The sequence below is a fragment of the Streptomyces cadmiisoli genome (genome assembly GCF_003261055.1).
Taxonomy (GTDB): domain Bacteria; phylum Actinomycetota; class Actinomycetes; order Streptomycetales; family Streptomycetaceae; genus Streptomyces; species Streptomyces cadmiisoli.
On record NZ_CP030073.1, the window covers coordinates 1209605 to 1266147 of the forward strand.

The 56543-nt window shown below is 72.0% G+C and carries 53 protein-coding genes (2 of these 53 running past the window's edge); 33 read left to right on the forward strand and 20 right to left on the reverse strand.

The features are described 5' to 3' along the window. Positions 1-308: the beginning of an alpha/beta hydrolase gene (locus tag DN051_RS04890; protein ID WP_112438075.1), read on the reverse strand. 664 nt of this gene lie to the left of the window's left edge; only the first 308 of its 972 coding nucleotides appear in the window; its start codon is at positions 306-308; the stop codon falls past the left edge of the window. A 255-nt stretch (positions 309-563) separates the two neighbouring features. On the opposite strand from DN051_RS04890, the gene DN051_RS04895 reads away from it, so the two are divergent. Beyond that, positions 564-1565 (forward strand): helix-turn-helix transcriptional regulator, encoded by a 1002-nt coding sequence (locus DN051_RS04895; RefSeq protein WP_053756205.1) that lies wholly within the window; start codon positions 564-566, stop codon positions 1563-1565. A 689-nt stretch (positions 1566-2254) separates the two neighbouring features. Beyond that, a complete protein-coding gene (locus DN051_RS04900; protein ID WP_199314888.1) occupies positions 2255-3457 on the forward strand; it encodes an ROK family transcriptional regulator in 1203 nt (400 codons plus the stop codon). A gap of 33 nt (positions 3458-3490) precedes the next feature. Here the strand turns inward: DN051_RS04900 and hchA are convergent, their stop codons facing one another. Then, complete coding sequence (gene hchA, locus DN051_RS04905) at positions 3491-4366, reverse strand: glyoxalase III HchA (protein ID WP_112438077.1); 876 nt, start codon at positions 4364-4366, stop codon at positions 3491-3493. A gap of 309 nt (positions 4367-4675) precedes the next feature. Further along, complete coding sequence (locus DN051_RS04910; RefSeq protein ID WP_112438078.1) at positions 4676-5554, reverse strand: MFS transporter; 879 nt, start codon at positions 5552-5554, stop codon at positions 4676-4678. Positions 5555-5658: 104 nt separating this feature from the next. On the opposite strand from DN051_RS04910, the gene DN051_RS04915 reads away from it, so the two are divergent. Next, positions 5659-6078, forward strand: coding sequence for a TetR-like C-terminal domain-containing protein (locus DN051_RS04915; RefSeq protein WP_112438079.1), 420 nt, complete (start codon positions 5659-5661; stop codon positions 6076-6078). A gap of 445 nt (positions 6079-6523) precedes the next feature. Beyond that, positions 6524-7288, forward strand: a complete 765-nt coding sequence (locus DN051_RS04920; protein WP_162624856.1) for an SDR family NAD(P)-dependent oxidoreductase — start codon at positions 6524-6526, stop codon at positions 7286-7288. A 166-nt stretch (positions 7289-7454) separates the two neighbouring features. Here the strand turns inward: DN051_RS04920 and DN051_RS04925 are convergent, their stop codons facing one another. Continuing rightward, positions 7455-8063: a TetR/AcrR family transcriptional regulator gene (locus DN051_RS04925; protein WP_053756199.1), complete on the reverse strand. Its 609-nt coding sequence runs from the start codon at positions 8061-8063 to the stop codon at positions 7455-7457. Positions 8064-8578: 515 nt separating this feature from the next. Here DN051_RS04925 and DN051_RS45730 point away from each other — a divergent pair. After that, positions 8579-9004, forward strand: a complete 426-nt coding sequence (locus tag DN051_RS45730) for a hypothetical protein (RefSeq protein WP_199314889.1) — start codon at positions 8579-8581, stop codon at positions 9002-9004. Positions 9005-9160: 156 nt separating this feature from the next. Here DN051_RS45730 and DN051_RS04935 read toward each other — a convergent pair whose 3' ends face one another. Continuing rightward, positions 9161-9436, reverse strand: coding sequence for a hypothetical protein (locus DN051_RS04935; protein WP_053756197.1), 276 nt, complete (start codon positions 9434-9436; stop codon positions 9161-9163). A gap of 62 nt (positions 9437-9498) precedes the next feature. Between DN051_RS04935 and DN051_RS04940 the strand changes: the two genes are divergently transcribed. Continuing rightward, complete coding sequence (locus tag DN051_RS04940; protein ID WP_425471727.1) at positions 9499-10740, forward strand: alpha/beta fold hydrolase; 1242 nt, start codon at positions 9499-9501, stop codon at positions 10738-10740. Positions 10741-10776: 36 nt separating this feature from the next. On the opposite strand, the gene DN051_RS04945 is transcribed toward DN051_RS04940, so the two are convergent. Continuing rightward, positions 10777-11220 (reverse strand): VOC family protein, encoded by a 444-nt coding sequence (locus tag DN051_RS04945; RefSeq protein ID WP_053756196.1) that lies wholly within the window; start codon positions 11218-11220, stop codon positions 10777-10779. A 394-nt stretch (positions 11221-11614) separates the two neighbouring features. On the opposite strand from DN051_RS04945, the gene DN051_RS04950 reads away from it, so the two are divergent. Continuing rightward, positions 11615-12043: a peptidoglycan-binding domain-containing protein gene (locus DN051_RS04950; RefSeq protein WP_053756195.1), complete on the forward strand. Its 429-nt coding sequence runs from the start codon at positions 11615-11617 to the stop codon at positions 12041-12043. Positions 12044-12053: 10 nt separating this feature from the next. Here the strand turns inward: DN051_RS04950 and DN051_RS04955 are convergent, their stop codons facing one another. After that, positions 12054-12287, reverse strand: a complete 234-nt coding sequence (locus DN051_RS04955; protein WP_112442065.1) for a hypothetical protein — start codon at positions 12285-12287, stop codon at positions 12054-12056. A gap of 115 nt (positions 12288-12402) precedes the next feature. Here DN051_RS04955 and DN051_RS04960 point away from each other — a divergent pair, with 115 nt between their 5' ends. The 5 genes from DN051_RS04960 to DN051_RS04980 all read left to right on the forward strand — a co-directional run bounded on the left by DN051_RS04960 (position 12403) and on the right by DN051_RS04980 (position 17023). Continuing rightward, on the forward strand, positions 12403-13260 hold the full coding sequence (locus DN051_RS04960; RefSeq protein ID WP_053756194.1) for an NAD(P)H-binding protein: 858 nt from the start codon (positions 12403-12405) through the stop codon (positions 13258-13260). A 97-nt stretch (positions 13261-13357) separates the two neighbouring features. Next, the gene (locus DN051_RS04965; protein WP_199314891.1) at positions 13358-13771 is read left to right on the forward strand and encodes a VOC family protein; all 414 of its coding nucleotides are present in this window, start codon (positions 13358-13360) and stop codon (positions 13769-13771) included. A 179-nt stretch (positions 13772-13950) separates the two neighbouring features. Next, the gene (locus DN051_RS04970; RefSeq protein ID WP_053756193.1) at positions 13951-14637 is read left to right on the forward strand and encodes an SDR family oxidoreductase; all 687 of its coding nucleotides are present in this window, start codon (positions 13951-13953) and stop codon (positions 14635-14637) included. Positions 14638-15116: 479 nt separating this feature from the next. Beyond that, a complete protein-coding gene (locus tag DN051_RS04975; RefSeq protein WP_199314892.1) occupies positions 15117-16226 on the forward strand; it encodes a chitinase in 1110 nt (369 codons plus the stop codon). 41 nt (positions 16227-16267) lie between these two features. Then, the gene (locus DN051_RS04980; protein WP_053756192.1) at positions 16268-17023 is read left to right on the forward strand and encodes an NPP1 family protein; all 756 of its coding nucleotides are present in this window, start codon (positions 16268-16270) and stop codon (positions 17021-17023) included. A gap of 63 nt (positions 17024-17086) precedes the next feature. Here the strand turns inward: DN051_RS04980 and DN051_RS04985 are convergent, their stop codons facing one another. Next, positions 17087-18148 (reverse strand): peptidoglycan recognition protein family protein, encoded by a 1062-nt coding sequence (locus tag DN051_RS04985; protein ID WP_112442070.1) that lies wholly within the window; start codon positions 18146-18148, stop codon positions 17087-17089. A 740-nt stretch (positions 18149-18888) separates the two neighbouring features. Here DN051_RS04985 and DN051_RS04990 point away from each other — a divergent pair. Both DN051_RS04990 and DN051_RS04995 read left to right on the forward strand, forming a co-directional pair. Next, entirely contained in the window at positions 18889-19686 is a 798-nt protein-coding gene (locus tag DN051_RS04990; RefSeq protein WP_112438080.1) for a nitrilase-related carbon-nitrogen hydrolase, read from the forward strand. Positions 19687-20136: 450 nt separating this feature from the next. Then, on the forward strand, positions 20137-21141 hold the full coding sequence (locus DN051_RS04995) for an NAD-dependent epimerase/dehydratase family protein (RefSeq protein ID WP_112438081.1): 1005 nt from the start codon (positions 20137-20139) through the stop codon (positions 21139-21141). On the opposite strand, the gene DN051_RS05000 is transcribed toward DN051_RS04995, so the two are convergent. Beyond that, positions 21138-22247 (reverse strand): sensor histidine kinase, encoded by a 1110-nt coding sequence (locus DN051_RS05000; RefSeq protein ID WP_112438082.1) that lies wholly within the window; start codon positions 22245-22247, stop codon positions 21138-21140. The two genes, DN051_RS04995 and DN051_RS05000, sit on opposite strands and share 4 nt — an antisense overlap. Before the next feature lie 2 nt (positions 22248-22249). After that, complete coding sequence (locus DN051_RS05005) at positions 22250-22981, reverse strand: response regulator transcription factor (protein WP_112438083.1); 732 nt, start codon at positions 22979-22981, stop codon at positions 22250-22252. 112 nt (positions 22982-23093) lie between these two features. Here DN051_RS05005 and DN051_RS05010 point away from each other — a divergent pair, with 112 nt between their 5' ends. Genes DN051_RS05010 through DN051_RS05020 form a run of 3 tightly spaced genes read left to right on the forward strand, consistent with a single transcriptional unit; the run spans position 23094 to position 25173 of the window. Further along, positions 23094-23813 carry a glycosyltransferase family 2 protein gene (locus DN051_RS05010; RefSeq protein ID WP_053756187.1) on the forward strand — a complete coding sequence of 240 codons (720 nt, stop codon included), beginning with the start codon at positions 23094-23096 and terminating at the stop codon, positions 23811-23813. Beyond that, the gene (locus tag DN051_RS05015) at positions 23810-24427 is read left to right on the forward strand and encodes a TIGR04282 family arsenosugar biosynthesis glycosyltransferase (protein ID WP_053756186.1); all 618 of its coding nucleotides are present in this window, start codon (positions 23810-23812) and stop codon (positions 24425-24427) included. The genes DN051_RS05010 and DN051_RS05015 overlap by 4 nt, the downstream gene beginning before the upstream one ends. Beyond that, positions 24424-25173 (forward strand): class I SAM-dependent methyltransferase, encoded by a 750-nt coding sequence (locus DN051_RS05020; RefSeq protein WP_112442072.1) that lies wholly within the window; start codon positions 24424-24426, stop codon positions 25171-25173. Before DN051_RS05015 ends, DN051_RS05020 begins: the two co-directional genes overlap by 4 nt. Before the next feature lie 313 nt (positions 25174-25486). Here DN051_RS05020 and DN051_RS05030 read toward each other — a convergent pair whose 3' ends face one another. Beyond that, positions 25487-26728, reverse strand: a complete 1242-nt coding sequence (locus DN051_RS05030; RefSeq protein ID WP_053756185.1) for a molybdopterin-dependent oxidoreductase — start codon at positions 26726-26728, stop codon at positions 25487-25489. 125 nt (positions 26729-26853) lie between these two features. On the opposite strand from DN051_RS05030, the gene DN051_RS05035 reads away from it, so the two are divergent. Both DN051_RS05035 and DN051_RS05040 read left to right on the forward strand, forming a co-directional pair. After that, positions 26854-28254: a hypothetical protein gene (locus DN051_RS05035; protein ID WP_112442074.1), complete on the forward strand. Its 1401-nt coding sequence runs from the start codon at positions 26854-26856 to the stop codon at positions 28252-28254. Positions 28255-28367: 113 nt separating this feature from the next. After that, positions 28368-28658: a zinc-ribbon domain-containing protein gene (locus DN051_RS05040; protein ID WP_112442076.1), complete on the forward strand. Its 291-nt coding sequence runs from the start codon at positions 28368-28370 to the stop codon at positions 28656-28658. A 192-nt stretch (positions 28659-28850) separates the two neighbouring features. Here DN051_RS05040 and DN051_RS05045 read toward each other — a convergent pair whose 3' ends face one another. After that, a complete protein-coding gene (locus tag DN051_RS05045; protein ID WP_053756183.1) occupies positions 28851-29600 on the reverse strand; it encodes an SDR family oxidoreductase in 750 nt (249 codons plus the stop codon). A 515-nt stretch (positions 29601-30115) separates the two neighbouring features. Between DN051_RS05045 and DN051_RS05050 the strand changes: the two genes are divergently transcribed. Next, positions 30116-30559 (forward strand): cupin domain-containing protein, encoded by a 444-nt coding sequence (locus DN051_RS05050; protein WP_112438084.1) that lies wholly within the window; start codon positions 30116-30118, stop codon positions 30557-30559. Positions 30560-30653: 94 nt separating this feature from the next. Here the strand turns inward: DN051_RS05050 and DN051_RS05055 are convergent, their stop codons facing one another. Continuing rightward, entirely contained in the window at positions 30654-31415 is a 762-nt protein-coding gene (locus DN051_RS05055; RefSeq protein WP_112438085.1) for a DeoR/GlpR family DNA-binding transcription regulator, read from the reverse strand. A gap of 90 nt (positions 31416-31505) precedes the next feature. Here DN051_RS05055 and DN051_RS05060 point away from each other — a divergent pair, with 90 nt between their 5' ends. Then, a complete protein-coding gene (locus tag DN051_RS05060) occupies positions 31506-32672 on the forward strand; it encodes an MFS transporter (RefSeq protein WP_112438086.1) in 1167 nt (388 codons plus the stop codon). Positions 32673-33078: 406 nt separating this feature from the next. Here the strand turns inward: DN051_RS05060 and DN051_RS05070 are convergent, their stop codons facing one another. Further along, positions 33079-33999, reverse strand: coding sequence for an immunity 49 family protein (locus DN051_RS05070; RefSeq protein WP_112438087.1), 921 nt, complete (start codon positions 33997-33999; stop codon positions 33079-33081). Positions 34000-34280: 281 nt separating this feature from the next. Here DN051_RS05070 and DN051_RS05075 point away from each other — a divergent pair, with 281 nt between their 5' ends. Together DN051_RS05075 and DN051_RS05080 are read left to right on the forward strand one after the other, a co-directional pair. Beyond that, positions 34281-35852, forward strand: a complete 1572-nt coding sequence (locus DN051_RS05075; RefSeq protein ID WP_162624857.1) for a vWA domain-containing protein — start codon at positions 34281-34283, stop codon at positions 35850-35852. A gap of 95 nt (positions 35853-35947) precedes the next feature. Beyond that, positions 35948-37873 carry an AMP-dependent synthetase/ligase gene (locus DN051_RS05080; protein ID WP_112438088.1) on the forward strand — a complete coding sequence of 642 codons (1926 nt, stop codon included), beginning with the start codon at positions 35948-35950 and terminating at the stop codon, positions 37871-37873. A 109-nt stretch (positions 37874-37982) separates the two neighbouring features. Here the strand turns inward: DN051_RS05080 and DN051_RS05085 are convergent, their stop codons facing one another. Then, positions 37983-38264 (reverse strand): transglycosylase family protein, encoded by a 282-nt coding sequence (locus tag DN051_RS05085; protein ID WP_381279640.1) that lies wholly within the window; start codon positions 38262-38264, stop codon positions 37983-37985. A gap of 357 nt (positions 38265-38621) precedes the next feature. On the opposite strand from DN051_RS05085, the gene DN051_RS05090 reads away from it, so the two are divergent. The 6 genes from DN051_RS05090 to DN051_RS05115 all read left to right on the forward strand — a co-directional run bounded on the left by DN051_RS05090 (position 38622) and on the right by DN051_RS05115 (position 46920). After that, positions 38622-40358 carry a VanW family protein gene (locus tag DN051_RS05090; RefSeq protein WP_112438089.1) on the forward strand — a complete coding sequence of 579 codons (1737 nt, stop codon included), beginning with the start codon at positions 38622-38624 and terminating at the stop codon, positions 40356-40358. A gap of 137 nt (positions 40359-40495) precedes the next feature. After that, on the forward strand, positions 40496-41620 hold the full coding sequence (locus DN051_RS05095) for a PP2C family protein-serine/threonine phosphatase (protein WP_112438090.1): 1125 nt from the start codon (positions 40496-40498) through the stop codon (positions 41618-41620). 116 nt (positions 41621-41736) lie between these two features. Next, positions 41737-42159: a DUF350 domain-containing protein gene (locus DN051_RS05100; protein WP_053756173.1), complete on the forward strand. Its 423-nt coding sequence runs from the start codon at positions 41737-41739 to the stop codon at positions 42157-42159. A gap of 286 nt (positions 42160-42445) precedes the next feature. Beyond that, entirely contained in the window at positions 42446-43714 is a 1269-nt protein-coding gene (locus DN051_RS05105; protein ID WP_053756172.1) for a GAF domain-containing protein, read from the forward strand. A gap of 163 nt (positions 43715-43877) precedes the next feature. Continuing rightward, positions 43878-45401 (forward strand): acetaldehyde dehydrogenase ExaC, encoded by a 1524-nt coding sequence (gene exaC, locus DN051_RS05110; RefSeq protein WP_112438091.1) that lies wholly within the window; start codon positions 43878-43880, stop codon positions 45399-45401. 298 nt (positions 45402-45699) lie between these two features. Further along, entirely contained in the window at positions 45700-46920 is a 1221-nt protein-coding gene (locus DN051_RS05115) for a metallophosphoesterase (RefSeq protein ID WP_112438092.1), read from the forward strand. A gap of 42 nt (positions 46921-46962) precedes the next feature. Here DN051_RS05115 and DN051_RS05120 read toward each other — a convergent pair whose 3' ends face one another. After that, complete coding sequence (locus DN051_RS05120; RefSeq protein ID WP_112438093.1) at positions 46963-47451, reverse strand: GNAT family N-acetyltransferase; 489 nt, start codon at positions 47449-47451, stop codon at positions 46963-46965. A 562-nt stretch (positions 47452-48013) separates the two neighbouring features. Here DN051_RS05120 and DN051_RS44910 point away from each other — a divergent pair. Together DN051_RS44910 and DN051_RS05135 are read left to right on the forward strand one after the other, a co-directional pair. Then, positions 48014-48370 carry an alpha/beta hydrolase family protein gene (locus DN051_RS44910; RefSeq protein WP_162624858.1) on the forward strand — a complete coding sequence of 119 codons (357 nt, stop codon included), beginning with the start codon at positions 48014-48016 and terminating at the stop codon, positions 48368-48370. A 224-nt stretch (positions 48371-48594) separates the two neighbouring features. Next, entirely contained in the window at positions 48595-49158 is a 564-nt protein-coding gene (locus DN051_RS05135; protein ID WP_053756167.1) for a hemerythrin domain-containing protein, read from the forward strand. Positions 49159-49226: 68 nt separating this feature from the next. Here the strand turns inward: DN051_RS05135 and DN051_RS05140 are convergent, their stop codons facing one another. Both DN051_RS05140 and DN051_RS05145 read right to left on the reverse strand, forming a co-directional pair. Then, a complete protein-coding gene (locus tag DN051_RS05140) occupies positions 49227-49808 on the reverse strand; it encodes a hypothetical protein (protein WP_112438095.1) in 582 nt (193 codons plus the stop codon). Positions 49809-49907: 99 nt separating this feature from the next. Then, entirely contained in the window at positions 49908-51962 is a 2055-nt protein-coding gene (locus DN051_RS05145) for a SpoIIE family protein phosphatase (RefSeq protein ID WP_246041192.1), read from the reverse strand. 349 nt (positions 51963-52311) lie between these two features. Here DN051_RS05145 and DN051_RS05150 point away from each other — a divergent pair, with 349 nt between their 5' ends. Continuing rightward, positions 52312-52863 (forward strand): hypothetical protein, encoded by a 552-nt coding sequence (locus tag DN051_RS05150; RefSeq protein ID WP_053756165.1) that lies wholly within the window; start codon positions 52312-52314, stop codon positions 52861-52863. Between the two features lie 73 nt (positions 52864-52936). Here the strand turns inward: DN051_RS05150 and DN051_RS05155 are convergent, their stop codons facing one another. Both DN051_RS05155 and DN051_RS05160 read right to left on the reverse strand, forming a co-directional pair. Beyond that, on the reverse strand, positions 52937-53245 hold the full coding sequence (locus DN051_RS05155) for a helix-turn-helix domain-containing protein (protein WP_246040925.1): 309 nt from the start codon (positions 53243-53245) through the stop codon (positions 52937-52939). A gap of 168 nt (positions 53246-53413) precedes the next feature. Further along, positions 53414-55597 (reverse strand): discoidin domain-containing protein, encoded by a 2184-nt coding sequence (locus DN051_RS05160; RefSeq protein ID WP_053756163.1) that lies wholly within the window; start codon positions 55595-55597, stop codon positions 53414-53416. A 238-nt stretch (positions 55598-55835) separates the two neighbouring features. Here DN051_RS05160 and DN051_RS05165 point away from each other — a divergent pair, with 238 nt between their 5' ends. Further along, positions 55836-56543, forward strand: the 5' portion of a protein-coding gene (locus tag DN051_RS05165) for a LacI family DNA-binding transcriptional regulator (RefSeq protein WP_112438097.1). It continues 312 nt past the right edge of the window; only the first 708 of its 1020 coding nucleotides appear in the window; the start codon lies at positions 55836-55838; its stop codon lies off the right edge, out of view.

A 56543-nucleotide genomic window follows, 5' to 3' on the forward strand; every position in this document is an offset into this window, starting at 1 on the left:
AGTTCGCGGATGAGCCGGTCGTGCGTGCCCGAGTCGCCGAGGACCCAGCCGCCTCCGTGGAGATAGAGGATCACCGGCAGCGGACCCGCCGCTCCGACCGGCTTGATCAGCCTGACCCGCACGTCACCCACCTCGGCGGGCACCGACAGCCACCTGTCCTCGCCGATCGCGGCCTTCTCGACCGGAGCGGCCTGAAGCTCGTCGAGAGCCTTGCGTGCGCGCACCGGTCCGAGCTCGTACGGGAAGGGCGGCTTCGACGTCGCGTCGGCGATCTCCTGGGCCTCAGGCTCGAGGAAGTGCTGTGGCATTGTCTCGCTCCTTTCGGCGTTTGCTCCGCACTTCGAGCATTTCAGCCCGGGACGAATTCCACTATTTCGAGCATTTCTCACTTGCCGGAATATCCCTCAACAAAAGCCCAGGGATGGGTTGATCTTCGACGGTGACTTCCGCGGGAGGCGCTGTGAGAATGCACTGACCGCAGCGGAGATCTGATGGAGGCGAGGACGATGCTGTGAACGCCCCCGCCGTGCCGCCACGGCCGACCAAGACCCGGGGAGGAATACATGCTGGAAGCGCTGGGACTGTCGGCCGGGGAGACGGATGTGTACCGCGCCCTCGTCGTCGCCGTCACGGCGTCGGCGGGCGAGGTGTCCGCCACGACCGGTCTCGACAGCCGGACCGCCGAGCGGATGCTCGTCGCTCTGGAGGACAAGGGACTGGCCCGTGGAGTGGAGGGGACCTCGGGACGGTTCGCCGCCAACCCGCCCGACATCTCCCTGCTGCCGCAGCTCGAACGCCAGGCCGACGAACTCGGCAAGGCGCGCGCCGCCGTGTCCGAACTGATGGAGACCTACCGGCGCAACGCCTGGATCCGCGACGCGGGCGAAGTGGTCGAGTTCATCACGGGAGCCGCGGCCCTGCGCCAGCGACTGCGGCAGGTCCAGGACAGCGCGCGCGAGGAACTGCTGTGGTTCTGCCGTGCGCAGTACGTCGCGATGCCGTCCGGCACCAACCAGGCCGAGTTCGACGCCCTGACGCGCGGGGTCGAGTACCGCGTGCTGTACGAGCAGGCGTTCTTCGACGACGCCGGCGGTATGGAGAACATCGTGAAGGCGGTGCGGGCCGGGGAGATCGCGCGAGCCGTGGCAACGTTGCCATTGCGGATGGCGATCGCCGACCGGGTGGTGGCGATCTGTCCGTTGGCTCCCGCCGGACCGGCCGGTGACCCGCGTGAGGTGACGGCGGCCGTCGTCCGGGGCAGCAGTCTGCTGGAGGCGCTGGTCGCGCTGTTCGAGCGCTACTGGGAACTCGGGGCGCCGCTGCGGGTGACTCCTGAGGGCCGGATCGGCGCGCACATGCTGGAATCCGATGCCGACTCGCTGACGGTCGAGGACCAGCGTCTGCTGTCCCTGATGGTCGCGGGCCTCACCGACGAGTCGATCGCCGGTCAGCTCGGCATCAGCAGACGCACCGTGCAGCGCCGCATCCAGCACCTGATGACCATCGCCGGTGTCGCGACCCGGATGCAGCTCGGCTGGCAGGCCGCGCGACGCAACTGGATCTGAGCGCATGGCATGACGGGCGACGGCGGTGCGGGCGCCTTTCAGACCTGTGAGCCCCGTCGACCGCGCAGTCGCGGGCGGGCGTCCGACGGAAGCGGTGCACCGGCCCGCGGGCTCCGTGATGACCATCACCCGGTCACCGGTGACCGGACGCGCGGTGGCGGATTCCGCGGCGGACACGGGCCCGGACTGCGCCGCGGCGGCAGCACTCAGCGCGGGGCGCCGGCGGCACGGCGCCGGCTCCCGGCGTGAGCCCCGGCACCGTCGCCGTCGCCGCCATGAGGCGGCATGTCTTCATCCGTTCCAGGCCTTCCGCTCAATACGAGAAGAGGTCTCTCATCGGACAGAATCCGGGGAACGAGCAAGGCGTGTCACGGGCTTGACGTGGCAGGGATGGGCCCTGTCCCAATGGCGACAGCGGCCCGGACAGGTCGCGGGGGGCGAAGTTCCCTGGCCGGCCCGTCCGAGCCGCCCGCAGGACCGGAACGATCGTCGCGGCAGGCTCTGTTCGGTCGGTCCACAAGGTGGTCCTGCCGCTCGCCTCGCCCTCCCGGGGTGTCCAAGACCGTGCCTGTGCATGGCGGGTTCAGTGGTGCCGACGACCCCTGTGGTACTGCTGTTCTTCGCCGCCGAGCGCCGCCGGCCGGGGGCCGGCCGGCGACGCCGACAAGAGCTGAACAGTGGGGGAGCACATGCTGACGCCGAATCAGGCCAGTGCGGGCGAGCTGCTGGAGCTGATCCGCAGTGGCCGCGCCAACACCCGCGCGGACCTGCAACGCGCCACGGGTCTGTCCCGCTCCACCGTGGGGCAGCGCCTGGACCTCCTCAACCGCGTGGGCTGGCTCCGTCACACCGACGGCACCTCCACCGGCGGCCGGCCCTCCCACCGCATCGACTTCGACCCCTCGCACGCCTCGGTCATCGCCATCGACCTCGAAACCCGGCACGCCCGCGCCGCCGTGCTGGACCTCGCGGGCACCATCCTCGCCGAGCACACCGCCCCGCTGAACATCGGCGACGGCCCGGAGCAGGTCCTGGACCAGCTCGCCGGCTGGTTCCCGGACCTGATCACGGCGGCCGGTATCGAGCCGGGACACGTCTGCGGGGTCGGACTGTCCGTCCCCGGACCCGTCGACTGGGAGACCGGCCGGGTCGTCCAGCCCCCGATCATGCCCGGCTGGGACCAGTACCCGATCCGCGCACGTATGCAGGAGGCCTACGCCCGCCATGTGGGGCGGAGCCTGGAGGACGGCCCCGTCCCCGTCTTCGTCGACAACGACGCCAACCTGATGGCACTCGCCGAGCACCAGGCCAACCACCGCGACTGCGCCGCCTTCGTGCTGGTCAAGGTCTCCACCGGGATCGGCGCGGGTGTCGTCATCGGCCGTGACGTGTTCCGCGGCGTCGACGGAGGCGCGGGCGACATCGGCCACATCCGGCTGCACGACCGGCCGGACGCGCTGTGCATGTGCGGCTCCCACGGCTGTCTCGCGGCGGTGGCGAGCGGGCGCGCCCTGGCCGGCCAGCTGTCCGAGCTGGGCCTCCCGTCCGCCTCCGGATCCGATGTCAGACGCCTCCTCTCCGAGGGGCATCCCGACGCGATCCGGCTGGCCCGGGAGGCCGGGCGACGGGCCGGCGAGGTCCTCGTCACCGTGGTCACCCTCCTCAACCCGGGGGTGCTGATGCTCGCCGGTGACCTGTCCGGCGTCCCGTTCATGACCGGTGTGCGCGAACTGCTGTACCAGCGCGCCATGCCGCGCACCACCGCCGGCCTCCAGATCGTCACCTCTCGCCTCGGCGACCACGCGGGCCTGATCGGCGCCGCGGCCATGGTCGTCGAGTTCCTCTACTCCCCCGCCCGGGCCGACGCCCGCCTGGCCGCCCGCGTCGGCTGAGGACGAATCGCCCTCACACGGTCAGCACATCACCTAAGCCCGCACCGCTTCGAGCAGGGTGTCGGCCGCGAGCAGTCCGAGTGCGTGGGAGGCGAGGGGGCTGTCACCGGTGAGGAGTTGCCGATCCCGGATGGTCCGGCCCGTCATGTCGTCGTTGACGACGTTCAGGCCCTGCTTGCCCAGCAGGTCGGCGACGAGCCACGGCAGGCGGCCGGGAAGGTAGCCGATCTCGAGGTTCGGCCCTTCGTCGAGTGCGTCGGGGAAGACGCAGACCGAGTAGCCCTTGAACGGGGATTCGTCCTTCCCCAGGGTGGCGGCGAGCAACGCGGCCGGGCCGTGGCACAGGGTGATGACGAACTTGCCGTTCGCCAGCGCCCAGTCGAGAGTCCGGCCCACGGACACGCTGGTGGGCAGACCGACCACGGCTCCGTGTCCGCCGGGGATGAAGACGGCGATGTAGTCCGAGTCGTCGCCCAGTTCACCGGCGACCACGTCGGACAGCCGCAACGGCTCCTTGAGCTTCGGCTTGAGCGCCTCGTACGCGCCCATGACCGCTTCGTCCTCGTGCGGCATGGCCCACAGTTCGAGTTTCGCCGGGTAGCCCTCCAGCGTGGCGACGTCCACGCCGAAGCCCGCCTCCATGAGGTGGTGGATCGGGAGGAGCATCTCCACGGGGTGGTTTCCGGTGGAGAACATCCTGCCGTTCTCCAGCAGGACGTAGCGCTCCCCGGCCGCGATCATGAGCACCTTCCACCTGCCGCCGGTGTAGGCGCCCTTGTGTTTCACCCCGTCGAAGTTCGTCTTCGCCGACACGTATTTGGTCAGGGAGTACGGCGACGGGAAGAACGCGTTGTCCTCGGCCGGATCCGGCGTGGGATCCCTGCTCACATTGTCTTCGACATTCGACATGCCAATGACCTGCTTTCATGGCCCGGTGAAAGTCTCGACGGCGAGAGAACGCGCGACGGGAGGGCGGCGAGACGGGCTGTCACTGATTGTCGTGCTGCGATGATCCATAAACAGGCTATCGCGCGCGGATCCACCTGGCACGTCGGTCCGAGCGGCCGGCGGTGGCGGCCACGGCCGCCGAACAGCCCGGCCTCACCAGGGATTTCCCGGTCGCGACGCGGCCGATCGGCAGTCCCGCAGGAACGGCTCCCCGGCATCGGGCTCGGCGACGGGTCAGGTCCGGAAGGCCACGCGCACCGCGGTCGCGTCCTACGCTTCCCGGCCGGTCTCCCCGCCGCGGCCTCGCACGGCCAGTCCCACAAGTACCGATCCCGCCAGGACGATCAGTGCCGCCGCGTGGCCGACGGCTGTCGCGCGCAATCCGAACGCCGTGGACGCCACGCCCGCCGCGATGGCCGGGATGCCGAACGCCAGATAGCTGACCACGTACACGGTCGAGAACAGCGAGGCCCTCTCCTCGGGGGCCGCCAGGGGAGCGAGCGCGCCGAAGGCACCCAGGAAGAACGCGCCGCAGCCGTAGCCCGCGACGGCCGTGCCGACGAGGTACGCGGCCGGGACGCCGGCCGCGACTCCGACGAGTGTGACGACCATGCCGGCGGCGAGCGCCACGGACCCGATGACCAGTACTCCGCGTGGCTCCCGGCGCCGCAGCGTGAACGACCCGAGGGCTCCGCTCGCGGTGAGGATGCCGACGACCACGCCCGCGACCAGGACGTTCTGCGCATGCAGCACCGTGGCCGTGAGCGCGGGGCCGAGCGACAGGTGGAATCCGCCCAGCGCCCAGAGGGCCACCAGGCTGGGAGTGCTGAGCAGGAAGTGCGGGCGGATCCGGCCGGGCACCGCGACACGGGGACGATGCGATCTCCAGGCTCCGGGGCGGCGCGCGGCCGTCTCGGGCATCAGGGCGACACCGGAGGTGGTGATGAGGAAGACCGCGATCAGCAAGGCGTGGACCAGGGTGGTCGGCATGGGGGCGTACTGCACCAGGAGCCCGGATCCCAGGGCGCCGACGGCGAGGCCGAGGGTGGTGGAGACACCGTTCACGGTCGCCGCCAGGCGCGGGTTGCGCCCGGCCTGAAAATCGACCAGACCGGCGGTGACGGCACCGGTGGCGGCGCTCGTGGCCACGCCCTAAACGGCGCGGGCGAGCATCAGCCGGCCGACCCCGTCGGCGGCGATGAAGAGCGCCATCGAGCCGGCCTCCACGACAAGCATCTACCGGCCCTGGGGCGATGTTCACCAGCTCCTCGCGTCCGTCGCGAGGGCCGTCTCGCGCCGGAGGCCCTCCCCGCGGACACCGGGAGAGCCTGCGGGAGGATCTGGCGACCTGGGCGGTGGACCCGCTGGACCACATCAGCGCACCCGAGGGGGCGGCCTCGCCGCGCACCGTCATCAACGCGACCGCGGAGGGCGAGGTGCGCGATCGCTGTCTGCGCAAACGGTCCGATCAGCTCGACCTGATCATCGAGCGCGCGCGGGCGCGCGGCGAGTCCGGGCCGACCACGGACCAGGTCATGAACCATGTTCTCGCCCCGCTGCACTTCCGCGTCCTCTTCGGCGTCGCGGCGACGGACGGCGCCCGTGCCCGCGCCCTGGTGGACGACCTGCTGTCCTGGGTACCGGCGACAACCGCCCCGGCCGACCCGGCGTAAGGCGCCCAGCACAGGCCGGGACCTCGGCCCGTACCGACCGCGGTGGGTGACGGCGCAACCGGGCTCCGGTGCGACTGAGCCGACACCAGCGCACACCCGGCACCCCCGGCGCTTCGGAAGCGCTTCAGAGCGCTTCGGATGCGTCCTCCACCGCGCCACGGATGAGTACCACGACTCCGCCACGCATGAGCACGGCTCCACCACGGACATGGGCACGGCTCCGCCGCACATGACGCCACGGCCTCTTTTTGGACTTGCGAGTCCATTTTTGGCGTCGCACAGTGGCACTGCGCACCACCCCGGCCGTCCAGGGCCGGTCGACCCAAGGCGGCATGCCACCTCGGCCGTTCGTTCTCACGGTGCGGAACCGAACAGTGCAGTGCCGGCAGCGCAGCACCGAGCAACGCAGTACCGAGCAACCCAGTACCGAGCAATGGAGTGGACCATGTCGATGCGACTCGGGGGCAAGACCGCCCTGGTGACCGGGGCGACCAGCAACATCGGGCGGGCGATCGCGGAGGCCTTCGCAGCCGAGGGGGCACACGTCGTCGTCTCCGGCCGCAGCAAAGAGCGAGGCACGGAGGTCGTCGCCGGGATCCGCGCGCGCGGCGGGCGCGCCGACTTCGTACGGGCCGACCTGGACGGAAGCGCCGCCGCCTCACGGGCACTGGCATTGGACGCGACGCGGGTGCTCGGCGGCCGTGTCGACGTGCTGGTCAACAACGCCGGCATCTATCCCGCCGACACCACGGCGGCCACCGACGAGGAGACCTTCGACCGCGTCTACGCGATCAACGTCAAGGCCCCGTTCTTTCTGACCGCGGCCGTCGCGCCGGCCATGGTGGACGCGGGCGGCGGAACGATCGTCAACCTGGGCTCCTGGATCGCGCGCCTCGGCATTCCGATCGGCGCCCTCTACAGCTCGACCAAGGGAGCCGTGGAGACCCTGACCCGGGCCTGGGCGGCCGAGTTCGGACCGCAGGGCGTCCGGGTGAACGCGATCTCCCCCGGTGTCGTGCTGACACCCGGGCCCAGAGAGATCCACCCCGCCGAGGCCATGATGAAGGGCACCCCGGCAGGCCACGTGGGCACACCCGAGGCCATCGCGAACGCCGCGGTGTACCTGGCATCCGACGAGTCCTCATTCGTGCACGGCACCGTGCTCGACGTCGACGGCGGCCGCACCACCGCCGCGGTCATCGCGAGCTGACGCCCCGCCGGCAGCGGACGGGCACAGTGGGTCGGCGGACTCCGATAACACCGCCCGCCCCCGCGCACACGCCGCCGCCGGAGTACGGCGCCGGCGGCGGACATCGCGCGGTCCGGCGGGATCGGCCGCCCCTGCGACGTCCGGGGCGTGCGGTGCCGACGCCGGGTCACGCCATGGCGTCGCCCGCGCGCCGCAGGTCCTCGATCCCCTGGGTCAGCGCGACCCGCAAGTGGGTGGACTGCCCCGTCGACAGCAGGATCGCCACACCCCCCTGGATCGCGGTCAGCAGCGCGGTGGCCCGCGTGTCCACATCGAGGTCGGCGGGCAGCCTGCCCGCCGCCTGGAGGGCCCGGACACCCGCGGCCAGGCTCTCCTGCCAGCCACGGAGCAACTCGATCAAGATCGCCCGCGCCCCGGGACTCGAACGGCCGATCTGCGAGAACAGCGTGCCCAGCGGACACTGCTCGCCCTGTGTCTCGTACCGCTTGATCACCACGTCCCGCCACCGCTCCCAGGCCGCCCACGAATCGAGGCACCCCAGGTACGGCTGCTGGTCCTCCAGGACCTGATCCGCCTCGAACCGGGCCACGGCGAGCAGCAGTTCGTCCTTGCCCGCGGGGAAGTAGTGGAACAACTGGCTCTTGCTGGTGCCGGTCTGCGCCATGAAGTCGTCCAGCGTCGCCGTGCCGACGCCCTTCTCGCGCAGGACCGTCGCGGCCCCCTCGACGATCCGCCTCCGCGTCGCCCGCCCCTTCGGCGTCAACTCCCCGGGCATGGCCGGCCTCCTTTGAAATGGACTCGCCGGTCCAGCGTAAGGGCGACCTCGGCGGGGGTCACGTTCCACCGGAGAGACCGGGGCGAACGAGCGGCACGAGAACGTAAAATGTCCTTTTTGTTGCATTTTACTCTAAATTGTTGCCTCTGCGACCACGCCCGGACTAACGTGAAAGCACGAGATGTCGTAAAGGGTTCAACCAATAATGAGACCTCGGCATCTCCAAGACCGATCGGGACGTGACCGAAGGCCGCGGACCGAGCGGCGGGGCGGTGTCGTGCAACGACGGCCGGTCGTCCTTTCCCGGAACGGCAGTCGTCAGTCCGATGCCGAATCCCATCCGCACTTGCTCACCACGCTGATGAAACGGCGTCAGATCCGCCGCGCGTGGTCGGGCGCCGGTGCCGGACAGGGTCGCACCGCCCCGCGCGTCCGATGGCCAGGACGGGCCGGATGCGCACCGGGACCCAGGATTTTTCGGGTCCGAAACCCTCTCCTCCCGGAAGGGAAGAATCATGAGCACACTCGCCTCCAGGCCGGGACGTCTGATTGCCGGAGTGTTCGCAGCCGCTGTCCTCGCGTTCACCGGCGTCGGCGTCGGCACAGCCGGCGCGGCCGACTGGAACCACGGTGACTCCGGATACTCCCACCACGACAACGGACGTCACAGCGAAGGCCGTTACAGCGATTTCGTCCGGTTCGACAATGATCACGACCACTGGGGCGGCTACGGCTACGGCTACGGCGACCACGACCGCGGTTTCGGTGGCCATGGCGGCTACGGTGACCACGGCGGCTACGGCGGTCATGGTGGTCATGGCGGTGGCTACGGCGGCCATGGCGGTGGTCACGGTGGCGGCGGCCATGGCGGTGGTCACGGTGGCGGCGGCCACGGTGGCGGCGGCCACGGTGGCGGCGGCCACGGTGGCGGCGGCCACTAGTTGAGTGAAACCGGTTCCCCGCCCTCCCCGGCGGGGAACCCATCACATCGCCGGCGGGACATTCCGACGGTCCTCGCGCAACGGGTCATCCGGCCGCTCACGTCGCCAGGCGTGAGCGTGCCGGAGGCCCGTTCTGCTGTGGTGACCGAGATCCGGTCACGGTGCGTCGCCCGACCAGTCCAGGCGGGTCGGGTCGCCGGGGCGTGGGTCGTACACGGCCCGCCCGCCGCCGCCGAACCGTCCCAACTCCGTCTCCAGCACGACACCGGCGTCCATGTCGGCCGCGGTCCAGCCCGTGATGTCGAGCAACAGGCCGTCCAACGGCCCGCCGACCAGTTCCGCGTAGTCCCGTCCCTGGCGCGGGCTCCGCCGGGGATCGTCGTGGTCCGCTCCGTAGACCCGGCCGCGCAACAGCTCCTCGTCCCTGTCCATGCCCCCAGCGTCGCAGCCACCACTGACAACGACGGGAGACGACGGCCGTCCGGTCCTGCGAGATGTTCGTCGGCGCGCCTCGTCCGGTCCTGCCCGTCGCGCGACCGCCGCACCGGCTGGCCGCGGCGGACGGCGCAGGTCCGCGCACCAGCACCCAGGACCACTCGCCGCCCAGCATGTTCGCCGCCGTTCCACACGCGGGAGCGGGCCGCACCACCCGGACGGACGCGCCCGTTCACCCGGATGCCGTCCCGGCCGCGCCGTACCGGCGGCTCCCCGGAACGCTGAGGTCCGACACCCCCCTCAGAGACGGGAACAACATGCCCATATCGCGCAGCATCGAACCCCGGTTCCGACCGCGTCGTGCCTACGTGATGGCGGCGGCAGTCACCGGAGCACTGCTCACCGCGGCCCCGGCCGCCGCCGACGGCACCCCCACCGCCCCCGACGGCGGCGGCGCCGCGAACGGCAAGCCCACCGTCGTACTGGTGCACGGCGCGTTCGCCGACTCCTCCAGCTGGAACGGCGTGGTGGAGCGTCTGCAACGGGACGGGTTCAACGTGATCGCTCCCGCCAACCCGCTGCGCGGACTGGCGAGCGACTCCGCCTACACGGCCAGCGTCCTCAAGAGCATCAAGGGCCCGATCGTGCTGGTCGGCCACTCCTACGGCGGCGCGGTGATCAGCAGCGCCGCGGCCGGCAATCCCCAGGTGAAGTCGCTGGTCTACATATCCGCGTTCATGCCGGACAAGGGCGAAACCCTGGGCCAGCTCGCGGCCAAGCTGCCCGGCAGTGAACTCAACAGCGCCCTGAAGCCCACGCCGTTCCAGAGCGGTGACGGCACCAAGGGCACGGACCTCTACATCCAGGCCGCCAAGTTCCGCGACGTGTTCGCCGCCGATCTGCCCGCCCGGATGACGAAGCAGATGGCCGCGACCCAGCGCCCCATCAGCGCCGCGGCCTTCATGGACAAGGCCTCCGCCGCCGCCTGGCGGACCATCCCGTCCTGGGCACTGGTCGCGCGCCACGACAAGTCGATCGCCCCCGCCCTGGAGCGGTTCGAGGCCAAGCGGGCCGGCTCGCACACGATCGAGATCGACTCCTCCCACGTCGCGATGCTCTCGCACCCCGACGTGGTCACGAACATGATCCGCGCCGCGGCCGGGCAGAAGGAGCCGACTCTCGCCTCGACCGGTTCGAAGACTCTGGCCCTGGCGGTCACCGGTGGCATCGCGGGAGTGTCCGTGATCGCCGGGGCGCTGACCATGATGGCCGCACGCAGGCGGCGCAGGACCGCGTCCTGACGAAGCAGTCACGCCGCCGTGTTCCCGGCTGCCGGGTCAGCGGCCGGGAAGGCGTTCGGTGATCTCCTGGAGGACCCAGCCGTTGCCGTCGGGGTCGCTGAACGCGGCGAACGAGCAGTAGCTGCGGCGTTCGGGGTCCGGACCCGCGACCCGGTTGCCGGTACCGGCGCGATGGAAGACACCGTCGGCGTCGTGGAAGACCTCGCCGACGTCCGCTCCCCGCTCGATGAGCTCGGCACGGGCCGCTTCGACGTCCGAGACGATCAGGTGCAGTCCCTGTGCTGATCCGGGCTCGGCGCCGCTGACCCCGGCGCCGAAGATCACCGAGCAGGGAGACCCGGGCGGGGTGAACTGCACCACGCGGAAGTCGTCCCCGGAGGGGAAGTCGGCGTCCTCGCGCCATCCCAGGCCTTTGTAGAAGGCCTTCGCCCGGTCCACGTCCGCGACCGGGATCACCACGACCTCAAGCCTCGTATCCATGAAACGGCACTCCTTCGTCTCGCCCGGGAGCGGGAACCGGAAGGGATCCGGAGCCGCAACAGGCATCGAGGGCCCGGCGGTCACCACGGCGGGGAACGCGCACCCTCGGCCGGCGCAGCCGACGCCGACGGAACCCGCGGGGTCCGGCGGCGACCGCGGCCGTCGTCCGGGACGGCCACACAAGCCATGATGAACCCATACCGGGCACGCCGCAGATGCGCCGGACGACGTCTGCCTGCCTCCGCCCGTACAGGCGGGGCCGCCTGGCAACGGGTGCGCGCTGCCGCGGCCGGCCCGCGCGGGTGTGACTCGCGGGGCGCAGTCAACGCGGGGAGGATGAGGGGTACCCGTCCTCCTCGGCCGCTGACGGGGCGGCCAGGCCGGAAGGAGTCGTATGAGACAGCACGGACTGGTCGTCCTGGGTGCGGCGTTCTGCACGAGCGCCGCGTTGAGTGTGACGGCGCCGCAGGTCACAGCCGCCACAGCCGCCGGCCCCGCGGCAGTCACCGTCCACCCGGCAGCAGTCACCGCCGGAGCCACGGACAGCCGGGCGGAGTGCTCCTACATCTCATCGACGTTCCGGCCCGAACTCACACACACCGAAGCCGGTGCGGCCGTCATGCAGGCCCAGTGTCTGAGCAACATGTGGGGCGGCGAGCCTCCCAAGCTCACCGTCGACGGGAGCTTCGACACCGTGATGCTGAAGAAGATCAAGTGGATCCAGGGCTGCCACGGACTCCCGACGAACGGCGTTGTGGACACCCGCACCTGGCAGGTGCTCTATCACCCCGCGCCGGACTGCTACCGCCCGTACCCGGCCTGAGGCCGGGCGGTCAGCACAACTGCCGCTCCATGGCACGCACCTGACGACGCAGTTCCGCCCGGGCGGCCGGCATCCGGCCGGGCCCGGACCAGTACGGGTGCCAGAGCAGCCGTACCGAGAGCGTCTGGAGGCGGCGGCGCAGCTCCGCGCCGGAGGCCGGGCGGGATACGGCCAGGGCGGTGTAGGTGCGGTACCAGTCCGCCTGGAGCCGGACGAGGTCATCGGGGAACGAGCCGTGTGCCATGCCCGCCATGATATCGAACAAATAATCGAACACCCGCCGACGGGCCTGACGTGTCGCGCTCCCGGCCCCCGCTTCGCGGACACAAGCCGACCGCAAGGACTTCTACGGTCGCGCCATGACGCAGAAGCAGAAAGTCCTTGTCACCGGCGCCACCGGAACCGTCGGCCGCCACGTCGTCGCCGAACTCCTCGCCCGCGGCCACGAGGTCCGCGCACTCACCCGGGACGCGGCGAAGGCCGCCCTCCCGACCGGGGTCGAGGTCGTCGAGGGCGATCTGACCGAACCCGAGACGCTGGTCCCGGCCCTGCGGGGCGTCACCGGTCTCCATCTGATCACCTTCGGCGGGGCCGGCTTCACCCCGCTGGAGACCGGGGCGCGGATCCTGGAGTCGGCCCGCGCGGCCGGCGTACGCAGGATCACCGTGCTGCACGGCGGCGGGCCGACACCGCTGGAGAACGCGGTGCGGGCCGAGACCGAGGTGGACTGGACGGTGCTGATGCCCGTCGAGTTCATGGCCAACGCTCTGGAATGGGCCGAGGGGATCGCCGCTGCCGGCGAGGTCCGCGAACCGTTCGTCTCCCGGCTCAGCGCCATGGTCCACGAGGCGGACATCGGTGCGGTGGCCGCCGTCGCGCTCACCGAGGAGGGTCACTCGGGCCAGGAGTACGTGATCACCGGACCCCGGTCACTGACCGTGGGCGACAAGGTCGCGGCGCTCGCCGTCGCCCGCGGCCAGGACATCCGGCTCGTCGAACTGACCGAGGAGCAGGCCGTCGCGCAGTGGCGGGCGAGCGGCCTCACGGAGGATGTCATCAGCTTCCTGCTGGAGGTCTACGGCAACACGCCGGAAGTGGGACGTACGGTCGTGGACACCGTCGAGAAGGTCACCGGCCGCCCGGCCCGCACCTTCGGCCGGTGGGCGGCGGAGCACGCGGACGCCTTCGCACCCGCCTCCCGCGCGGCGACCGCATGACACCCCCGCGGGACGGCGCCGCCCCGGCCTTCGACGGCTCCCGTCCCGCGGTCCCGCGCCCGAATCGGCCCGGCCGACAGCCTGAACCGCACCACACATGTCGAATCGCGAGGAGGTGACCGTGTCGCTGCGGGCGAGTGCCGTCATGCTCGGCGTCAAGGACGTGAACCGCGCCAGGAAGTTCTATGTGGACGGCCTGGGTTGTGACGTCGACCAGGAATTCCCCGGCTTCGTGCGGTGCAGTCTGGGCGAGGGTTCCTCGATGCCGGCGCTCCACGAGCGGGAAGCCGCGGCACAGGACGCCGGCGTACCCGCCGAAGGATCCGGATTCCGCGGTGTCTCGTTCCACTTCATCACCGACTCCAGGGACGAGGTGGACGAGGTCATGCGGAGCGCGCGGGCGGCCGGCGGCACGGTGGTCAAGCCCGCGGCCGCCGCCGAATGGGGCGGGTACTTCGGCTACTTCAGCGACCCGGACGGACACCTGTGGAAGGTCACCACCGCCACCTGACCGCCGGCGGTGCGAGCGACGCCCCCGGGCGGCACGCTGCCGGCACCGCCGACTGAGGGGTGAGCATCCCCGCCCGCAGGCAAGCCGGCGCCTCGCCGCCCACACTGTGAGGAGAGGGCACGCACCTCGACGGCCCACCGGCCCGGTAGACCGCTCACCGCAAGGGAAGAACGAGGACCATGGACATCAAAGGATCGGTCGCCCTCGTCACCGGAGCCAACCGCGGCATCGGCCGTGCGTTCGCCCGCGCACTCGTCGAACACGGCGCGGCCAAGGTGTACGCGGGCGCCCGCGATCCCTCGACGGTCACGGACCAGGACCTCACGCCGCTGCGCCTGGATGTGACGGACCCCAGGGACGTAGCCGCGGCCGCCGCGGCCGCGGACGATGTCACCGTAGTGATCAACAACGCGGGCACCGGCGGCTCCCGCACCAAGCTCATGGAGGGCTCCTTCGACGGCGCGCGCCGGGCGATGGAGGTCAACTTCTTCGGCACATGGGCCGTGTCCCGGGCGTTCGCCCCCGTCCTCGCCCGCAACGGCGGCGGCGCGCTGGTGAACATGCTGTCCGTGGCGTCCTGGGTCGGGGAGCCCCTCTTCCCCGGCTATGCCGCCTCCAAGGCGGCCCAGTGGTCCCTGACGGACTCACTGCGGCAAGCCCTCGGCGACCAGGGCACCTTGGTGATCGGTGTGCACGCCGGCTTCGTCGACACGGAGCTCAGCTCCTGGACCGACGCTCCGAAGATCAGCGCCGCCGAGGTCGCCGAGCGCACCATGCAGGCCCTGGCCGACGGTCGGCCCGAAGTCCTCGCCGACGAGGAGACCCGGCGCGTCAAGGCCGCCCTGTCGGAGCCGCTCACCGCCTGAGCCGGCGCGCAGGGCCCCGCGGGGCCGCACCCGAGGCCCCGGGTGAAGCGCACAACTGACGATCCCGTGACAACCGGCGGCCGGGCAGGCACCTGCCCGGCCGCCGCCCTGAGCCCGGCGCGAGGCCACACCCCTGACCCCGGCGCGAGGCCACACCCCTGACCCCGACGTGAGGCCACACTCCGTCCCCGGCGCAAGGCCACACCCCGCACGGCCCGGCGGCACCCCCGCACGGCCCGCGATCCGCCGTGCGGGCCACGATCCACGGGTGCGGTCCGGGGACGACGACGCGCGCCGCCACGGCGCTCCTTCAGGACCTCCACACCCCAACTCCCTTTCCTCATTTCTTACTTCACGCCTTGACGGTATTGGTCCATACCTCTAGGTTCACCGGTCGACCCCACCCCCACGTGTGCGCTCGACCGTGCGCAAGGTGAACGCGGCCCGAGTGCCCCGCCCCCACGAAAGGCCGCCACTCCATGGCCAGACCCCTTTCCGTGTCCGCCGCCCTCGCGGTCACCGCCATGACCCTGTCCACGGGACTGCTCACCGCTTCCCCCGCCCAGGCCGCCACCGGTGCGATCACCGGCCTCGCGGGCAAGTGCCTCGACGTCGCCGCGGCCAACTCCGCTGACGGCACGCCCGTTCAGCTCTACGACTGCAACGGCACCGGCGCCCAGCAGTGGAACGTCGGCAGCGACGGCACCATCCGCGCCCTGGGCAAGTGCCTGGACGTCACCGGCAACTCGACCGCCGACGGGGCCAAACTCCAGCTGTGGACCTGCACCGGCGGGGCCAACCAGAGGTGGACGGTGACCGCGGCGCGCGACATCGTCAATCCGCAGGCCGACAAGTGTCTGGACGTCACCGACAACAACTCCGCCAACGGCACCCGCGTGCAGATCTGGACCTGCAGCGGCGGCGCCAACCAGAAGTGGACCGCGCCCGCGAGCGGCCCCGGCAACCCGTCCGGGTTCGTGGTGACCGAGGCGCAGTTCAACCAGATGTTCCCGGGCCGGAACTCCTTCTACACCTACAGCGGCCTCACCGCGGCGCTCAGCGCCTACCCGGGCTTCGCCAACAGCGGCAGCGACACGGTGAAGAAGCAGGAAGCGGCCGCGTTCCTCGCCAACGTCAGCCACGAGACCGGCGGCCTGGTGCACATCGTGGAGCAGAACCAGGCCAACTACCCGCACTACTGCGACTGGGGCCAACCCTACGGCTGCCCGGCCGGCCAGGCCGCCTACTACGGCCGCGGACCGATCCAGCTCAGCTGGAACTTCAACTACAAGGCCGCGGGCGACGCACTCGGCATCGATCTGCTCAACAACCCGTGGCTGGTGCAGAACGACGCGTCAGTGGCCTGGAAGACCGGCCTGTGGTACTGGAACACCCAGTCCGGACCGGGCACGATGACCCCGCACAACGCCATGGTCAACCAGGCCGGATTCGGCCAGACCATCCGCTCCATCAACGGCTCCCTGGAGTGCGACGGCAGGAACCCCGCACAGGTGCAGAGCCGGGTGTCCAACTACCAGCGGTTCACACAGATCCTCGGCGTCACGCCGGGCGCCAATCTGTACTGCTGAGCCCGGCCCGCGCGACACCGCTCGTCCCAAGGAGCTGATACATGCTGAACCGGTCCGCCGTCGGCGTCCTGCTGAGCGCCCTGGCACTCGTCGTGGCCCTGCCGACCCCGGCGAACGCCAGTGTCCTGCCACTGCTGCCGCAGAACGCCGACGGCCTGGAACAGTCCTTCTCCCCCGCCTACGACTACGACGGTGACGGCTGCTACGCCACCGCCGCCATCGGAGCGGACGGCACCATCAACCCCGGCCTGAAGCTGGGCGGCGACGTCAACGGCCGCTGCCACGACTACGCCCAACTCGCCAACGCCAACACCTACTCCCGCGCGAAGTGCAACAACGGCTGGTGCGCCGTGATGTACGCCAGCTACTTCGAGAAGGACCAGGCCACACTGGGGCCCGCGGCCATCGGGCACACCCACGACTGGGAACACGTGGTGGTGTGGGTCAACGACAACGAGGTCCAGTACGTGTCGGTGTCCCAGCACTCCGGCTACCAGGTGGCGGCCCGTTCGGCCGTGCGCTTCGACGGGACCCACCCGAAGATCGTCTATCACAAGGACGGCGCGTCGACCCACTGCTTCAGGTTCGCGGGCGGCAACGACGAACCCCCCGAGAACGCGACCGGCGGCTGGTTCTTCCCGCGGCTGGTGGGGTGGAACGGCTACCCGGCCGGGTACCGCGACAAGCTCCTGAGCGCCGACTTCGGGGCGGCCACCATCAAGATCAAGGACGGCGACTTCGAGTACGCCCTCGGTCGTTCCAAGCCGGCCGGGATCCCCTTCGACCCGAACGCGTGACACCGGGTACCCGACGTGCCCTGGCACGTCGGGTACCGCTCGCACCGGATCCCGGTCCCGAGGTCAGGACTCCTTCCAGACGAGCGCCGTGAGCACCGCGCTGGCGACGGTGATCGGGGCGCTCGACTGGTTCAGGAGCCGAACCCGCATGGAGCGGCCCGCGGCGAGCCGCTTGGTCAGGGGCACCACCGCGAACGTTCCGCTGGGTGTTCCGAGGACCTCGTGGATCGGATGGTCCGCCCGGTGGTCGTCGCCCTCGAACTCCGTCATACGCACCTGGACGCAGTCGCCCGCGGACAGACCGTTCAGGGCCAGGCTGATACTCCCGGTGAAGCGGGCGGGACCGCGGGCGAAGACGCTGCCCCCCGTGCCGTGGTGGCCCGACTCGTCCGCCCACTCCGACGTGAGCTCGATCGAGTCCCAGGCCCCGAGGTCGAGGGTGTAGGGCTCGGCGATCCCGAGATTGACGTACTGGGGCATGATGTCCTCCTCTTCCCACCGGCCGGCCGGCAGCGCCAGGCAGGCGGCGACGTCATGGCGGAAGTCCTTCATGTCGAAGCCGCGCGGATCGGGCTTCTGGTCCGACCACTCGAGGTGGCCGATACCGCTTTTCGCGCTCCAGCCGTGCTTGCGGCAGATCGCGGCGGTCGCCCTGACCATGGCGGCGTACTGCACGGGCGGCCACGGGTCCTTGCCGTCGCCGCGGTTCTCGCACTCGAAGCCGTAGAAGTGCCTGTTGCCGTCGACGGAGCCGGGGCTGCCGTCGTGTTCGTGCGTCGGGGGCGGGTAGCCGCCGTACGACTCGTCGCGCACGGCCGCGAGGACGTCGGGGTCCCCGCCCCCCGCGTGGTTGGCCCGGCCGTTGCCGACCAGGTGGACGGTGCCGTCCTTGGTGATGCAGCCGGTCGCGAGCGGGCCGGGCAGGTCGCTGCGGCCGTCGAAGATGAGCCGGACGACGTCGGTGGCCGGGCCGGTGACGGTGTGATGGATCATCACACCGTTCACGGGTCCCCAATGGCCCTTGTGATTGCGGTTGTTGGTGCGCCAGCCGCCGACCTCGTGGACGGCGCAGCCCTCTGCGCGCAGCGCCGCGACGAGTTGGTCGGCGGTGAGCGGAACGGCCATGTCGAGTCCTCCGTCCGTGGCGAGGGTGACACTCGCCTCGATGGCGGCACGGGCCGCCCCGGTCCACGCCCGCTGAATGCCCGCGCCGGGATCCTCCCATGCCGGCACCGGCCCGGGTCGCCCGTACGGGACAGCGAGATCATCACTTCATCGTCATAGCGGCTGCCGGGCGCACATGGGTGCCCGTCGGCCGGGTTGCCACTCGTGTGAGTGCAATGGTCGTACCGGAGGAACTGGCGGCAGCACGCGGGCCGGGCTCGATGTCGGTGCCGGCGGATCGAGGGGCCGGACGCTCGTAAGGGCGCCGGGCGCCGGGCGCGGACGCCGCGGCCCGGGCCGGAGCGGGGCGGTCGGCCCCTGTGGTCCCGTTCGCGGGGTCGGAGGCCCCTACGGTGACGGCGGACCATGTGCTCGGCCGGGTCTCCGGCGCGTACTGCCGGCCGAGTCGCACGCCCGGCAGCTGCACGCGCCGGCCGACGACCACTCCACGGAGTCCGGCGCGGAGCCGGGCAGGCGGTGCTCCAGCCGCCGGAAACCCCGTGATCGGCGGTGCCCGACGCACCAGCGACCTCTCCGCGGGCCCGCGGTCACCACGGATCCCGCCGGCCGCCGGGCGAGCCGAGTCCCCGGCCGCAACCGGCCGCCCGGTGTCCGGTATGCCCGGTTGGCTCCTACGCTGGTGGAGAGAGCCCCCACGCGTCCGGCCGGTCCCCCACGGTGACCGCCGAGAGGAGAGAACCATGCGCGCCTCACTCCTTCAGCTGTCCGTCGACTCCTCCGAGACCGCCGAGGACCGCCGCCTGCGGGCGGCCGCCAAGGTGCGGGACCGGGCAGGTGACGACCTGGTCGTCCTGCCGGAACTCTGGACGGCCGGAGCGTGGGCCTACGACGACTGGGAGCGCGAGGCCGAGCCACTGGACGGCCCCACCGCGGCGGCGATGTCCGACGCGGCGCGCGCGGCCGGCGTGTGGCTGCACGCCGGGTCGATCGTCGAACGGGACGCGGGCGGGACGCTGTACAACACCGCCCTCCTCTTCGACCGGGACGGAAGCCTGCGCGGCCACTACCGGAAGATCCACCGGTACGGATTCGACACGGGTGAGGCCGTCGCGATGGGCGGCGGCAACGACGTGGTCACCGTCGCCACGGAGTTCGGCGGGCTGGGCCTCGCCATCTGCTACGACATCCGCTTCCCGGAACTCTTCCGGGGCCTGCTGGACGTCGGCGCCGAACTCATCGTGCTGCCGGCCGCGTGGCCCGCGAAGCGGCTCGCGCATCTGCAACTGCTGGTCCGCGCGCGTGCCGTGGAGGAGCAGGTGTTCCTGCTGGCCTGCGACGCCACCGGAACCCACGGCGGGATGCAACAGGCCGGGCACAGCATGATCGTCGACCCCTGGGGAACCGTGGTGGCGGACGCGGGCGACGGCGAGCGGACGGTGACGGCGGACGTCGACATGGCGGAGGTCACCCGGATCCGCACCGAACTGCCCGTCCTGCGCGACCGCGTCCTCGGTATCCCGGCCCCCGTCCCGCACTGACCTGCGCCGGCGTCCACCCCCCGGCCCCCGGTGTGATCACGCGCGGCTGGTGCGCGGCGCGTTCGCGACGGCCGCCGGAAAGGCCTGCCGACCTGCGCCGACACACGGTGGTACAGCGTGCCCCCGCGCCAGAATTCACGCCGATGCCTCTACGCGTTCGGGTTCCTGCGTTCCGTACACGAGCTGGTCTTGGAGGAGGGGCAGGCATGTGTGCTTCATGGCAGCCGTACCGGGTCGAACGAGGGGATCCGGGCCGCGTACCGGTCGAGTGAGGCACCGCGTACCCCGCGTCGTGCCGCGCGCCGCCCGGGGGACCCCGGCTCGCGGCCGAGGCCGGGCCGATGTGGGCGACCTCGGCGGCGTGGCGCCCAAGTGGTCGTCGCTTACCGAGCCGTGACGTGTCGGGCGTGGCCGCGCGGTCCGGTGCGGTCCTCGCCCTAGCGTGACCGTATGCGTGTACTGGTCACCGGCGGTGCCGGGTTCATCGGGTCCCATGTGGTCGAAGCGCTGCGGGCGCGCGGACACGAACCGCTCGTGTACGACGTCCGGGAGGACCCCCGCGCCGATGTACGCGATCCGGGGGCGGTCGCCGCGGCACTGACCGGTGTGGACGCGGTGTGCCACCAGGCCGCGATGGTCGGGCTCGGCGACGGAGTGGCCGACGCGGCGGAGTACGTCTCGCGCAACGACCTCGGCACGGCGGTCCTGTTGGCCGCGATGGCACAGGCGGGTGTGGGGCGGCTGGTCCTCGCCGGGTCGATGGTCGTCTACGGGGAGGGGCGCTACGCCTGCCCGCGGCACGGAGCGGTGCGGCCCGGACCACGTGCCGCCGCCGACCTGGACGCGGGCCGGTTCGAGCCCGGGTGCCCGCGGTGCGGGCAGGACCTTTGTCCCGGACTGGTCGGCGAGGACGCCCCGGCCGACCCCCGGAACGTGTACGCGACGACCAAGCTCGCGCAGGAGCACCTGGCCGCGGCCTGGGCCCGCTGCACGGACGGGTCGGCGGTGTCGCTGCGCTACCACAACGTCTACGGGCCCCGGATGCCCCGGGACACTCCGTACGCCGGTGTCGCCTCCTTCTTCCGTTCGGCGCTCGCCCGGGGCGAGGCCCCGCGCGTCTTCGAGGACGGGCGGCAGCGGCGGGACTTCGTTCATGTGCGGGACGTGGCCGCCGCCAACGCGGTGGCCCTGGAGACCGACGCGCCCGCCGGGAGGCTCACGGCGTACAACACGGGCAGCGGCGAGCCGCACACCGTCGGGGAGATGGCGCGGGCCCTGGCCGCGGCGCACGGCGGACCCGAGCCCGTCGTCACCGGTGAGTACCGGCTCGGCGACGTACGGCACATCACCGCGGACTCGTCACGGCTGCGGCGGGAACTGGGGTGGACGCCGCAGGTCGGCTTCGAGGAGGGCATGCGGGAGTTCGCTCGCGCCGGGCTGCGCGCGGAGCCCTAGGGCAGCACGGGCAAGGTCACCTCGAAGCGGCAGCCGCCCGGGATGTTGCGCACGGCGGCCCGGCCCCGGTGTGCCTCGACGATGCCGCGGACGATGGCCAGGCCCAGTCCCGCGCCCGCGGGCGGTGTGCGGGCGTGGCTGCCGCGCCAGCCGGTGTCGAAGACCCGGGGCAGGTCCTCCTCGGCGATGCCGCCGCAGCCGTCCGTCACCGACAGGACCACGCCCTCGGCGGAGCGTTCCGCGGCCACCGCGACCGTGCCGTCGGCGGGGGTCCGGCGGATCGCGTTGACCAGCAGGTTGCCCAGCACACGGCTCATCTCCCGGCCGTCCACCTCGACCGGTACCGGCTCGACGTGGTCGCCGACGAGCCGCACCCCCAGTTCGCGGGCGAGCGGGTCGGCGCCGGCGAGGGCGTCGCCGACCAGGTCGTACAGGGACATCCGGGTGAGGGTCAGCGGGAGCGTCCCGGCGTGGATGCGGGAGAGTTCGAAGAGGTCGCCCACCATGCCGTCGAGGCGTTCCACCTCGGTGCGGATCTGCCGGAGGTAGCGGCCGGGGTCGCTCGCCACCCCGTCCTCCAGCGCTTCGGACATGGCGCGCAGACCGGCCAGCGGGGTGCGCAGATCGTGCGAGATCCAGGCGACGAGTTCATGCCGCGATGCCTCCAACGCACGCTCGCGCTCGCGGGATTCGGCCAGCCGGGCGCTGGTCGCCGCCAGCTCACGGCCGAGGGCGTCCAGTTCGGCCGTGGCGGGCCCGGCCGGAGCGGTGAAGGCTCCGCCGTCGCCGAACGAGCGTGCGGCGGCGGCCAGTTCGTGACTGCGGGCGACGACCCGGCGGCCCAGCAGCAACGCGGTGGCCAGGGAGACCACCGCCGCCATGGCGACCACGGTCGTGACGACGGTCAGATCGTGGGCGGACAGGAACATCGCCCACGCGACGGCCAAGGTGCCCGCCAGCATCGCGAACACCCCCACGGCCGCCACCACCGCGAGCGAGGCGGTGAGCGAGCGTCGGCGGATCAGTCGCAGCACACCGGCCCCGGCCAGACCGGAGGCGGCGGCACCGGCGAACGCGTAGAGGACGATGAGGAGCGTGTCCCGCACGGTCAGTCCGCCTCCCCACCCGGCTCGAACCGGTAGCCGACGCCCCACACCGTCCGGATCAGCCGGGGGTCGGCCGGGTCGTCCTCGATCTTGCCCCGCAGCCGGCGGACATGGACGGTGACCGTGGACAGGTCGCCGAAGTCCCAGCCCCACACCTCGCGCATCAGGTCCTCCCGGCTGTGGGCCACCCCCGGACGGCGCATCAGGAAGGCGAGCAGGTCGAACTCGCGCAGGGTGAGCGCGAGTTCGGTGCCGTTCCGGGTGGCTCGCCGGGCCGCGGGGTCGACGGCGAGTCCGGCCGCGCTCAGTGGGCGCGCACTCGTGTCGGGCCGGGTGCGGCGCAGCACCGACTCGACGCGCAGCACCAGTTCGCGGGGGCTGAACGGCTTGGTGACGTAGTCGTCCGCGCCGACTTCCAGGCCGAGGACGCGGTCGTCCTCGTCGCCGCGGGCGGTCAGCATGATGACCGGCACCGGCCCGTGGCCGCGCAGCCGCCGGCACACCTCGAGGCCGTCCATGCCGGGCAGCATCAAGTCCAGGACCACCAGGTCCGGCCGGTGGGCCGCGGCGCGGATGAGCGCCGTCGGACCGTCGTCGGCCCGGTCGACTCGGTATCCGGCGCGGTCCAGGTATCCGGCGACCACCTCGGCCACGGTGGGATCGTCGTCGACGACCAGGACGCGGGCGGCTCGGTCCGCGTCCCGCGCCCGCGGGGGCTCGTACGGCTGCTGCATGTCCTCAGACTGGCACCGGCCCGCCGCTGGTGGGGTCCCTCGGCGCGTCGGGTCCGCACGTCCGCGATTCGTAAGGACCGTAAGCCCGAAATGACCGATTCGCACTCGTAGGGTGAGGGGCGTGACCACCTCACCCCCACCCCGTGACGTCGACGTCGTCCTCCCCTGCCTCGACGAGGCGGAGGCCCTTCCCTGGGTCCTCGAACGCATTCCGCCGGGCTGGCGCGCGCTGGTCGTGGACAACGGGTCGACCGACGACTCGGCGCGGATCGCCCGCGCGTTCGGGGCGACCGTCGTCCACGAGCCGCGCCGGGGCTTCGGTGCCGCCTGCCACGCCGGACTGACCGCCGCCACCGCCGACGTGGTGTGCTTCTGCGACTGCGACGCCTCCCTGGACCCGTCGCTCCTCGTCCCCTTCGTGCGTGAGGTGCGCGACGGACACGCGGACCTGGTCCTCGGCCGGCGCCGCCCGCGGGGCAGGGGCGCCTGGCCGGCCCACGCCCGGGCGGGCAACCTCGTGCTGGCCCGTATGCTGCGCCGCCGCACCGGGCTGCGCCTGCACGATCTCGGCCCTCTGCGCGCGGCCCGGCGCGAGCCGCTGCTGGCCCTCGGCCTCACCGACCGGCGCAGCGGCTACCCGTTGCAGATGGTCGTACGAGCGGCCGACGCCGGCTGGCGTGTCACCGAGCACGACGTGCCGTATCTGCCGCGCACCGGCGCCTCGAAGGTGACGGGCACCTGGCGCGGCACCTGGCACGCGGTACGCGACATGCGCCGGGTGCTGGACGAGCCGCCGGCCGGGATCCCGGCCGGCGGGAGGGGCGTTCGGTGACCACGCTCCTCGTCATCGCGAAGGAACCGCTGCCGGGCCGGGTCAAGACGCGGCTCACGCCGCCGTTCACGCCCCGGCAGGCCGCGGAACTCGCCGAGGCGTCCCTCGCGGACACCCTGCACACGGTGGCGGCCACCCCGGCCGCCCGGCGCGTTCTCGTCCTCGACGGCGCCCCCGGCCCGTGGCTGCCGCCGGGGTTCGACGTCGTGGCCCAGTGCGCGGGAGGCCTGGACGAACGGTTGGCGGACGCCTTCGCCCGGTGCGCCGGCCCCGCCCTCCTCATCGGCATGGACACCCCGCAGGTGACGCCCGAACTGCTCACGGTGGACTTCGCGGACTGCGACGCGTACTTCGGCCCGGCGCGGGACGGCGGCTTCTGGGCGCTGGGGCTCGCCGAGCCCGACCCCCGGCTGCTGCGCGGGGTGCCGATGTCGACGCCGACGACCGGGCGGGTGCAGCGGGAGCGGCTGGTCGCCGCCGGACTGCGGGTGCGCGATCTGCCGCGGCTGCGGGACGTCGACACCGCCGACGACGCCCGTGCGGTCGCCGCACTGGCTCCGCGGGGCAGGTTCGCCGCGCGGCTGGCCCGGTGCGCGACGGCCGGGCCGCGATGAGCGCGGCGACCGCCGGCGCGCTCGCCTGGGCGGGTCCGTACGCCGCGGCCCTGCGTGCGGGACGCGGCCCGCTGTTCCTGCGTCGCTCCGACGGCCTGCTGCTGCCCCTGGACGTGGAACGCTGGTGCGCGCCTGCCGACCCGGTCGACCTGGACGTCCTGGACCGGTGCGAGGGAGCCGTGCTGGACGTGGGGTGCGGGCCCGGACGGCTGGTGGCGGAACTCGCCGCCCGGGGCCGGACCGTCCTCGGCATCGACGTCAGCGACGCCGCCGTGGCCGGCACCGTACGGCTCGGGGGCCGGGCGCTGCGGCGTTCGGTGTTCGAGCCGCTGCCGGGCGAGGGCCGCTGGGGCACCGTCCTGCTGCTGGACGGCAACGTCGGCATCGGCGGCGACCCGGCCGCCCTGCTGCACCGGGTGGGCGCGCTGCTGCGCCCCGGTGGCCTGCTGATCGCCGAGACCGCCGCGGTGGACGTCGACGAACGCGCCCTGGTCCAGGTCGTCGACATGGCCGGCGCCCCGGACGGGGACCTCCTCTTCCGGTGGGCGCGGCTCGGAACGCCGGCCCTGCTCCGGTACGCGCGCGGCTGGACGCGGGCCGGTCAGTGGACGGCGGGCGGGCGCCGCTTCGCGGCCCTGCGCAGCCGCAGCGCCAGCAGCAGGGCCGAACCGCCGAAGAGAGCGGCGGTGATCAGCAGCCAGCGGGTGAGGAAGCCGTCCGGCGACAGTCCGGTGACCAACCGGTAGCGCTCGTCGACCGTGCCGCCGATCAGCGGGAACCACACGAGGAGGAGCAGCCCGGACAGCGCCGCCGGAACACGCACGTGGACCGCCAGATCGCGGTGCCCCGCCGCGCCGCATCCCCGCAGCAGCGCCCGGTCGGCGACCGAGTAGAGCGGCAGCAGCACGAGGTCGTGCAGCAGAGCCGCGCCCACGAACCACAGCGCCACGCCGAACCAGTCGTCCGCGAGCAGCCGTACCCCGGCGTACGCGGCGAGCGCGAACGAGCAGACGAGAAGCAGCAGTTGGAAGGGGCTGCCGAGCGGGAACCGCGGTCGCATCACAGGTCTCCGAACGTCATCCGGGCCACCCATTTGGTGTTCAGCACTCCGGGCGCCGCGGGCACGATGACCCGCGCCGGGTGGCCGTGGTCGGGGGACAGGTCCTCGCCGTTGACGTACAGGGCGAGCAGAGAGCGCGGATCGGCCACCTGGTTGGCGCGCAGCGCCGCGTGCCGGAAGGCTCCGCGCCGCTGGAGCGACTCGACGAACACGTCCGGCGGGTCGTCCTCGTACCCGACGAGCCGCGCGAGGTCGCGCAGCCGCACGCCGCGCCACCACTGGTCCGATGTCGACCAGCCCTCCACGCAGGCGATGGGCAGCGACGAGCTGTGCAGGGGGAGCCGGGCGAGCTGCGCACGGCTGAGACGGACGGCGCCGGAACGGCCGGTGACGATCAGTCGCCAGGTGTCCTCGGCCGTCTCGGCCGGGTCGATGCCGGCGTACGCGGCCGTCTTGTTGATCTGGAAGCCGTTCGGCCCGCTGCCGGGTTCGGCTCCGCCGTGCGGCGCGAGGATCGCGGTGCGCCGCAGTGCGCCGTCGAAGTTCTGGCCGACGGTCGTGCCGAAGAGCAGCAGCGAGCCGCCGCCGACGAAGCCGAGCGCGCCGCGCCGGGAGAAGGTCGCCGGGTCGGGGCTCGGCGGCACGAGGTCGTCCTCCGGCGCGGCCCCGCGCCGCATATGTCGCACGTTCCGTACGGCGGCGGGAGCCTTCAGCGCGACGTGCACGGCGAACCCGGCGAAGAACACCCACGCGCCGTAGAAGTGCAGGCGGTAGAAGGAGCCGGGGAAGACGTAGTCGAGCTGGATGTTGAGCACTCCGGTGACGAACTCGAACAGCGCGCCCCCGACCAGGAGCAGCAGCGAGATCCGCTCCAGGGCGTGCGCGAGCGAACGGGCCGGCGGCAGCGCGAACAGCTTCGGGACCACGGACCACAGCTTGGCCAGCAGCACCGGGATCAAGGTGATGCCGAGGGTGACGTGGATGCCCTGGTTCAGCCGGTACAGCCAGGCCGGGTCCGTCGGCCAGGGGAAGAGGTAGAAGCCGAGGATCCCCTTGTCGGGGGTCTGGTCGTTCACCGGGGACAGGTCCGGGTTGTAGGCGGCGTAGGACACCAGACCCGTCACGAACAGCACGGTCGTCCCGACGAGCAGGACGAGTCCGAGCACGGAGGTGAACCACGGTCCGCGCAGCGGGCTGCGCCAGAAGCCTGGTGAGGTGGGAAGCCGGGGGTCGTCGCGCATGACCCGACCGTAGGCCGCCGGTACCCCGCGAACGTGTGCGTGACGCATGACGAAACGCTGACGTCCGGCCCTGACGGCGGCTCATGACCGCCCTTGCGGCCTAACTTGCCGGTGTGACCCGCACCATGCGTTCCGACGGTACCCGCGCCCCGCGGCCGGGCGTGTCCGGCGATGTCCGCCGCGATCTTTACGCGGCTCTGGCCGCCGCCCTGCTCGTGGTCGCGGCCGTGCTGATCGGCCGCCGCATCGAGGACACCGACCACACCCTGTTCGTCAGCTGGCCGCCGCTGCTGGCGTCCTGGGGGCCGCATCTCGGCCCCGGCACCGCGGCGGCGGTCGTCGTGGCGGCCGCGGTCTGCGTCCACGGCCCCGTCGTCGCGGCCCGCCTGAGCTGGCGGGCCCTGCCGGCGCTGGCCTGGGCCACGTCCATGGCGTGGATCTTCTCCCTCGCCCTGATCGACGGCTGGCACCGCGGCATCGCGGTCCGGCTCACCACCCGCTACGAGTACCTCCAGGTCATCGACCGCTTCCACGACATCCCGGCCGCCCTGCACGGATTCACCGACCACATCCTGATCGGCTCCCCGGACCACTGGCCGGCCCATGTCGCCGGCCACCCCCCGGCGGCCACGCTCACCTTCGTCCTGCTCGACCGGATCGGGCTGGGGGGTGGCGGCTGGGCCGGGGTCTGGTGCATCACCGTCGGCGCGACCACCTGTGTCGCCGTACTGGTGGCACTGCGCGCGCTGGCCGCCGAGAGCCTCGCCCGGCGGGCGGCGCCGTTTCTGGTCCTGGCCCCCGCCGCGGTGTGGATGGGCACCTCGGCCGACGCGTACTTCGCGGCGGTGGCGGCCTGGGCGGTGGCACTGCTGGCCGTGGCGGTCACGCGGCGTTCACCGGTCGCGGCCGGCGCCTCCGGGCTCCTCTTCGGGCTGACCTTCCACCTCTCGTACGGTCTCACCCTCGTCGCGCTGATCGGCGCGGCGGTGCTGGTGCTCGGCCGGCATCGCATCCGGGAGCGTCCGGTCCTCCTCGTGGCGCTGGCGGCCGGACTGGCGGTCGTCCCGGCGCTGTTCGCGGTCGCCGGGTTCAACTGGTGGGAGGCGTACCACCTGCTGGTCACGCGCTATCACCAGGGCGCCGGTGGCACCCGGCCCTACGGCTACTGGGTGTGGGCCAACCTCGCCTGCACGGTGCTCGTCACGGGGCCGGCGACGGCGGCGGGCCTGCGCCGCACCGGTGCGGTCCTGATCCGCGGCCGCCGTGACGCGTTCACCCTCCCGGACGACTCCGGCGCGCGGGCCGGTGCCGAGGCCCGCCTCGCCGCCCTCGTGGCGGCCGCCCTGCTCGCGGTGGTGATCGCCGACCTGTCCGGGATGAGCAAGGCGGAGACGGAACGCATCTGGCTGCCCTTCGCCGTGTGGCTGCTCCCCGCCTGCGCCCTCCTCCCCGGCCCTCGCGCCTGGCTCACCGCCCAGGCGGTGCTCGCGCTGCTCCTCAATCACCTGTTGCGCACCGGCTGGTGAGCCCTCGGTGAGGCGGCCGGGTCGAGGGGCGTGTACGAGACTGGGTGGTGGGGGCGCGCCGCGCCGCCCGCCGGCTCCGCGCCGGCGGACGCAGACCGGGAGGGATCGACATCATGATCATCTTTGGCACCAAGGGCTACCTGTACCAGCTGGCGATACTGACGCTGCTGTGCGGGCAGTGCGGCAACCCCGCCGCGCACACGCTCAAGAAGCGCGTCACGAAGTTCACCCTGTTCTTCGTGCCCCTGTTCCCGTTCTCGACGAAGTACACGACGCAGTGCACGTTCTGCGGTGCGGAGCAGAAGGTGACCAAGGAGCAGGCCGAGCAGTTGCGGACGCAGGCGGCCGGCGGCCAGGGGGGCCACCCGTACGGGCAGCCCCAGCAGCAGCCGTACCAGTCCTGACCGGGCCCCCGGGGCGTCGCCGGTGCCGCGCGTCTAGCGCGGCTCCCGGCGCCGGACGGCCGGCCCTGACCGGTCCGCCGGTCGCACCGGCCGGCCGCAAGCGCATACGACCGACGTCACAGAGTGAGATCGCCCTCGACGATCTGGCAGTGGTAGGGGTGGATCTCGACGCCGCGCCCTGAACACGCCCCGTCAGCCGGTCGGCGGCTGCTGCTCGAGCCAGTCGCCGTAGCGTGTGGCGGCGAGTTGGGCGTCCGGCGGCGGCAGCAGCGCGTCTCCGGGGACGACGGCGAACATGCCCGCCTCGGCGTCGGTGACGACATGGCGTCCGTCGGGCCGTGCGGCCAGTGTCACGCGGCCCAGTTCGTCGAGGTGGAACATCTCGGGTCCCGCGACGTTGCGGACGCCCTGGACGGGGGTGCCGGTGGCGGTCCGTACGACCGCCGCGACGACATCGGCGGATGCCATCGGCTGCACGGGCGTGGCGGGCAGCCGGACCACGTCACCCTCCGTGGTCATGGACAGGACCGCCTGGACGAACTCGAAGAACTGCGTGGCGCGCACGATCGAGTACGGCGTCGGCCCGCTCGTGAGGATGTCCTCCTGGAGCATCTTGGCCCGGTAGTAGTCGAGCCCGGGCACCTCGTCCAGCCCGACGATGGAGAGAATCACGTGGTGGCGCAGCCCGGCCTCCTCGGCCGCGGCGACGACGTTATTCATCGACGTCTCGAAGAAGCCGATGGACGTCTCGTCGAACACGGGGGAGTTCGTCAGGTTGATCACCGCGTCGGCGCCCGCGAGGACCTCCTTGAGGCCTTTGCCGCTGATGACGTCGACTCCGGTGGACAGGGACGCGGCGGTGACCTCGTGGCCGGCCGCCGTCAGCTGTTCGACCACCTGACTGCCGATGAGGCCGCTGCCGCCCAGGACTGTGAACTTCATGACGCGCCTTTCGCCGAGTTGTTCAGGTCTTCCGGAAGCGTCCGGGTGAGTGATCAGCCTGTCGCGCACGCAGGGAACGGACTGGGAGGACCGGCTGCGGTGGGACGGGCGGGCCTGCCTGCGCGGTGGGTTCGACTCGGTGATGCCACGCCGACCGGGGTCGGCTCGTCCGGGTGCCCGGCGGACCGAGAGGTGTCGTCTGCGTCCACCGTACCCCCGACGACGGTCGCGCAGGACCTTCGAGGGGACCGGGCCGAGCAGGGCCGTCGAGGCCCTGCGAAGGGGGCACGTCTCGGGTCCCACCTGGGCGGATGCCGGCAACAGGTGGCGCGTACGCAGTCGGCGTAGTCTTTTTCAGGTACCTGTGCCCGTGCCGTCCGTACGCCGGGCACGGACATCGATCACCGGTTGCCCGATCCACGTGACGAGGCGGCTTCGGGACCACGCGGGCTGACACCGTCACCCGTGCCGGGGCCCGCCGGCTCCGTCTCGGCGCCGACACCGGAGGTGGCTTGATGCCGAACAACGATGCGGCAGGTTTCGTCGGAGGACACGGTCAGCTGTCCGAGGCCTGGTTCAACGCGGTCACCGTGGTCCAGGAGGCGAGTCCGCCTTCCATTCCGGAGGGTGCGCAGGTCATGACGTTGCTCGTCGACTTCCCCCCGGGAGAGCCGGGCACGCCGCCGCACCGTCACTTCGGTCCGGCCTTCGGCTATGTGCTGGAGGGCGAGATGCGCTTCGAGCTGGAGGGGGAGCCGGAGCGGGTGATCCGTGCCGGAGAGGCGTTCTGGGAGCCGGGCGGCGATGTGATCCACTACCAGGACGGCAACAACCGCACCGACGTGCCGGTTCGGTTCCTCGTCACCATGATGTGCGAGCCGGGCAAGCCCATGCTCGTCCTCGTCGACGAGGAAGAGCTGGAACAACGCAAGGACCGGCGGGCTCCGCGCCCCGCCTGAGACTCCGTCCGCCTCCGGCTCGGAAGGCGCCGGCCGGCCGCCCTCCGAGCCGGCACCCGGGCGGTGCACGGCGACCGGTGCGGAGGGCCCCGGGTCATACCGTCATGACATCCGTGCCGGCCGCTCTGATCGCCTCGATCTCGTCCCGCGGTGCCGACGCGTCGGTGACGAGGGTGTGCAGCGCGGTGACGGGGGCGACGAACGCGTGGGCGGTGCGGGAGAGTTTGCCGCCCTCGGTCGCGGCGACGACCCGTCCGGCCGAATTGATCGCCGCCTGTTTGACGGCGGCGTCGTCGAGGTCGTAGGCGGTCAGTCCCTGCCCCGCGGTCAGGCCGCAGCAGCCGATGACCGCGGTGTCGAACCGCAGGGCCGTCAGCGAGGAGAGCGTGAGGGGACCCGTCAGGGCTCCTTCGCCCGGCCGGGGGCGCCCGCCGGGCACGAGGAGCGTGGTGCTGCCCGTGCTCTCGGCGAGGATGTGGACGGACTGGAGTGACAGCGGCATCACGCTCACCCGTCGGCCGCGCAGCTCCCGGGCGACGGCCAGGCAGGTGGTTCCGCTGTCGAGCACCACCGTCTCCCCGTCGGCGATCAGCGAGGCGACGCTCGCCGCGATGCGCTCCTTGACCTCGACGCCCTCGCGCACCCGCAGCGAGAACGGGGGTTCCTCGCCGCGCAGGAGCAGGCTGCGCGCTCCGCCGCGGACACGCTCCAGCACGCCCTGGGCGGCAAGGGCCTCCAGGTCGCGGCGGACGGTCATCTCCGAAGCGCCGGTGAGGCCGGCCAGTTCACCGACGCTGAGGCTGCCCGCCTCGCGCACGGCGTCGGCGATCTGCCTGAGGCGGTCTGCGTTACCCATGGCGGCGATTGAACACCACCCCCCTAACGAACAGCAATCTTGTGAGAAACGTGACTTTCAAACATGATTTCTGTTCGGTATGTTCGCCGCATGGATCAGAAACTGCGCGCCGCCCGGGTGGCGACCTTCACGTACTTCATCCTCAACGGCACCCTGCTGGGGATGTGGGTCGTGCAGATCCCACCCGCCGAGGAACGCGTCGGCGTGAGCCACGCCGTGCTGGGCGGCTTCCTGGTCCTGCTCGGGCTCGGCGCGTTCGTCGGCATGCAACTGGCCGGCCCGCTCGCCGACCGGCTCGGCACCCGCACCGTCCTGCCGGCGTCCGCCCTGCTGTGCAGCGCTTCCCTGGCACTGCCCGGACTCGCGGCGGACGCCTGGACCCTCGCCGCGGCCCTGATCGTCTTCGGCTTCGGCAACGGCTGTCTCGACGTGAGCATGAACGCCCATGCCGTCCAGGTCGAGAAGGCCTACGGCCGGCCCGTGATGTCCGCCTTCCACGCCACGTTCTCCGTCGGCGGTGTACTCGCGGCCCTCGCCGGCGCCGCCGCCGCGAGCCGGGGCTGGACGCCCGCGGCGACCCTCGGCACGGCCGCGGTCCTCGGCATGGCGGTCTCCGTCGGCGCGGCCCGCCGTCTGCTGCCCGCCGGACCCGGACCGCGGGTGGACCAGCAGCCCGCCGCGAACGAGCCGGAGAAGCGCACCACCACCGGCCGCATCTGGGTGCTGGCCGTCCTGGCGCTGATGATCATGCTGTGCGAAGGCGTCGCCAACGACTGGAGCGCCCTGCACCTGAAGACGATCCTCGGCGCCTCCGACAGCACCGCGGCCCTCGCCTACGGCACCTTCGCCGCGGCCATGACCGTCGGCCGCCTCCTCGCCGACCGCGTCTCCGCCCGTTTCGGTCCCGCCGCGATCCTGCGCCACGGCGCCGCGGTCGCCGCCATCGGCATCACCGCCGTCGCCCTCTCCCCCTGGATCCCGGTCGCCCTCGCGGGGTGGGCGCTGTTCGGCGCCGGACTGTCCGGCTGCGTCCCCCAGCTGTTCAGCGCGGCCGGCCACGCCGACGAAGGAGCGGCCGGCGCCAATGTCTCCCGGGTGGCGGGCCTCGGCTATCTCGGCATGCTCGCCGGTCCCGCCGTCATCGGCTGGCTGACCCGGCTGATCCCGCTCAACCTCACCTTCTTCCTCCCCGCGGCCTGTTGCGTCGCCGCGGCCGCGGCAGCCGGAGTCCTGCGCCCCCGCGCCCGGGTTTCGTAGCAGCGCACGCCCACCGACCGCCCGGGCGGCACGCGCCTGACCCCCGTGCCGCCCGGGCCGACCCGGGGAACCCCGTGGGTCCGTGCGGAACGGACGTGCCGGACCCGCGACGGCCGGATCAGCCGAGGACGCGGGGCAGATTCGCGGCGAGCGGGCCGGGCCGCTCCGTCTCCGCGCCGCTCGCCGCGCGGCGGCCGGATGGCACACCAGGTCCCGCACCAGCAGGCGGCACAGCCGGAGGGCTGTTCGACGTCCTCGTCCGGCAGCTCGGCGACCGCCGTCCGCAACGCCGCCCAGGAGCGTGAGAACAGATCCACGTCGGCACGGTGGTGCTGCCGCGACGGCGGACGAGGACGTCCGGCCGGGCGGGCCGGTCCCCGCACTCCGCGGCGGGACCCGCACGGTCTCAGCCGGCGGTCGGCTGCCCGCCGTCGGGCGGGCCCAGCAGAACGTCCGGCAGGTAACCGGAACGGACACCCAGTTCCCATCCGTGCACCTGAACGGCCAGCGCGGCCAGCGCGACCGTGCCGACCGGCAGCAGGCTCCGGGGAGCCGCGTCGGCCGCCATCTTCTCGCGGTACTGGACGAGACGGCGGGCCAGGGCCTCCTCGAAGGTGGTCCGGTCGTCCTTCAGCAGGACCCGCAGGAGCCGCTGATCCGGTGTCAGGGGACCTGCCGCATCGAGTCGCCGGACCCCCTCACCGCGCTCGTCGGCGTCCGGCTTGCACAGCGTCACCGACGGCCGGTCCCGGGGCAGGTGGCCCCGCGCCGGGGTCAGGTAGCCGCACAGGGCGTCCATCTCCGCGAGGCCCGCGGGAGACGACCGGGACTCCAGCGGCGAGTACGGCACCCCGTCGCGCACGGCCGGCGCGTAGTCCGTCCGCAGCAGGAGCCCGATCACCCGCTGCTGTTCCCGGACCAGTCCGCTCACCACGCACAGCGCGAACGCGTCCACCCACGTCACCGTGGTGGGTGCCTGGTCCACGGCGTCCCCGAAGCTGAGGTCCTCGCTGCTCAGCCGTTCACCGACGAGGGGGAGGGGCACTTCGAAGTCCCCGTTGGGGAAGGCCCCCAGGCTCAGCACGCCGAGCGCGCACTCCGCCGCCGTCCGCAGGACCGTGCGGGTGTGGGCCGCGTCGAGGGCGGGGTCGTCGACGGTGCGGGCGGCCACATGGTCGAGGAGTTCGTCTCGCATCTCGCCGAGGCCCTTCAGGGACAGGCCACCGTGACGCAGCCAGTGCCAACGGCCCCGCGCCCGGCGGTCGATGTCCTCGGACGCTTCGCGGATCCGCTGCTGACCGACGGTGTGGCGCGCCACTTCGAGCACGGTGGTGGTCCTCCTTGATCCTCGCCGTGCGCGGCACGCTACCAACGGCCCGGGTCACGGCGCACACATCGGGCGAAGGGCGACCGGCCGGGCGCTGTCGCCCCACGAGGAATACGTGCAGGTCAACGGAAGATCACCGACCGGTCTCGGCGGGCCGTCTCCGTGGCCGCTTCGAGACGCATCCGCAACACCCCGTGTCGCACGTTCCGGGACCCCGCGACGTCACAGTCACAGAAGTGGACGTCCGCGGGGATCGACGTCAACGAACCTAGGAGGCACCCATGTTGAAGCGGCACGGCACACGAGGGCCGCGTGGCACGCTGCTCGCGCTCACCGCGCTGACCGCGGTCGGCGGCCTGCTGCTCACCGGCTGCGGTGCGAACGACAGCAACAGCGACGGCACAAGCCACGCCGCGGACCGCAGCGGGCGCGACTCCGGATTCCCCGCTCCACCGGGGCCGGCGCCCGCACCCGACGGCAGCCAGGAAAACGGCGAACAGCGCGGCGACACGGACTCCCGCGAGTTCGCACCCGCACCCGACCACCTGTCCACCTTCGCCCTCGACGTCGACACGGCCTCCTACGGCTACGCCCGCCGCGTCATCCGGGACGGCAGGCTGCCCGACCCGTCGACAGTCCGCCCGGAGGAGTTCGTCAACAGCTTCCGCCAGGACTACGAACGCCCCGGCGGTGACGGCTTCACGGTGACCGTCGACGGCGCCCGCACCGACGCGGCGGACTGGTCCCTGGTCCGTGTGGGTCTGGCCACGCGCGCGGCCGAGCGGTCCGGGGAACGCCCGCCCGCCGCGCTGACCTTCGTCATCGACATCTCCGGCTCCATGGCCGAACCCGGACGCCTGGACCTGGCCCAGGAGTCCTTGTCCGTGATGACGGACCGGCTGCGCGACGACGACTCCGTCGCGATCGTCACCTTCAGCGACGAGGCCGAGACCGTGCTGCCGATGACGCGCCTCGACGGCAACCGCGGTGAGATCCACGCCGCCATCGACAGCCTGGAGCCGATGCAGTCCACCAACCTAGGCGCCGGCGTCGAGACCGGGTACGCCACCGCGGTCGAGGGCCTGCGCGACGGTGCCACCAACCGCGTGGTCCTCGTCTCCGACGCCCTTGCCAACACCGGGGACACCGACCCCGACACGATTCTGGAGCGGATCGCCGCCGAACGCCGCGAGCACGGCATCACCCTCTTCGGCGTCGGCGTCGGCAGCGACTACGGCGACGCTCTGATGGAGCGCCTCGCCGACAAGGGCGACGGCCACACCGTCTATGTGTCCGGACCCGAGGACGCCCGCGAGGTCTTCTGCGAACAACTGCCGCGGAACATCGAACTGACCGCCCGCGACGCCAAGGCGCAGGTCGCCTTCGACCCGGGGACGGTCGCCGAGTTCCGCCTCGTCGGCTACGACAACCGCAGCGTGGCCGACGAGGACTTCCGCAACGACCGCGTCGACGGCGGCGAGGTCGGCCCCGGCCACACCGTCACGGCCCTGTACGCGGTCCGCACCGAGCCCGGCGCCGAGGGTCACCTGGCCACCGCCACCGTCCGCTGGCTCGACCCCGACACCCGCGCGCCGCACGAGGAGTCCGGCGACCTGGAGGCCCGCTCCCTCGACGATTCCGTGTGGAGCGCCGGTCACGGACTGCGGATCGCGTCCACGGCCGCCTACTTCGCCGACGCCCTGCGCTCCCCCGACCACCGCTACGGCTCGCTCCCCGGCGCGCCGAGCCTGGGCGAACTCTCCGAACGGGCCTACGAGTTGGCCTCGCGCACGGAGGACGAGGAGGTGCGCCGGCTGGCCGAGGCGATCAGCGCGGCGAACCGTCTGGACTGATCCGGACCCATTGACCTTTCCCTGCCCGCCCGTAAGTTGACTGCGGAGTAAGGACGGATCGCAGCACGTCGGCCTCATCCGGACGGGGAGTCGTCATGGGCGTACGCAGGGATCTGAAACGGGCGAGGCGGCGCACCGACCTGGCCGCCCGCACCAGGATCGAGACCTTCAGGGACGAGTACGGAGTGGTGCGCGAGGTTCGCGCACCGCCCCTCGCTCCGCGCGCCGAGGACGCCACGACCGCGGACATCCCCTTCACCAACGCGCTTCAGGCTCCGGACGCCGTGGTCCTGCGCCGCGAGCGCGACGGCGGCCGGCAGTCCGTCACCGCGGCGGCCTTCGCCGGTGAAGTCGCCTCCGTGGCGAAGGGGTTGATCGCCGCCGGGGTGGAACCGGGCGACCGTGTCGCTGTGATGTCCCGCACCCGCTACGAGTGGACGGTCCTGGACTTCGCCGTCTGGGCCGCCGGCGGCCAGTCCGTCCCGATCTACGCCACCTCCTCGGCGGAGCAGGTGGAGTGGATCGTCCGCGACTCGGGCGCCCGTCACGTCGTGACCGAAACCGCCGAGAACACCGCCACGGTCACCACCGCCACGGCCGGCCACCCCCACCCGCCCCGCATCTGGGAACTCGACGCGGCAGCCCTCGACGACCTCACCGCCCTCGGACGTGAGGTGACCGACGAGGAGGTCACCAAGCGCCGTACCGCGCTGACCCCCGACACGATCGCGACCGTGTGCTACACCTCGGGCACCACCGGCCGGCCGAAGGGCTGTGTGCTCACCCACGGCAACCTGCACGCCGAGGCCGCCAACACGGTCGAGCTGCTGCACCCCGTCTTCGAGGCGGTCACCGGCCGGACGGCCTCCACCCTCCTCTTCCTGCCCCTCGCCCACATCCTCGGCCGCACCCTCCAGATCGCCTGCCTGATGGCCCGTATCGAGATCGGTCACTGTCCGAGCATCAAGCCCGACGAACTCCGTCCGGCGCTGCGGGCGTTCCGCCCCACGTTCCTGGTCGGCGTCCCGTACCTGTTCGAGAAGATCCACGACACCGGGCGGGCCACGGCCGAGAGGATCGGCCGCGGCGCCTCCTTCGACCGCGCGCATCGCGTCGGGGTCCGCTTCGGCGAGGCCTGTCTCGACAAGTTCCTGGGCCGCGGCAGGGGGCCGGGCCCCGGCCTGTACGCCGCGTGGGCCCTGTACGACCTGCTGGTCTACCGTCGTATCCGCAAGGAACTCGGTGGCCGCACGCGGTACGCGATCAGCGGCGGCTCACCGCTCGACCGCGACCTGAACCTGTTCTTCCACGCGGCCGGGATCATCGTCTACGAGGGCTACGGCCTGACCGAGACGACGGCCGCCGCCACCATCGTCCCGCCCCTGGGTCCCCGTCCCGGCACCGTGGGCCTGCCCGTGCCCGGCACCGCCGTGCGCATCGCGCAGGACGGCGAGGTCCTCGTCGAGGGCGGCATCGTCTTCGGCGCGTACTGGAACAACCCGGCGGCCACGGACGCGGTGCTCACCGACGGCTGGTTCGCCACCGGGGACCTGGGTTCCCTGGACGACGACGGGTACCTCACCATCACGGGCCGCAAGAAGGACATCATCGTCACGTCCGGCGGCAAGAACGTCTCGCCGGCCGTCCTGGAGGACCGTCTGCGCAGCCGTCCGCCGGTCGGCCAGTGCCTCGTCGTCGGGGACAACCGCCCCTTCGTCGCGGCCCTGGTCGCGCTCGACGCCGAGGCCGTGGCGCACTGGCTGGCCGTCCGCCGGCTGCCCGCGGACACCCCGATGTCCGAGGTGGTCCGCGACCCGCGGATCCGCGCCGAGGTCCAGAAGGCCGTCGACCACGCCAACCAGGCGGTCTCCCGCGCGGAGTCGATCCGGGCCTTCACCCTCGTCGAAGGCGACTTCACCGAGGAGAACGGCCTGCTGACCCCGTCCTTGAAGGTGAAGCGGCACGCGGCGCTGGCGGCGTACGCACGGGAGATCGAGGCGCTCTACGCGCCCTTGAGCTGAGCCGCCCGCCGGGCATCGGGCCCGGGCGGCGGACCGGGCCGCGCGGACCCCGGACAAGCGGGGTCCGCGCGAGTCCGCACCGGCGTCGCTCAGGCGCGGGTCCGGGCGCTCACACCCTGGATGCGCAGGTCCAGGCGTTCATTCCCTGGATGGCCGCCAGGCGTCTGGCCACGATGATCTGCTCCTTGCGGGTGGCCAGGTCGGCACGCGGCGCGTACTTGAGCCCACCCGCGGCGACCCAGCTGGACTGCGCGAACTGGAGGCCGCCGTAGTGGCCGTTGCCGGTGTTCGCCTTCCAGTTGCCCCCGGACTCGCACCGCGCGATGGCGTCCCAGTCGGGTCCGGACCGCACGGACGGCTGGGCCGCCACACTGGCCGCGGCGCTCAGCATCACGGTGCTCGCCATGAGCACGACTGCCGTGCCGGCCCCGAGGCGACGGCTGCGCCTGTTGCTCGCTTCAGCATTCTGTGACGAGATCATGAGCATACTGTTACACTACGTGACACACAGTAGCGCGTTGCGGCGTGACCAGGTCCCCCGAACGGCTCCCCGCACCACGGAGTGCGCCCCGCCGTCACACCGGCCGACCGACCCGACACGCGGAGTGAAAAGCCCGATGTGATCTGAAACATACCTGGTCACGGGCATATATGTTCATCGCCCAATTATGGGTAGCTTGGGGTGCTTGCCCTGAGCACACAGTCGTGCCATCGGCCGCACCGTCCCCTCGACCCGTCCTGGAGACCCATGCGCCCCCGCATACCCGCCGTCCCCCGCATACCCGTCCCCCGCTTCGCCTCCGTCCCGCCCCTGGCTCTGGCCGGAGGGGCGCTGGCCGTCGGCGTCGGCGGTCTGTATCTGACCGGGCTGGTGCTCGTGGGCGGTGAGATAGACGGCGGTACGTCGGTGCGCGGCGTGGACATCGGGGGTCTCAGCCGCGCGGAAGCCGTCCGGAAGCTGGACGAGCGGCTGGTGGCGGGCGGACCGCGCGAACTGGCGGTGCGGGTGGGCGACCGACGGGGCACGATCGACACACAGCGGGCCGGGCTGGCCTTCGACGTCCAGGAGACCGTGGACCGGGCCACCCGATCCGGTGCCGATCCGTTCAGCGTCCTCGGCGCGCTGTTCCGCTCGGGCGGAGCCGTCGAACCGGTTGTTCACGTCGACCGGACCAAGGCCCGCGCCACTCTCGGCGAGCTCGCGAAGACCCTCGACCAGCAGGTCCGCGACGGTGCGGTGAGCTTCGAGGGCGGCCGGGTCGTACAGGTCACCCCGCACACCGGCTACACGACCGACGTGGACGCCGCCGTCGGCTCCCTGCGCGCCGCCTTCCTGCGCGGCGAGGACGGCCCGGTCACGGCTCTGCCCGCCCGTGAGACCAGGCCGAGGGTGAACGAGGAGCAGGTGCGACGCGCGGTGCGCGACTTCGCCCAGCCGGCCATGTCGGCCCCCGTCACGCTCACCGCGGCCGACCGGCGGTTCAGCATCACCCCGGCCGTCCTGGGCGAGTACCTGACGATGCGGCCGGACGGCACCGGCCGGCTGAAGCCCGCGCTGGACACCGAAGGCCTGCGCAACTCCCCCGCGGTGACCGGGCCCCTCGCCGGCCTCCCGGCCACCGCCGAGAACGCCGGGCTGGGACTCAGCGGCGACAGCGTCATTGTCACCGAGGACGCCACGATCGGCCAGGAGGTCAGCGACAAGGCGCTGGGCAAGGCCGTGCTGCCGCTGCTCACGAAGTCGGGTGCCGCCGCCCGCACCGGAGCCGTCGCCACCCGCGAGATCCGGCCGGAGGTCACCCGCGAGAACGCGGCCCGGCTCGGGCTGACGCAGAAGATGTCCTCCTTCACCGTCAACTTCGAAAAGGCCCCGTACCGCACGAAGAACATCGGCCGTGCCGTGGAGCTCATCAACGGCTCCGTCGTCATGCCCGGCGAGAACTGGAGCTTCAACCGCACCGTCGGTGAGCGCACCGAGCACAACGGCTTCGTCGAGGGCATCATGATCCTCAACAACCAGTTCACCAAGGCATCCGGCGGTGGTGTCTCCGCGGTGGCGACGACCGTGTTCAACGCGATGTTCTTCGCCGGGGTCAAGCCCCTCGAGTACGGCGCCCACTCCTTCTACATCGAGCGCTACCCGGAGGGCCGTGAGGCCACGGTCGCCTGGGGCAGCCTCGATCTGAGGTTCGCCAACGACTCCGGCAAGGCCATCTACATCCAGGCGGAGTCCACCGACACCTCCGTGACCATCACCTTCCTCGGCACCCGGAAGTACGACGAGATCAGGTCGGTGAAGGGCCCGCGCACCCAGGTGAAGGAGCCCGCGGAGCATGTGCGCACCGACGACAAGTGCGTGCCGCAGACACCGCTCGAGGGCTTCGACGTCACCGTGGAGCGGGTGTTCCTCGACAACGGCCGTGAGGTGAAGCGGGAACCGTTCCACACCCGCTACACGCCGCGCGACGAGGTCACCTGCGAGTGACTCCGCTCCGGTCCGGGCGGGGCCGCCGAAACCGGGCGGACAGCCGGGCCCGGGTCCGGTGCTGCTGATCCCCGCCGGGGCCGGGTGCGCGCACCGCTGCGGAGGTGCGAAGCGCCTCGCGGGTGTATCCAGGTCTCATGGGTCCGCGACGAGTGCCGGGCAGTCATCGCCGTTCGTGGGCGCCGCGCGGCGCTCTGCTGGCGGTCCCCCTCGGGCTCATCGTCACCGTCACGATGGGCGACATGTTCGCTCCCCCGCAGGTGCATCTGGGCCCCTTCCTGGCCACCGCGCCCGCCATCACGGCGTCCTTCGCCGGCCCCCGGACCACCGCGTGCGTCGGCGTGGTGGCCGTCCTGGCGCAGATGGCGGTCGCGGTCGAACGGACCAGTCTCACCGACCTCAACCACACCCTCCAGATCAGCGCGCTGATCGTGATCTCGGCGTTCGTCACCTTCTTCGCCCACCTGCGCGAGCGGCACGAGAAGGAGCTGACACAACTGCGTTCCGTGGCCGAGGCCGCACAACAGGTCGTACTGCGTCCGCTGCCGCGAAGGATCGGACCCCTGCGGGTCGCCTCGGTCTATCTGGCCGCCGAGGCCGAAGCGCAGATCGGCGGTGACCTCTTCGCGGCGGCGCGCACCGCGCAAGGCACCCGGTTCATCGTCGGGGACGTCCGGGGCAAGGGCCTGGAGGCCATCGGGGACGCCGCCCTGCTCCTCGGCGCCTTCCGCGCCGCGTCCCACCGGAAGTCCGCCCTTCCCCCGCTGGTCGCCTATCTGGAGGGCACCGTCTACTCGGACCCGGACGATCCGGGAGCGGCCCCGGCCGGCCACGGGGCGGACAGCGAGGGCTTCATCACCGCCGCCGTGCTCGACGTCCCGGACGATCTGCCCGTCCTGCACCTGATCAACTGCGGGCACCCCCCGCCCCTGTTGTTGCGCGACGGCCGGGTCACCCCCCTCGAAGTGCCCGATCCGGCACCGCCCCTGGGTCTGACCGGCTTCGACACGTCCCCGTTCATCGCGGAGACCTTCCCGTTCGAGCCGGGCGACACCCTGCTCCTCTACACGGACGGGGTCATCGAGGCCAGGGACGGCTCCGGGGACTTCTACCCGCTGGCCCGGCGGATGGGCACCGCCCCGGCGTGCGAGCCGAACGGCCTGCTGCGTCATCTGCGCGACGACCTCCTCGCCCACACACCCGGAGGCTGTCTGGGCGACGACGCCGCGATGGTGGCGATCGAGCGCACCACGCGCGGGTAGGCAGCCCGACAGCGGCCGCGTACCGGGGGGTCGACAGAGCGAACGGGTGCGCTACATTTTGCATCGCCTTGACCGCGATCATTCACGATCCATCACGCTTCGGAGTCGGCACACCCATGAGCGACATCGTCAACGGACTCGGCCGGGCCGGCGCTTACGGCGCACTGGGTCTGGTCCTGTTGATCCTCGGTATCGTCCTGATCGACGTGCTGACGCCCGGAAAGCTCGGCCGGCAGATCTGGGAGCACCGCAACCGCAACGCCGCCCTGCTGCTCAGCTCGGCGCTGCTCGGCATCGGCGGCATCGTCTTCACCTCCATCTGGACCACGTACGAGAACTTCGGCAAGGGCCTGGTGTCCACTGCGGCCTTCGGGCTGCTGGGGCTCGCGATGATGGCCGTGGCGTTCCTCGTGGTGGACCTGATCACCCCGGGACGGCTGGGCGCGACCCTGGTCGACCCCGAGCCGCATCCGGCGGTGTGGGTGACGGCGTCCTGCAACATCGCGGTGTCCGCCATCGTTTCGGCCTCCATAGCCTGAACACCCGGCCCCCGGCGCGGCGTTGCGGCCCAGCCCGGAAGCCGGACGGTGCGCCGGCCCGGCCCGCGCGGTCACCCGCCCGCAGGCCGGCGCCGCCGCCACCCCGGCCGTAGCGCCCGGGGTGGTGGCCGTGCGTGCCGGTGATGGTGAGGCGCCCGGGACCACCTGCTTCGCCGGCTTCCCGGCGGGCCCCGGCAGACCGTGTCGAGGAGGCCGTCCAAACGGTTGTCGGCGCGCATCCCCCGAGTGACGATGTCCCCACCGCATCGCCCCGTGGGAGGCCGAGTTGACCGATCCCTGGGTGGCCCTGGAGCCGGGGGCCGACCCTGCCGAGCGTGTACGTGTACTGCGTCGGGCGCACGAGCGGTTCACCGAGGCGGGCACGGTGCCGCGCCCGGTGCGCGCCGTGGTGGCCGATTCGTGGCGGCGGTCGGCGCGGGCCGGCGTCGGTCCGGACGGCACGGCGAGCGTCGAACTGACCGACGGCGATCTCGGGGCCTACCGCGCCGAGCATCCCCTGGCGCAGGTCATGCCGTTGTTCCGGGAGCTGATGGGGACCTTCGCGTCCGACGGCAGCCATCTCCTCGCCGTGTGCGACGCGCACGGCCGGCTCCTGTGGGTCGAGGGGCACGAGGCGACCCGCAGGAAGGCCGGGCGGATGAACTTCGTGCCCGGCGCCCGCTGGTCGGAGAGCGCTGTCGGCACGAACGCGCCGGGCACCGCCGTGGCCCTGAACCACCCGGTGCAGGTCTTCGCCGCCGAGCACTTCATCCGGCGCGTGCAGCCGTGGACCTGCGCCGCCGCCCCCGTGCACGACCCGCGCACGGGCCGGGTGCTCGGTGCCGTGGACATCACCGGCGGGGACGGTCTCGCACATCCGCACAGCCTGGGCTTCGTCCAGGCCGTGGCACGTGCGGCGGAGTCCCATCTCGCGCTGCTCGCACCCCGGCACCCCCGGGCCTGCGGTCCCGAACTGACCGCGCTGGGCCGCGACGAGGCCCTGCTGACGACCGACGGGCACAGGATCAGACTCAGCCGTCGGCACAGCGAGATCCTGCTGCTGCTCTCGCGGCACCCGGAGGGCCTGACGGGCGAGGAGTTGCAGTGCGCCCTGTACGAGGACGAGTCGGTCACGCCGGTGACGCTGCGCGCTGAGCTGGCCCGCCTCCGCCAGGTCCTCGGTCCCGGCGTGCTGGCCTCTCGTCCGTACCGGCTCACGGTGCCGCTGGAGTCGGACGTCACCGCGGTCGAACGGCAGCTCGCGGCGGGCGCGGTCACCACCGCCCTGACCGCGTACCCGGGTCCGTTACTGCCTGCTTCCCAGGCACCGGCGGTGGTACGGCTGCGGCGCCGTCTCGCCGACGGCCTGCGGGCCGCACTGATCGCCCGCCGGGACCCCGACCTGCTCGCCGACTGGGCGCACGCACCGTGGGGCGAGGACGATCTCGACGTGTGGCAGGCCCTGGCCGCGGCACACCCGACCGCGGCGATCCGGGCCCGGCTGGCCGCCCTCGAAGCGGAACTGGCGGCACCGGGCGACTGGGCCCACGCGTAGACCCGGACGACGAACAGAGCCGTACGGCGCCAAAGTGCGTGACGAGGCACGACAAAGCGAGGCAGGGCGAGGCGACCGCAACGTGGATGCAACGTCCGCTTTCCTACCCTCCGGCCAAGAGCTGCCCAACGGCGGGCAGCACCGCTGAGGGAGGCCAGCAAGCATGACCCGTTACGCAGCGCCGGGAACAGAGGGCGCGATCGTCTCCTACCAGCCCCGCTACGACCACTTCATCGGCGGCGAGTACGTACCCCCTGTCAAGGGCCAGTACTTCGAGAACCCGAGCCCCGTGAACGGTCAGCCCTTCACCGAGGTGGCCCGCGGCACGGCGGAGGACGTCGAGCTGGCGCTCGACGCGGCGCACGCGGCCGCACCGGCCTGGGGCCGCACGGCGACCACCACCCGGTCCGACATCCTCCTGAAGATCGCCGATCGCATGGAGGCCAACCTGGAGGCGCTCGCCGTCGCGGAGAGCTGGGAGAACGGGAAGCCCGTACGCGAGACACTCGCGGCCGACATCCCCCTGGCCATCGACCACTTCCGCTACTTCGCCGGCGCGGTGCGCGCCCAGGAGGGCTCGCTCAGCGAGGTCGACGACGACACGGTCGCGTACCACTTCCACGAGCCGCTCGGCGTCGTCGCCCAGATCATCCCGTGGAACTTCCCCATCCTGATGGCGGCGTGGAAGCTCGCGCCCGCCCTCGCCGCGGGCAACGCGGTCATCCTGAAGCCGGCCGAGCAGACCCCCGTGTCCATCCACTACTGGATGAGCCTGGTCGCCGACCTCCTCCCGCCGGGCGTCCTGAACATCGTCAACGGATTCGGCCCCGAGGCCGGAAAGCCCCTCGCGTCCAGCCCCCGGGTGGCGAAGGTCGCCTTCACCGGCGAGACGTCGACGGGCCGGCTGATCATGCAGTACGCGGCGGAGAACCTGAAGCCGGTCACGCTGGAGCTGGGCGGCAAGTCGCCGAACATCTTCTTCGACGACGTGTGGGACAAGGACGACGACCTGCGGGACAAGGCCCTCGAAGGGTTCACCATGTTCGCGCTGAACCAGGGCGAGGTCTGCACCTGCCCGTCGCGCGGACTCATCCAGCGGGGCAACTACCCCGACTTCCTGGCCGCCGCCATCGCCCGCACCGAGCTCATCAAGCCCGGCCACCCGCTCGACACGAACACGATGATCGGCGCCCAGGCGTCCAGCGAGCAGCTCGACAAGATCCTCTCCTACATCGACATCGGCAGGCAGGAGGGCGCCAAGGTCCTCACCGGCGGCGAACGCGCCGACCACGACGGTGACTTGAAGGGCGGCTACTACGTCCAGCCGACCATCTTCGAGGGCGACAACCGCATGCGGGTCTTCCAGGAGGAGATCTTCGGGCCGGTGGTGTCGGTGGCCTCCTTCGACGACTTCGACGACGCGATCAAGATCGCGAACGACACGTCGTACGGTCTCGGCGCGGGCGTGTGGACCCGCGACATCAACACGGCCTACCGTGCGGGCCGGTCCATCCAGGCGGGCCGCGTGTGGACCAACTGCTACCACGCCTACCCCGCGCACGCCGCGTTCGGCGGCTACAAGCAGTCCGGGATCGGCCGCGAGACGCACAAGATGATGCTCGACCACTACCAGCAGACGAAGAACCTTCTGGTGAGCTACTCGCCGAAGAAGCTGGGCTTCTTCTAGACGCCAGAAGAGGGGCGCCTGACCAGGGCAGATGCCCGGCAGGCGCCCTTCTCTGCGTACATCTGAGCAACGAGTGGAAACACGCCCTTGCCGCCGATGTCTCCCACCCCTGTCCCAGCTCCGACCAGCAGTTCCGGGACATCGACGTGATACACGCTGGTGGTCGCAGGTAGAAGTGGTGGCGGACAAGTGGGGCCCATGGGGCTGCCCACCATGAACACCCCCGTCCGTCCGGCCGGTCCGGGACGGCCGGATACAGTGCGCGCGACAGCAGCCTGGTTGTTCAAGGAGGGGAAGCGTGACCGACACCAGCGAAACCCGATCCGCCGACAGTGCGGCGCACGCGACTCGGCAGAGCCGACTGCACCGCCTGATGCGCTACCTCCCCCTGATCGCCCCCGTCCTGCTGTGGACCGTGCCCTGCTGGCTGCTGCTGCACACCGGCCAGCACTGGCCGCTCCCCGTCACGCTCGCCGGCACCGCCCTGTTCGTCCTCGGCCTGATCGGTATGCCGCTCGCGATGGCGCGCGGCCACGGCCGACGCCAACAGGACCGGGCGGCGATCGTCGGAGACACCCTGCTGGGCACCATCTGGACCCTGTTCGCCTGGTCCGTCGTGCTCGGCGTCCCGCTGCGGCTCGCCCTGACCGTGACCGGCGCCGGCGACGGCCAGGACCGGGCCCGGATCGTCACCTGGGCGGTCCTCGGCGCAGCCACCGTGCTGCTCATCTGGGGGTACGCCGAAGCCCGCCGCGTGCCACGTGTGCGCCGCCTCGACGTGCAGCTCCCGCGGCTGGGTGCCGGGTTGGACGGCATACGCGTCGTCCTCATCACCGACACCCACTACGGCCCGCTCGATCGCACTCGCTGGTCGGCACGGGTATGCGAGACGGTGAACACTCTGGAAGCCGACCTGGTGTGCCACACCGGCGACATCGCGGACGGCACGGCCGAACGCCGCCGCGCCCAGGCCGCCCCACTCGCCACCGTGCGGGCCACCCGTGCCCGGGTCTACGTCACCGGCAACCACGAGTACTACAGCGAGGCCCAGGGCTGGGTCGACCTGATGGACGAGCTGGGCTGGGAGCCGCTGCGCAACCGCCATCTGCTGCTGGAACGCGGTGGCGACACCCTCGTGGTCGCCGGCGTGGACGACGTCACCGCCGAGTCCTCCGGCCTCCCCGGTCACGGCGCCCATCTCACCGAAGCCCTGCACGGCGCCGACCCCGACCACCCCGTCCTGCTGCTGGCCCACCAGCCCAAGTTCGTCGACCGGGCGGCTGCCGGCGGCGTCGACCTCCAGCTCTCCGGCCACACCCACGGCGGCCAGATCTGGCCCTTCCACCACCTGGTCCGCATCGACCAGCCCGCCCTCGCCGGCCTCAGCCACCACGGCCCGCGCACCCTCCTCTACACCAGCCGTGGCACCGGCTTCTGGGGTCCGCCCTTCCGCGTCTTCGCCCCAAGCGAGATCACCCTGCTCGTACTCCGCTCCCCGCAGCGGCCCCCCACGCGGTAGCGCTGGGCGGGCCGGCGGTTCCGACCGGGCCGGCGCGCCGCGTCATTCCGAGGGAATGCGGAACTCGAATTCGGGACGGTCCCACGGCACGGCGGGCGGGTTCGCGAGCGCGGTCCCGGTCCGCACGGCACCGACGCGGTGGTAGAAGTCCTCGGCGGGAAGATGCGACACGACCTTCACACGGTCGAGCCCGGCGGCACGGGCCTCGGACTGCATGTGGGCAACGAGCAGCCGTCCGATACCCCGTCCCTGCGCTTCGTCGGCGACGAACAGCAGATCGAGCTCCGGTGGATCGAGGACGAGCGAGTAGAACCCGATGACCCGGTCTCCATGCTCGTCGGCGCCGACGGCCACGAAGGCGCGGTGGGCCTCGATGTAATCAGGACCGACCCGGTAGCCCGCCACCGCGGCTGCGTACTTGCCCTCGTAGGCGCCTGAGCCACGCACGAGCCGCGTGAGCCGTCTGGCATCCCGCGCGACTGCCCGCCGTATCGTGATCGGCTGGCTGATCGGGGCAGTGCGTGACCTCATCGGACGAGTATTTCGCACCGCCGGGTGCCGTGCTGCGGCGGGTCGGCTGCTCGGGCCTTCCCGGACCGCTCCCGGGAACCACTCGTGCGAGCGCAATCGATCTCACGCCGAAGCCGCGCCGGAGCGCTTCGACGCGGCTTCGGAGTCTCACGGCTCCGCCCGGTCCGGGACCTTCGTACGCCGCGGAGTCACTAATCCGTTGTTAGGGCCGCCAGGCCCTCGCCCGGCAGCGGACCGCCGAGTCGGCGCAGGGCGCCGAGCCGGCCCACCTGCCCTACGTCCCGGCCGAGCCGGGCGAGAGCACCCCGCGTGACCTGGCCGAGGCGAGCGAGTACTACCTGACACCGCGCGCCCAGCACCCGAACGCCAAGAGCCGGTTCCTCTTCACCAAGAGCGTCTCGCGGATCTTCACCTTCGACGCCTTCCACATGGTCGAGGACCTGCTCACCCAGCCGATCCTGGTCATCGCCGGCAGCGAGGCGGGCTCGCCGAGGCCGGCCGGCTGCGCAGCGAGGAGGCGGCCGGCAGGGAGCCGAAGCTGTCGAGCCCGCCGCCCGAGTCCGTGGACGAGTCGACGCCGGCCGCGATGCGGGAGTTCTTCGCGTACTACCGCACGCCGCGCGCCCAACACCCCCGCTCCACGGGCTACTACGTCCAGCGCAGCCTGGACCAGCTGGCGCAGTACGACTCCTGCGCGACGCTCCACCTGCTCGCGCCGCGACCGCTGCTGATGATCGCGGGCACCGCCGCCGAAACGCTGCCGTTCAGCAGGATCGGCGTCGAGAGGGCCGGGGACAACGCGGAACTCCACACCGTCGAGGGCGCCACCCATGTGGACCTCTACGGCGTGGACGAGTACGTCACCCCGGCCGTGGCCCGGCTGACCGAGTTCTTCGGCCGGCACCTCGCCCGGGACTGAAGCTCGCCGGTGTCCCCCGAGCCGGACTCGGGGGACATGGCCCGTGCGGTCGGAGCACGGCGACGCGACGGGCCGTCGAGCAGTGGCGGTGCCGACGGCCGGCCGTGCGCTCGGGCGCGCCACGACCGGGGTACCCGACCGAGTGAGCACGCCCGTACCGGGCACTCGGGGCGCCGGCGGATCAGTCCCGAGCGACCGCCGAACCGCGATGGGAGGTACCCGAGATGGGACATGGTGGGAACGTCATCGAGGAACTGGTGACCGATCACCGGGAGGTCGAGGAACTCTTCGGGAAGATCGAGGCCCTGCCGCCCGGCGACAGGAAACGCAAGCTGCACACGGATCAGGTCACGATGGAGCTGGTCCGGCACTCGGTGGCCGAAGAGGCCTACCTGTATCCGGCGATTCGCCGGTATCTGACGGGTGGCGACACCATGGCCGACCGGGAGATCGACGACCATTCCAGGGCCGAGCGGCTCATGAAGGACCTGGAGGGTCGCGAGCCGGACGACGCCGAGTTCGACAGGCTGATCGGCATGCTGATGAGCGAGGTCCGCATGCACATCGCCGACGAGGAGCAGAACCTCTTCCCGATGCTGAGCGTGGCCTGCCCCGCCGAGGCCCTCGACGATCTCGGGGACAAAGTGCGTCAGGCCAAGAAGACGGCGCCGACCCGGCCGCACCCCTTCGCACCGGACCGGCCCCCGGCCAACAAACTGCTGTCGCCGGGTGTCGGACTGGTGGACCGGCTGCGCGACGCGCTGACGGGGCGGGGCAAACCCGGCTGACCCACCTCGCGGCGCAACCGGCCACGCGGCACGACCGGGCTCGCGGCGCAACCGGCCACGCGGCGGGATCAGCCGGCGGTGGCGTGGCCGGGCTCGACGAGGGCGACGAGTCGGGCCCGGTGCAGTTCCGCGACGGGTGCGACGAGGTCGGGGTGCCGCAGCAGGGCCGCGGCGCGCCGTTCGCCCTCGTCGGGGGCGAGCAGACGGCGGAAGGCGACCGGAGCCGCCGCCGTGTGCTCACCGCCGGCCAGCGCCGCCACGGCACGCCCGGCCAGCTCCGGGTCGGCGAGGAGACCGGCGGCCCAGCTCGCCACCACCTCGTCCACCCAGGTCCGCCACGCGTCGGCGGCGGCGTCTGTGCCGTCTGTGCCGTCTGTGCCGTCTGTGCCGTCTGTGCCGTCTGTGCCGTCGGATCGCTCGTCCGGGTCCGGGCCGGCCAGCCGGTCCAGCCGTGCCGAGCCCCCCGGCCCCGTCACGGCGACCAGCCCGGCGTCGAGCGCGGTCGGGTACCGCAGCCAGGCCGCCACCGTCACGGCCTGGCGCGCCTGCGCCTCGCACAGGGCGGAGGCGAGCGCGCCACCGTGCGGCGGGTAGGCGGCCGTCAGCCAGTGGGTCGTCGCCGCGATGAGGGGGGAAAGATCTGTGAGCACTGTCTGCTGTCCGGGCTGCCGGGCGTGAACGGGGAACGGTTCCACAGGACGGTAGCCGGAGAACGGCCGCGCAGGTATGGGCGGCGTCACCCCGCGCCCTCAGGCTCCGGGGCGGCCGACACCGATGAGGAGCAGGGCGATGTCGTCGACGGGGTCGCCGGTCCGGCCGATCAGGTGGTCGGCCATGGCGTCCAGGTCACCGGGATCGGCGCGGGCGACGCACTCCGCGAGCGCGGTGACGGCGTCGTCCGGGTCCAGGCCGGGCTGCTCGACGAGTCCGTCCGTGTACAGGACGAGGACGCTTCCGGGCGGGAGCGGGTACTCGACGGCCGGGTAGTCGGCGCATCGTTCGATTCCGAGGAGCAGCCCGGGAGGGATCCGCAGTACCTCGGTGCGGCCGTCGGTGTGCCGGAGCACCGCGGGCGGGTGGCCCGCGCTGGCCAGGCAGACCGACTGCGCAACCAGGTCCAGATGCGCGTAGAGGCAACTGGCGAACCGGCCCGGGTCCAGGTCGACGAGCAGGCGGTTGGTCGTGGCGAGTACGTCGCCCGGGAGCGCCGCGGCCGTCGCGTGGCCGTGCACTGCGGTGCGTACCTGTCCCATCAGTGCCGCCGCCTCGATGTCGTGTCCCTGGACGTCGCCGATCGCGGCGGCGGCCGTCGTCCCGTCGAGGAGGATCAGGTCGTAGAAGTCGCCGCCCACCTCCAGCCCGTGGCCGGCCGGGCGGTAGCGGGCGGCGATCCGCAGGCCGGGCGGGGCCGGCAGGTACCGGGGCAGCAGCGCGGCCTGGAGATGGTGGGCCACGGTGTACTGGGTGTCGTACAGGCGCCCTCGTTCCAGCGCCTGCCCGACGAGGCCGACCAGCGCCGTGAGCACCGCGCGTTCGGTGGGCGGGAAGCGCTGCGGGCGATCGTAGGCGAGGACGAGGGAACCCACGGCGCGGCCGGAGGCGATCAGCGGGAGGAACGCCCAGGACACTTTGTCGTCCAGGTGGACGACGCCGGGATATGCCTCCTCCAGTTCGCCGAAGTCGGCGAAGAACTGCGGAGCGCAGGTGTCCAGCACGCGCACGGCGGGAGTGTCGGCGGTCAGGGGCAGGTCGTCGAACAGCGCCATGAGTCCGGCGTCGTAGCCGCGATGGCCGAGGATCCTCAACCGGCCGTCCTGCGGGGCCATCAGAGCCATGGCGGAGGCACCGAGTGCGGGCATCAGCTGGTCGGCGGCCTGCTTCACCACGTCCTGCACACCGACGGCCTCGGTGAGCGAGGCCGCCAGGTACACGAGGTGGTAGAGCAGCCCGGCCCGGCCCGGTCCGGTCTTCAGGGGTTCGTCGACCGTCGCGGCCGGGTGGGCGGGTGGACGGTCGGGGGCCGCGGGCCGCTCGGGCCGGGGTCCGCCCGGGGTGATCCGGACACTGATGCCGGAGGGATCCGGGTAGAGCTCGAAGAGGAGCGGGGTGTCCGGCGGGCGTACGGCGGTGAAGGTGGTGGGCTGCTCACTGACCAGGGCGGCGCGGTAGCGGTCCTCCGCTTCGGGGACGTCCATCCACGGCAGGGCCGCCCACGGCAGGGCGCCCACGAGTTCGGCGGCGTCCGCCCCGAGGAGCCGTGCCGCTTCCGGGGTGACGAACGTGAACCGGCCGGTGAGGTCCAGCGCGCAGGCCGCTCCGGGCAGCCGGGCGATGAAGGCCGACAGTTCGCCCGCTCCGGCCGGAGCACCGCGGGCGCACAACGGGTGCGGCAGCAGCCGCGGCTCGTCCGGCGGCGCCGGTCCGTCGCTCACGGCCACCTGCCGGAGCAGGTGTCCCAGCCGTCGGCAGCCCTTGTCGAGGGCCTTGCGCTCGTCGTCGCTCAGCCACGGCGGATGCGAGGCCGGCCACAGCAGCACGAGTCCGCCGACGGCCGTTCCCTCGGCGGTGAGGGGTGCGGCGGCCATCGCGAACGCGTACGGCAGCACGAGGGAGCTGCGCGGGTAGCGGCGCGCCATCTCCTCCATGTCGGCGACCCACACCAGTTCACCGCCGCGTACGGCGTCCGCCACCGGGATGGGCTCCGACAGTCCCACTCTGGTCCACGGGAGGCACATCTCGCGGGGCGCGCCCGTCATGGCCTCCAGCCACAGGGCGTCACCCGCCGGGGGAAAGCTGTACAGCATCGCCCGGGAGGCACCGCAGTCGCCGACGACCGCCAGCAGCGCCCGGTCCAGCGACTCGACCGCGGACCGGGACCGGATCGCTCGCCGGCTCACGCCGTCTCCCCGACGTCGCACGGCACCCGCCGACGGGTCCATGTGCCGGCCCTCGCGGTCCTGGCCCTCGCGTGTCCGGGGGGCACGTCCGGTGCATGCGGGACCGTGCACCACCGGACACCGCGAAAACCACCCATATATGAACACTAATCTTTTTTCGGACGCAGCACTCCGGCGGTGCCGGTCGAGTTTCGGCCGCCGGGATCGGGTTACGCGGGAACGCGTCGGCATCGCGGAGACTCAGGAGGGCATCGACATGAACAGCCAACCGTCGACCGCCCGAAGCGGTCCGCCTCTCCTGAACCTGTATCTGCACGATCACCTGACGGGCGCGGGCACCGGCACGGAGCTGCTGCGTCGCGCCGCGCGGGCCCATCGCGGCACGGCCGACGGGCCGACCCTGACGGCCCTGGCCCGGGAGGTCGCCGAGGACCGGAGCAGCCTCCAGGCGATCATGTCCGACCTCGGTATCCGCGTGCTGCGGCACCGCATGGCCCTCGGCTGGTTCGCCGAGAAGGTGGCCCGGCTCAAGCTCAACGGACGGCTGGTCTCCCGCTCTCCGCTCAGCGATGTCCTCGAACTGGAGGCCATGCGCCTCGGCGTGGAGGGCAAGGCATGTGCCTGGCGCACGCTGCTCGCGCTGTCGGCCACGGACCGCCGGATCGACGGCGGACGCGTGCAGGAACTGCTGCGCCGCGCCGAGCGGCAGATCCGGATCCTGGAGGACCTGCGCACCGAGCACGCCGAGCGGGTCTTCATCGAGGACATGAGCGGAGCCGAAGGGAAGCTGTCCAAAGCCGTCCCGTGACCGTCCGAGGATCGCCGCCGTCGATGGCGACGGGCGGTCACCGGACCGCACGGCACTGCACGGGCCGGCCGGGTCATCGTGCGCGCAGCGCGCTCGCCGTCGTTCCCATGCGCTCGCGCAGCAGGATCCGGAGCGTATTGGCGTGCTCGTAGCCGACCTTGCGCGCGATGGCCTCCAGGGGCAGGCCCGTGGTCCGCAACAGGTGTGAGGCCCGCTCGACCCGCAGATCCTGGACGAACCGCACCGGCGACGTGCCCAGCGTGCGGCGCACGGCCCGTTGAAGGGTGCGCTCGCTGACGTTGGCGCCCCGGAGCACGTCGAGCAGCGCGGCGAGTCCGGAGTCGAAGACACCTTCGAGGACGAGCGGGGGCGTCAGGGGCATCTGGCGGGCAGGGTCGCCGCGGCGCGGACGGAGGCGGCGGACACGATGCTCAGTGAGGCTCCGGACATCCGGCCCGGCGACCTCCTGGCGGTCGAGCTCCCCTGATGAGGACCGTGTCCCGGCTCCGGTGAGCCGGGACACGCCGGCCGGCGTGTCCCGGCGGGACCGTCAGGGATAGGAGACGACGGTCGAGGGGACGGTCGAGGTGCCCTGGGTGGGGGCGCCCGTGTCATTGATGACGTGCTCGAACTGGCCGTTGCCGCTGAGCGAGACGGTGAGCAGGCTGTGGAACCTCACACCGGGCTTCACCGGCGCCTTGAATCCATGGTCCTGACGGATCGTCGGATCCACGTTGTAGTAGCAGTAGCTGCCCATGCCCCAGCCCTCGTGCGTGTTGACGGAGTCGTCGACGCGGTAGGCCGCGAATCCCTTGGTACTGCCGTTCTGGATGGCGGCCTGGTCGGGTGCGTCGTACGCCTTCTCGTTCTGGAAGAAGATCGTGCGGCCGCGCTCGCCGTACCACTCGACGTCGTACTTGTTGAAGTGCTCGACGAACAGTCCGGTGGCCAGGACGTCGTCACCGTTGACCCGTACGCCGTAGTCGGCCCGGTTGGTCTCCCAGCCGACGCCCTCGCCGTGGTCGGCGCGCCACACCCAGGTGTGGTCGATGACGGTGTCGTCGCTGTTGACCACCATGCTGGTGGTGGCCTTGCCGGCGCCCGCGCCGCCGATGCGGATGTAGACGTCCTGCACGGTGGTGGGGTTGGCGGAGTGGTCGGCGGCCGCGTTCTGCGGGCCGATCTCCAGCAGGGTGGGCGAGTTGACCGGTCCGGCGTCGATCAGGAAGCCGGCCAGGCGCACACCGTCGACGTCGGCGACCCTCATCGCGGTCACACCCTTGTCCGGGATGACGGTGGCCAGTCCGAGGCCCAGCACGATGGTGTCGGGCCGGTTGACCTCGATCGTCCGGTCGACGTGGTGGATGCCGGGTGTGAACAGCAGGTGCAGGCCCTGGGCCAGTGCCTGGTTGATGGTGGCGGCGGTGGTGCCGGGCTTGACCACGTAGAACCGGCTGAGCGGGATGGACTGACCCTGCGGTGTGCCGCTCCCCCAGCTCGTGCCGCGGGCGTCGGTGCGCTTGGCCGGCGCGAACACCTTGTACTCGGTGCCGTCCAGGTAGAGGAACGGCTTCTCCCGCGAGACGGGGGTGGTGTTCAGGGTGGTGTAGCGCGGCTCGGGGAAGCCGGTGGCGGGAGCGCCCTCGACGCCGGAGAAGACCTGGTTCCACACGGAGTTCGACCAGCCGCCGATGGAGCTGTCCCGGGTGTACCACTGCTGTTGCGAGTAGTTCCCGACCTGACCGTCGACCTTCGAGTCGGCGATGTAGCCGCCGCTGGCCCAGCCGTAGCCGTTCGGTGCGAGGTTGAGACCGCCGCGGACGTGCATACGGCGGAAGGACGAGGCCTGCGAGACCGCCCACCGGTTGGTGCCGTTGACCGGGCTGACCGAGAGGTTCTCGGCGGAGCGCCAGAAGTTCTGGGTGGCGTTGCCGTCGAACCAGCCGGCGTCGACGGTGATGTCACCGTTGATGTGGGTGTCGTCCGGCCTGAGACCGAGACCGGAGATCTGGGTGTAGAAGCCTATCTGCGCGTTGAGGTTGTGGTACGTGCCCGGCTTGAAGAGGAAGGCGTGGCGGCCGCTGCCGAACTGCGCGGACTCCTGCTGCCGGAAGACCGCGTCCAGCTTGCCCTGGATGTCGGGGGTGGACGGGTCGATGACGTGCACGTTGGGGCCGAGGTCGCCGCCGCCGGGCAGCTGCGGTGTGCCGCCCTCGCCGTAGACCTGGAACTCCCACAGGGAGTAGCCGTAGCCGGTACCCCGGGTCACGCCCTGGAGACGCACATAGCGGCCACTGCCGGAGACGGCCAGGTCGTCGGTCGCGCCGTCGCCGGCCGTCACGGACCTCACCGTCCGCCAGTCGCTGCCGTTGTCGGACAGCTGGATGTCGTAGGCCTTGCCATAAGCCGCTTCCCAGGTCAGCACGACACGACTGATGTCCGCGGTCGTACCGAGGTCGACCTGGAACCACTGGCTGTCGCTCCACTGACTCGCCCAGCGGGTGCCCGTCAGATCGCCGTCGACGGCGGCGGAGGCGGCGAACGCCGCTCCCTCGGTCGACGAAGCGGTCGCCGTACGGCCCTGCGAGAGCAGCACGGGGGCGGCGTGTGCCGCGGTCGCCGGGACGAGGGCTAACAGTGTGCCGATCAGCGACGACACCAGTGCGCCGACGGTGGCGCGTCTGAGTGCCGGGGTGGATCGCCGGAGAACCGGCGGTTTCCCGAGCGAAGGCATGGGGGTTCCTCTTTTCGCAGAGGGGAAATGGGGAGAACAGAGAGGGAGAGCGCTCTCCGGGGAACCTTGCCCGTGCCTCATGTGAAGGGTCAAGCATCACGACACACTTTTCTTTCGCCTTGCCTTAAGCCTGGATAGATCACGAAGGAGGGGTTTCCCCGCGGTCCCGGTCCGCGCAGGTGAGCCGTGTCCGGCGCCTGCCCGTACCCGTCCCGCACGGGGGCGTTAGGGTGCCGGAGTGACCAGGAGGGGACCGACGCTGGAGGACGTCGCGCGCGTGGCCGGGGTGTCCCGGGCGACGGTGTCGCGTGTGGTCAACGGTGTGCGCAACGTCGACCCGCACATCCAGGAAACGGTCCGCCGCGCCATCACGCACACCGGTTACACGCCCAACCAGGCGGCCAGGTCCCTGGTGACACGCCGCACGGGAACGGTGGCGTTGGTGTTCTCCGCGGACGGCGACCCGGTCGCCGCCCGGGTGTTCGCCGATCCGTTCTTCGGGCGGGTGGTGGACGGCGCTCTCCGCTTCCTGCACGAACGGGCCGTGCAGCCGGTGATGCTGGTGGCGGACTCGGCGCAGGCCAGGACCCGGGTCGTCGACTACCTGAGCCGGGGCGCCGCCGACGGAGCACTCGTCGTTCCGCTCGACGCGGCCGATCCGCTGCCCGGCATGCTGGTCACCGCGGGCATCCCCATGGTGCTGTTCGGCCGCCCTCCGGCCGAGGTCCGGACCGGTTTCGTCGACCTGGACAATGCGGCGGGCGCCCGGATGGCGGCCGCACACCTGTCTGCGCGGGGACGGCGACGCCTCGCCGTCATCGCCGCGCCCGACTCCGCTCCGGCGGCCCGGGAGCGTCTGAACGGCTTCCTGGAGGCGTCGGCCCTGGCGGGCATCGAGGAAGTGCCCGTCGTCAGCGGGCGGTTCACGGCGGACAGCGGCCGACGG

Coding starts and splice junctions, on each gene's coding strand:
- DN051_RS04895 (WP_053756205.1), top strand. CDS start 564: ATGCTGGAAGCGCTGGGACTGTCGGCCGGGGAGACGGATGTGTACCGC.
- DN051_RS04900 (WP_199314888.1), top strand. CDS start 2,255: ATGCTGACGCCGAATCAGGCCAGTGCGGGCGAGCTGCTGGAGCTGATC.
- hchA (WP_112438077.1), bottom strand. CDS start 4,366: ATGTCGAATGTCGAAGACAATGTGAGCAGGGATCCCACGCCGGATCCG.
- DN051_RS04915 (WP_112438079.1), top strand. CDS start 5,659: ATGTTCACCAGCTCCTCGCGTCCGTCGCGAGGGCCGTCTCGCGCCGGA.
- DN051_RS04920 (WP_162624856.1), top strand. CDS start 6,524: ATGTCGATGCGACTCGGGGGCAAGACCGCCCTGGTGACCGGGGCGACC.
- DN051_RS04925 (WP_053756199.1), bottom strand. CDS start 8,063: ATGCCCGGGGAGTTGACGCCGAAGGGGCGGGCGACGCGGAGGCGGATC.
- DN051_RS45730 (WP_199314889.1), top strand. CDS start 8,579: ATGAGCACACTCGCCTCCAGGCCGGGACGTCTGATTGCCGGAGTGTTC.
- DN051_RS04935 (WP_053756197.1), bottom strand. CDS start 9,436: ATGGACAGGGACGAGGAGCTGTTGCGCGGCCGGGTCTACGGAGCGGAC.
- DN051_RS04940 (WP_425471727.1), top strand. CDS start 9,499: ATGTTCGTCGGCGCGCCTCGTCCGGTCCTGCCCGTCGCGCGACCGCCG.
- DN051_RS04945 (WP_053756196.1), bottom strand. CDS start 11,220: ATGGATACGAGGCTTGAGGTCGTGGTGATCCCGGTCGCGGACGTGGAC.
- DN051_RS04950 (WP_053756195.1), top strand. CDS start 11,615: ATGAGACAGCACGGACTGGTCGTCCTGGGTGCGGCGTTCTGCACGAGC.
- DN051_RS04955 (WP_112442065.1), bottom strand. CDS start 12,287: ATGGCACACGGCTCGTTCCCCGATGACCTCGTCCGGCTCCAGGCGGAC.
- DN051_RS04960 (WP_053756194.1), top strand. CDS start 12,403: ATGACGCAGAAGCAGAAAGTCCTTGTCACCGGCGCCACCGGAACCGTC.
- DN051_RS04965 (WP_199314891.1), top strand. CDS start 13,358: ATGTCGAATCGCGAGGAGGTGACCGTGTCGCTGCGGGCGAGTGCCGTC.
- DN051_RS04970 (WP_053756193.1), top strand. CDS start 13,951: ATGGACATCAAAGGATCGGTCGCCCTCGTCACCGGAGCCAACCGCGGC.
- DN051_RS04975 (WP_199314892.1), top strand. CDS start 15,117: ATGGCCAGACCCCTTTCCGTGTCCGCCGCCCTCGCGGTCACCGCCATG.
- DN051_RS04980 (WP_053756192.1), top strand. CDS start 16,268: ATGCTGAACCGGTCCGCCGTCGGCGTCCTGCTGAGCGCCCTGGCACTC.
- DN051_RS04985 (WP_112442070.1), bottom strand. CDS start 18,148: ATGGCCGTTCCGCTCACCGCCGACCAACTCGTCGCGGCGCTGCGCGCA.
- DN051_RS04990 (WP_112438080.1), top strand. CDS start 18,889: ATGCGCGCCTCACTCCTTCAGCTGTCCGTCGACTCCTCCGAGACCGCC.
- DN051_RS04995 (WP_112438081.1), top strand. CDS start 20,137: ATGCGTGTACTGGTCACCGGCGGTGCCGGGTTCATCGGGTCCCATGTG.
- DN051_RS05005 (WP_112438083.1), bottom strand. CDS start 22,981: ATGCAGCAGCCGTACGAGCCCCCGCGGGCGCGGGACGCGGACCGAGCC.
- DN051_RS05020 (WP_112442072.1), top strand. CDS start 24,424: ATGAGCGCGGCGACCGCCGGCGCGCTCGCCTGGGCGGGTCCGTACGCC.
- DN051_RS05030 (WP_053756185.1), bottom strand. CDS start 26,728: ATGCGCGACGACCCCCGGCTTCCCACCTCACCAGGCTTCTGGCGCAGC.
- DN051_RS05035 (WP_112442074.1), top strand. CDS start 26,854: ATGCGTTCCGACGGTACCCGCGCCCCGCGGCCGGGCGTGTCCGGCGAT.
- DN051_RS05040 (WP_112442076.1), top strand. CDS start 28,368: ATGATCATCTTTGGCACCAAGGGCTACCTGTACCAGCTGGCGATACTG.
- DN051_RS05045 (WP_053756183.1), bottom strand. CDS start 29,600: ATGAAGTTCACAGTCCTGGGCGGCAGCGGCCTCATCGGCAGTCAGGTG.
- DN051_RS05050 (WP_112438084.1), top strand. CDS start 30,116: ATGCCGAACAACGATGCGGCAGGTTTCGTCGGAGGACACGGTCAGCTG.
- DN051_RS05055 (WP_112438085.1), bottom strand. CDS start 31,415: ATGGGTAACGCAGACCGCCTCAGGCAGATCGCCGACGCCGTGCGCGAG.
- DN051_RS05060 (WP_112438086.1), top strand. CDS start 31,506: ATGGATCAGAAACTGCGCGCCGCCCGGGTGGCGACCTTCACGTACTTC.
- DN051_RS05075 (WP_162624857.1), top strand. CDS start 34,281: ATGTTGAAGCGGCACGGCACACGAGGGCCGCGTGGCACGCTGCTCGCG.
- DN051_RS05080 (WP_112438088.1), top strand. CDS start 35,948: ATGGGCGTACGCAGGGATCTGAAACGGGCGAGGCGGCGCACCGACCTG.
- DN051_RS05085 (WP_381279640.1), bottom strand. CDS start 38,264: ATGCTGAGCGCCGCGGCCAGTGTGGCGGCCCAGCCGTCCGTGCGGTCC.
- DN051_RS05090 (WP_112438089.1), top strand. CDS start 38,622: ATGCGCCCCCGCATACCCGCCGTCCCCCGCATACCCGTCCCCCGCTTC.
- DN051_RS05095 (WP_112438090.1), top strand. CDS start 40,496: ATGGGTCCGCGACGAGTGCCGGGCAGTCATCGCCGTTCGTGGGCGCCG.
- DN051_RS05100 (WP_053756173.1), top strand. CDS start 41,737: ATGAGCGACATCGTCAACGGACTCGGCCGGGCCGGCGCTTACGGCGCA.
- exaC (WP_112438091.1), top strand. CDS start 43,878: ATGACCCGTTACGCAGCGCCGGGAACAGAGGGCGCGATCGTCTCCTAC.
- DN051_RS05120 (WP_112438093.1), bottom strand. CDS start 47,451: ATGAGGTCACGCACTGCCCCGATCAGCCAGCCGATCACGATACGGCGG.
- DN051_RS05135 (WP_053756167.1), top strand. CDS start 48,595: ATGGGACATGGTGGGAACGTCATCGAGGAACTGGTGACCGATCACCGG.
- DN051_RS05145 (WP_246041192.1), bottom strand. CDS start 51,962: ATGCTGTACAGCTTTCCCCCGGCGGGTGACGCCCTGTGGCTGGAGGCC.
- DN051_RS05150 (WP_053756165.1), top strand. CDS start 52,312: ATGAACAGCCAACCGTCGACCGCCCGAAGCGGTCCGCCTCTCCTGAAC.
- DN051_RS05155 (WP_246040925.1), bottom strand. CDS start 53,245: ATGCCCCTGACGCCCCCGCTCGTCCTCGAAGGTGTCTTCGACTCCGGA.
- DN051_RS05160 (WP_053756163.1), bottom strand. CDS start 55,597: ATGCCTTCGCTCGGGAAACCGCCGGTTCTCCGGCGATCCACCCCGGCA.